This is a genomic window from Inhella sp., from assembly GCF_041912635.1.
Classification (GTDB): domain Bacteria; phylum Pseudomonadota; class Gammaproteobacteria; order Burkholderiales; family Burkholderiaceae_C; genus Inhella.
This window is the reverse complement of record NZ_JAYRMO010000004.1, coordinates 56,480-111,782: the sequence shown is the minus strand read 5'-3', so window position 1 is coordinate 111,782 and position 55,303 is coordinate 56,480. Positions and strand designations below refer to the sequence as shown.

Below are 55,303 nucleotides of genomic sequence, written 5' to 3'. Positions count from 1 at the left end.
AAGGAGCCCCACCACCTCTACCTGAGCCCGGACGAGAAGAGCCTGATCGTCGCCAATGCGCGCGCCGATTCGCTGACCTTCATCGACCCCGTCAGCGCCGCGGTGCAGCGCACCGTGCAGGGCATCGCCGACCCCTACCACCTGCGCTTCTCGCCCGACATGAAGTGGTTCGTCACGGCGGCCAACCGGCTCAACCATGTCGACTTGTACCGCTGGCACGGCATGGCCGCTGAGCAGCCGTTGGAGCTGGTCAAGCGCATCCCCACCGCGCGCACGCCCAGCCATCTGTTCATCGACGACGCCAGCCAGCGCCTCTACGCCAGCATGCAGGACAGCGACGAGCTGCTGTGCGTGGACCTGGGCACGCAGAAGGTGCTGTGGAAGGTGGCGGTGGGCAAGACGCCGGCCGATGTCTACCTCACGCCCGACGAGCGCTACCTGTTGGTGGGCCTGACCGGCGACCGTTTCGTGCAGGTCTGGCAGCTGCGCGGCGCGCAGACGCCGGTCTATGCCGGGCGCTTCCACACTGGCGCCGGCGCGCATTCGTTCCGCTCGCTGGGTGACGGGCGGCATGTGCTGGTCAGCAACCGCGCCGGCAACACCATCAGCAAGCTGGACCTGAAGGACTGGCGCATCGCCGACCAGTACCCCGCCCCGGGTGGCCCCGACGACATGGAGCTCCTGAAGGACGGTCGCACCCTGCTCGTCACCTCGCGCTGGGCACGCAAGCTCACCGTCATCGATATGGTCGAGCGCAAGGTCGTGGCCCAGGTGCGTGTGGGGCGCTCGCCGCACGGGGTCTGGACGCTCGATCACCTGCCCCGTCGATGAGACCCTGGCTGCTCGCCCTGGCCCTGCCCGCGCTGGCCGTGGCTTGCGAGCGCCCGGTCTATCTGAGCTTCGACACCGGCCACATGGGGGTGGCCGAGCAGGTGGCCGCCACGCTGGACAAGCACCAGGTGCCCGCCACCTTCTTCCTGGCCAGCGAACCCACGCTGGCGGGCGGCCACAGCCTGGACGAGCACTGGGCGCCGTTCTGGCGCCGCCTGGCTGCCAGCGGCCGGCACGACTTCGGCAGCCACACCTGGGCACATGACATCTGGGTGGCTGACTTGGCCGACGGCGCGATGCGCTTCCGCACCCAGGCGGGCCGCCAAGCGCCGAGCTGGCGCCGGCTCGACGCCGCGGCCTACTGCGCCGAACTGCGGCGCGTGGACGCACGCTTCCAGCAGATGACCGGCCGCGCCCTCGATCCGCTCTTCCGTGCCCCGGCCGGCAAGACCTCGCCGCGCCTGCTGGCCGCCGCCCAGGCCTGCGGCTTCCGCCACGTGGGCTGGAGCCCGGCGGGCTTCCTGGGCGACGAGCTGCCGAGCGAGCAGATTTCGAACGAGCAACTGCTGCAGCGTGCGCTGGCGCGCATCCAGCCCGGCGACGTGCTGCTCGCCCACCTGGGCATCTGGGACCGCCGTGAGCCCTGGGCGCCGGCGGTGCTGGAGCCGCTCATCGTCGGTCTGAAGGCCAAAGGCTTTTGTTTCGCGCGCCTGCGCGAGCATCCGGATTACCGTTCGGCATGGACTCCCTGATCGACGCCCCGTTCGAGCTCTTCGACCGCGCCCAGCAGGCCCTCTTCGAGGCCCTGGTGCTGCCCCTGGTGCAGGCGCTTGGCCTGGCCTCGGTGGCGGGCGAGGCCTTCAGCGGAACCGGCTGGCTGCTCGCTGGCCTGCTGCAGCTGAGTTTCATTGCCGTGGTGCTGGGTGCGCTGGAGCGCTGGCGCCCGGTGGAGCGCTGGACGGATCGGCGGCCGGTGCGCGTGGACTTCGTCTACACGCTGATCCAGCGCCTCGGTCTGTTCCGTCTGGGCCTGTTCTTCACGCTGGACCCCCTCGTGGATGCGCTGGCCGTGCAGGGCCGTCTGTGGGGCTGGCAGCCCTGGCATCTGGACGCCCTGTGGCCCGGTGTCAGCGACCAGCCCTGGATCGCCTTCGCCCTCTACCTGGTGGTGTTCGATTTCGCCGGCTACTGGCTGCACCGTGCCCAGCACGCCTGGAACTGGTGGTGGGCCCTGCATGCCCTGCACCACAGCCAGCGCCAGATGGGCCGCTGGACCGACAACCGCAACCACTTCCTGGACGACTTTCTGGGTGCCGCGCTGTTCGCCCTGCTGGGCCTGCTGCTCGGCACCGAGCCGGCCCAGTTCATGGCCATCACACTGGTGACGCAAACCTTCGAGAGCCTGCAGCACGCCAACGCGCGCCTGCATTTCGGCCCGCTGGAGCGGCTCTGGGTCAGCCCGCGCTTCCACCGCCTGCACCATGCCATCGGCCTGGGGCATGAGGCCGCCGGGCCGGGCACGCTGGGAGGGCACAACTTCGGGGTGCTGCTGCCCTGGTGGGATCAGCTCTTTGGTACCGCCCGCTTCGACGATGCTTTCCCGCCCACCGGCATCCGTGACCAACTGCCCGAGGCAGGTGGCCGCGACTATGGTGGCGGCCTGTGGGCCCAGCAGCTGCTGGGCCTGCAGCGCCTGTGGTCTGCCCTGATGAAAAGGTCTGCATGAAAGCCCACCCCATGCCCCCCGCTGCCAACCGCGTGCTGGATGCCGGCTGGCGCGCCGCCGCCTACTGCCTGCACCCGCGTGTCATCGGTTGGAGTCTGTTGCCGCTGCTGATCGCGGCCGTGCTGACGTTCGGCCTGGCCTGGTTCTTCTGGGAGCCCGCGGTGTCGGCGGTGCGCGCCAGCCTGGAGGACTGGCGGCTCGTGGACGCGGCGCTGCGCTGGCTGGAGCAGCTCGGGGCCACCGGCTTTCGCAGCGTCATCGCGCCGGTCATCACCCTGGCCCTGGCCCTGCCGCTGGTGATGGGCCTGGCCATCGTGCTGGTGGCGGCGCTGATGACCCCGGCCTTGACCCGACTGGTGGCGGAGCGCCGCTTTCCGAACCTGGAGCGGCGCCGCGGCGGCAGCTTTCTGGGTGGCCTGCTGGGCTCGCTGGGGGCCACGCTGCTGGCCTTGGTGCTGCTGCTGTTCAGCATGCCCTTCTGGTTGATCCCGCCCGTGGCCCTGGTGGTGCCGCCGCTGATCTGGGGCTGGCTGACCTACCGCGTGTTCGCCTACGACGTGCTGGCCGACCACGCCAGTGCCGAGGAGCGCCGCCAGCTGATGCGCGAGCAGCGCTGGCCCTTGCTGGGCATCGGCGTGCTCACCGGTTTCCTGGGCGCGGCGCCGGCGCTGATCTTTGCCTTTGGCGCGCTCTCCATCGTGCTGGCGCCGCTGCTGTTGCCCATCGCCATCTGGCTCTACATGCTGGTGTTCGCGTTTGCGGCGCTGTGGTTCGCGCACTTTGGCCTGGCCGCGCTGCAGGCCCTGCGCCAGGCGCCGCTGGAGGTGCCGGCGCGCGTGATCGACCCCGTGCAGCTGCCGCAGGAGTGAAGCGATGTTGAAGTTCGGACTGATCGTGTTCGGCGACGAGCTGCTCAGCGGCAAGCGTCAGGATGCCCATGCGCCCAAGCTGATTGAGCTGCTGGCCGCGCGCGGCCTGGAGCTGGACTGGGCCCGCTATGTGCGCGACGACCCGGCCCAGCAGGCCGCCGCCCTGCGCGCCGCCTTGGCCAGCGGCGACGCGGTGATCTGCTGCGGCGGCATCGGCGCCACGCCCGACGACCACACCCGCCAGGCCGCCGCGCGCGCGCTGGGCGTGCCGCTGCAGGCCCATGACGGCGCGCAGGCGCTGATCCGCCAGCGCGCCGCCGAGATGGCCGCCGAGCGCGGCCAGCCTTTGGAACCCGACGAGCACCCCGACATGCAGCGCCGCCTGCAAATGGGCGTGCTGCCGCAAGGCGCCACGCTGATCCCCAACCCGTACAACCGCATTCCCGGCTTCAGCCTGGGGCGCCTGCACTTCCTGCCCGGCTTTCCGGTGATGGCCCACCCCATGATGGCCTGGGTGCTGGACACGCTTTACGCCGCCCATGTCCAACCCGTGGGTGTGCGCGAACGCTCCTGCGTGGTGCAGGGCGCCTACGAGGCCCAGCTGACCCCGCTGATGGAGCGCATCGAGGCCGAGCATGCCCCGGTCAAGGTGTTCAGCCTGCCCAGCGTGGACCACCCCCAGTGGGGCCGCTGCATCGAGTTGGGCGTCAAGGCCCTGCCCGACCCCGAACTGCAGACCGCCTATGCAGCACTGCGCGAGGGATTGATCCAGTTTGGTGCATCCATTTGCACTGAATTGGTGCGATGAGTCGCTTGCGCACTGTTGCGGTGCGTCGCCGCCCATAATGGTTCTCCCGCCCCCAGGCAGTGCTGCCGCCGGGGTGCTGGCATGAACGCTGCTTAGTAATCCGTATCGCAGCCTCCGGCACCTTCCGGGGCTGACGAGTCCGCACAACCCGCCCCCGATTTGGAGAGTTTGGATGGCCACCAAGACCGTTGCCGATGTGATGAAGATGGTGAAGGAGAACGAGGTCAAGTTCGTCGACTTCCGCTTCACCGATACCCGCGGCAAGGAACAGCACGTCTCCGTGCCCGTTTCGCACTTTGACGAAGACAAGTTCAGCAGCGGCCACGCGTTCGACGGTTCGTCGATCGCCGGCTGGAAGGGCATTGAGGCCAGCGACATGCTGCTGATGCCCGACCCGAACACCGCCAACATCGATCCCTTCTTCGAAGAGCCGACCCTGATCCTGACCTGCGACGTCATCGATCCGGCCGACGGCAAGGCCTACGAGCGCGACCCGCGCTCCCTGGCCAAGCGCGCCGAGGCCTACCTGAAGGCCAGCGGCCTGGGCGATGCCGCCTATTTCGGCCCCGAGCCCGAGTTCTTCATCTTTGACTCGGTGCGCTGGGCCAACGACATGTCGGGCTGCTTCTTCAAGATCGAATCGGAAGAAGCCGCCTGGAACACTGGCAAGGAATACGAGCACGGCAACAGCGGCTACCGCCCCACCGTCAAGGGCGGCTACTTCCCCGTGCCCCCGGTCGACAGCGGCCAGGACATGCGCTCGGAGATGTGCCTGATCCTCGAACAGCTGGGCATCCCGGTCGAGGTGCACCACCACGAGGTGGCCAACGCCGGCCAGATGGAAATCGGCACCAAGTTCAGCTCGCTGGTGCAGCGCGCCGACTGGACCCAGCTGCAGAAGTACGTGATCCAGAACGTCGCCCACGCCTACGGCAAGACCGCGACCTTCATGCCCAAGCCCATCGTCGGCGACAACGGCAGCGGCATGCACGTGCACCAGTCCGTGTGGAAGGACGGCAAGAACCTGTTCGCCGGTGACGGCTACGCTGGCCTGAGCGACTTCGCCCTGTACTACATCGGCGGCATCATCAAGCACGCCCGTGCCCTGAACGCCATCACCAACCCCGGCACCAACAGCTACAAGCGCCTGGTGCCCGGCTTCGAAGCCCCGGTGAAGCTGGCCTACTCGGCCAAGAACCGTTCGGCCTCGATCCGCATCCCCTACGTGGCCAACCCCAAGGGCCGCCGCGTCGAGGCCCGCTTCCCGGACCCCAGCGCCAACCCCTACCTGTGCTTTGCCGCGCTGCTGATGGCCGGCCTGGACGGCGTGGAGAACAAGATTCACCCGGGCGAGGCTGCCACCAAGGACCTGTACCACCTGCCGCCGGAAGAAGACGCGAAGATCCCGACCGTCTGCCACAGCCTGGACCAGGCCCTGGAATACCTGGACAAGGACCGTGCCTTCCTGACCAAGGGCGGCGTGTTCACCGATGCCTTCATCGATGCCTACATCGACCTGAAGATGCAAGAGGTGACCCGCTTCCGCATGGCCACGCACCCGGTCGAATACGACATGTACTACGCGCTGTAAGCCCTGGAGGGCTGAGGTGTGAAGGGGAGGGCGGATGTCCTCCCCTTTTTTCTTGACAATCGCGCGCATGAAGCTGCTGCCCACCCTGCTGATGCTCCTTGCCACCGCCCAGGCCCATGCGGTCGTGTACCGCTGCCCCGGGCCACCGGTGCTCTACACCGACCAGCTCTCGCCGCGCGAGGCGCAGGAGAAGGGCTGTCGCTCGATCGAGGGCGCGCCGATCACGGTGGTCTCCCCGGCCAAGTCCAAGGCACCCACGCCCGCCGCTGGCGGCGGTGCGGCCGACAAGCGTGAGCGCGTTGCCGACGACACCCAGAGGGCACGCGACAGCGAGCGCCGCAAGGTGCTGGAGGCCGAGCTGCGCGAAGCCACGGCCAAGCTGGAACAGCTGAAGAAGGACTTCAACGACGGCCAGCCCGAGCGCACCGAGCGCAACTTCGCCGTCTACCAGCAAAAGGTCACGGACATGCGCGCTGCGATCGCGCGGCAGGAGGTCGACATCGAGGCCTTGAAGCGCGAACTGGCCAAGCTGCCTTGACCCTAAGAACTTGACCGACTACGCGGCCTTCGACCAACTGGCCACCCTGATCGCGGTGGTGCGGCCCGACGGCCAGGTGCGCTTCGCCAACGCCGCGTTCGAAGACCAGCTGCGCCTGTCGCGCCGCGCTGCCCAGCAGCGAACCCTGTTCGAATGGTTTGCCGACGACCGGCGCCTGCGCGAGACGCTGGCCGCCGTGCAGGGCAACCGCTTTGCCACCGCCCGCTTCGAAGCCCAGCTGCGCCGCGCGCCGCATGAGGAACTGCTCGATGTGCTGGTGCTGGTCTCGCAGACCGACGACCCGCAGCATCTGGTGGTCGAGATGATCGAGGCCACCCAACAGGCCCGCCACGAGCGCGAGGAGCGCAACCTCGATCAGGTGCGCAGCAGCAAGGACCTGATCCGCAACCTCGCGCACGAGATCAAGAACCCGCTCGGTGGCCTGCGCGGTGCCGCCCAGCTGCTGGCACTGGAGCTGGGCCAGGACTCCGAGCTGCTGGAGTACACCCAGGTCATCGTGCACGAGGCCGACCGCCTGCAGGTGCTGGTGGATCGGCTGCTCGCCCCGCACCGCCAGGCCCAGGTGGTGAGCGACGTGAACATCCACGAGGTCTGCGAGCGCGTGCGCGCGCTGGTGCTGATCGAGTTCCCGAAACTCACGATCCGGCGCGACTACGACATTTCGCTGCCCGAGTTCCGCGGTGACCGCGAACAGCTAATCCAGGCCTTGCTGAATGTGGTGCAGAACGCCGCCCAGGCCCTGCAGCCGCAGCTTGCGGCGGGGCAGCCGGCGCAGATCGTGCTGCGCACGCGCGCGGCGCGCCAGGTCACGCTGGGCAAGCAGCGCTGGCGCCTGGCACTCGAATTGCATGTGGAAGACAACGGCCCCGGCGTGCCCAGCGAAATTCGTGATCGGCTGTTCTTCCCCCTGGTGACGGGGCGGGAGGGCGGTACCGGACTGGGCCTGCACCTGGCGCAGACCATCGTGCAGGCCCATCAAGGGATCATTGACTGCGACAGCGAACCGGGGCGCACCGATTTCCGCATCCTGCTGCCCCTGCCTTGATGAAACCAATCTGGGTTGTTGACGACGACCACTCGATCCGCTTCGTGCTGGAAAAGGCGCTGGCGCGCGAGGGCCTGCCTGTGCGCAGCTTCTCCAACACGCGCGACGTGCGCAGCGCTCTGGCCGACGAGGGGCCGCCGGCGCTGCTGATCAGCGACATCCGCATGCCCGGCGGTTCGGGCCTGGACCTGCTGGCCGAGGTCAAGGCCCAGCACCCGCAGCTGCCGGTGATCGTGATGACCGCGTTCTCCGATCTCGACAGCGCCGTCTCGGCCTTTCAGGGCGGTGCTTTCGACTACTTGGCCAAGCCCTTCGACCTTGGCAAGGCGGTGGAGCTGGTGCAGCGCGCGCTCGAACAGGGTCGCAGCGAGGCCGCCGCGTTCGACGCGCAGGCACAGGCTCCTGAGATGCTGGGCCAGGCCCCGGCCATGCAGGAGCTGTTCCGTGCCATCGGGCGGCTCAGCCAGAGCCAGGTGACGGTGCTGATCACCGGCGAGAGCGGCGCCGGCAAGGAACTGGTGGCGCGTGCCCTGCACAAGCACAGCCCGCGCGCCAACGGGCCCTTCGTGGCCATCAACACGGCGGCCATCCCCAAGGATCTGCTGGAGAGCGAGCTGTTCGGCCACGAGCGCGGCGCCTTCACCGGCGCCCAGGCCACGCGCCGCGGCCGCTTCGAGCAGGCCGAGGGCGGCACGCTGTTCCTCGATGAAATCGGCGACATGCCGCTGGAGCTGCAGACCCGCCTGCTGCGGGTGCTCAGCGATGGTCACTACTACCGCGTCGGCGGCCACAGCCCGATCAAGAGCCAGGTGCGCGTCATCGCCGCCACGCACCAGCATCTGGAGCAGCGGGTGCGCGAGGGCGCTTTCCGCGAGGATCTGTTCCACCGCCTCAACGTCATCCGCCTGCGCCTGCCGCCGCTGCGCGAGCGCCGCGAGGACATCCCGCTGCTGGCGCGCTTCTTCCTGGCGCAGAGTGCACAGGAACTGGGCGTGGAACCCAAGCGCCTGAGCGAGGCGGCGCTGGCGGCGCTGACCGCCTTCGATTTCCCTGGCAATGTGCGCCAGCTGCAGAACCTCTGCCATTGGCTGAGCGTGATGGCGCCCAGCCAGGTGGTGGAGCCGCGCGACCTGCCGCCCGAGGTGCTGGAGCGGCGCGAGCCGGAAGTCCCCGTGGACGCGACGCCTGCCCTCGCGCCCACGCCGGCCCAGGCTCAGGCCGCACCTCCGCAGGCGCCCCTGCAGCCGCCGCCAGTGTCCGACTGGGCCCAGGCCATGGCCGTGCAGGCGCGCGAGCTGCTGCGCGCAGGCGCGCCCGAGGTGTGGGACCAGCTCACGCGCCGTTTCGAGGCCACGCTGATCGAAGCCGCGCTGGCCCACACCCAGGGCCGCCGTGTGGACGCGGCACGCCAGCTCGGCATCGGCCGCAACACCATCACCCGCAAGATCCAGGAATTGGGTCTCGACCACCGCGACGACGACGCCTGAGCTAGGCTGTGGGTTCATCTTGACGGAGGACCCATGGCGAAGAAGAGCAAGGCGGGCAGCGCGGGCGAGGGCATCGACATCGGCATCAGCGGCAAGGAGCGCGCAGCCATCGCGGCCGGCCTGAGCCGCCTGCTGGCGGACACCTACACCCTTTACCTCACCACGCACAACTTCCACTGGAACGTCACTGGGCCGCAGTTCAACTCGCTGCACGCGATGTTCATGGCCCAGTACACCGAGCTGTGGAACGCGGTGGACCCGATCGCCGAGCGCATCCGCGCGCTCGGCCATGTGGCGCCGGGCAGCTACGCCCAGTTCGCGGCCCTTTCCAGCCTGCCCGATGCCCCGGCCGAGCCGCCCAAGGCCGACGAAATGGTGCGCCTGCTGATGCAGGGCCACGAGGCCGTGGCGCGCACCGCCCGCGCGGCCTTTCCCACCGCCAATGCCGCGAACGATCAGCCCAGCTGCGACCTGCTGACCCAGCGCCTGGACGTGCACGAGAAGACCGCCTGGATGCTGCGCAGCCTGCTGCAGGGCTGACCTTTGACCCCGCCGCCCGCCCAAACCCAGCAAACGGTGGGCCTGCGCGCCTTTTGGCGCGCAGCCACCCCGGCCGAGCGCCGCTGGGTGGGCCTGGGCTGGCTGCTGTCGCTGGCCTTGTGTATCGCCAGCGGCCTGGCCACGGTGATCCTGGCCTGGTCCGGGCTGCCCTTGCGCTTTGCCGGCGTCACCGTCTACGTGACGGTGTATCCGCCCCTGGTACTGGCCAGCTGGTGGGCGCTGTGTTTTGGTTGGGCCTGGGCCGCCCCGCTCGTCTACGCCGCCACCTTCACGCTGGCGCTGTACGCCGGCATGCCGCTGGCCTGGGCGCTGCTGTTCGCCTGCAGCAACCCGCTGGGTCTGGCGGTCTATACCCTGGGTTACCGCGCCATCGACCGCCGCCCCGAGCTGCACAGCGGGGGTGCCTGGCTGTACTTCGTGATGCTGGCTTTTGCTGCCAGCGTGTTCGGCTCGGCCGGCGCCCTGATCTGGAGCTACACCAACCGCATCGACAACACCGGCCTGCTGCCCATTTGGCAGGGCTGGTGGTTGGGCGGCCTGCTGCAGGCGGTGCTGCTGGTGGGGCCGCTCCTGTGGCTGACGCGCCCCCGCATCAGCGCCTGGCTGGCAAGGCGCCCGGTCCTGCTGGCCCCGCCACCGACCGACCCGCGCCGCCTGGCCCTGCGCCTGATCCTCGTCATCGTCTGCGCGGTGCTGGCCTATGGCGCCGGCACCCTGGGCCTGGCCGAAGGCTGGGTCCAGCAGCGCCTGGCCGGCGCCGATGCCCGGCAGCTCGACACCGTGCAGACCCTGCTCTCCACCGCCTGGAGCTTCTATTGGGTGATGGCGCTGTTCGTGCTGTTCGTCGCCTTCTTCGGCTACCGCAGCTTCCGGCATTGGAGCGCTGCTAATGAGCGCCTGCTGGCCGAGCTGGAGCTGCTGGCGCGCACCGACCGGCTCAGCGGCCTGCTGAACCGCCGCGCCATGGAAGAGGCGCTGGAAGAGCAGGTGCAGCGTGGCCGCCGTCATGGCGAGCTTGCCAGCCTGCTGATGCTGGACATCGACCATTTCAAGCGCGTCAACGACGAGCAGGGCCACGCGGTGGGCGATGCCGCCATCGTGGCCCTGGCGGACACCTTGCGCGCCGGCCTGCGCAGCCTGGACCGCGCGGCCCGCTGGGGCGGCGAGGAGTTCCTGGTGCTGCTGCCGCAGCAAGACGCCGCTGCGGCCTGCGCCGTGGCCGAGCGCCTGCGCGCCGCGCTGGCCACTTTGCCGGGGCCGGAATTGCCGCGCTTCACCGTCAGCGTGGGCGTGGCCAGCCTGCAGGCGGCCGACCGCGAATGGAGCGACTGGCTCAAGCGCGCCGACGGCGCGCTCTACGCCGCCAAGCAGGCCGGGCGCGACCGTGTGTTGACGGCCGACTGAGTCTTTTAGGCCTTGCCCAGCCAGACCTCCAAGCCCTGGGCGTTCAGTTCCAGGTCGGTGGCCAGCAGGCGTTCGATCTCCTCCGTGTCCAGCGGGCTGCCGTGCTCGCGCAGGCTGGTGGCGTAAAGCGCCAGCAGGCCCTGCTTGATGCGCTCGTGGCGCTCGGCCTGGGCCTGGCGGGCCACGGCTGTCATGCCGTCGATGAGTCCGTTCAACAGGGCGGCCAGGCGCGCCACCTCGCGCACGCGGCCGTAATGGGTCAGGTACAGGCAGTCGGGTTCCGCCGCCAGCATGCGGGCGATCGAGGCCTTCATGGCCTCGGGCTCGAACTGCACCGGCGTGCTGGTGGGCAGAGCCCAGGGCCGGCCGCCTTCGTCGAACTCGCGGTAGGAAAGTCCAAAGGTGTCGCCCGTGAACCAGCCGCGGCTTCGGGCATCCCAGATGCAGTGGTGGTGCTTGGCATGGCCGGGGGCGTCGATGAAGCGCAGCGGCCGGCCGGCCAGTTCCAGCACCAGCTCGTCGCTGCTCGGGCGTGCACGCTCGGCCGGCACGGGAACCAGTTCGCCATAGCTGCGTGCCATCTCCTCGGCGCCGTAGACGGCGGTGGCGCTGGCCCAGAGCTGGCTCGGGTCCACCATGTGGCGCAGGCCGCGGGGGTGGCAGATCAGCGTGGCGCTGGGCAGTTCGCGCATCAGGAGACCCACGCCGCCGGCGTGGTCCAGGTGCACATGGGTGGGAATCACGTAGTCCACCGCCACACGCGCCAGGCCCAGGGCCTCCAGGGCTTCGAGCAGGCGCGGCACCGAGTGGTTGGTGCCGGTGTCGATGAAGGCGGCCCGGCCGGCCTCGACCATCAGGTAGGCGGCGTCGAAGCGCGGGCGCTGGAAGCCGGTGTCGATGGCGTAGATGCCGTAGCCCAGGGCCTCGGTGTGTTGGGGAAGAATCGCATCCTTTGACATGGAGCGGGATTAGGCCATGGCCGTGCGCGAGATTCTGAGAATGGGCGATTCGCGCCTGCTGCGGGTCGCCCAGCCCGTCAGCGCCTTCGACACCCCCGAGCTGCACGCCCTGGTGCAGGACCTGCGCGACACCATGCTGGCCGCCGGCGGTGCCGGCCTGGCGGCGCCGCAGATCGGCGTGGACCTGCGCGTGGTGCTGTTCGGCTTCGAGAAGCTGGCGCGCTACCCCGAGGCCCAGCCGGTTCCCGAGACCCTGCTGATCAACCCGGAGATCGAGCTGCTGGGCGCGGAAGAGGAAGAGGGCTGGGAAGGCTGCCTCTCGGTGCCGGGGCTGCGCGGCGTCGTCGCCCGCCCCAGCCACATCCGCTACCGCGGGCGCACGCTGGAGGGCGGCTGGATCGAGCGCGAGGCGCGCGGCTTTCACGCCCGGGTCGTCCAGCATGAATGCGACCATCTGGACGGCCAGCTGTACCCCATGAAGGTGCGCGACTTCCGCCGCTTCGGCTTCACCGAGGTGCTGTTCCCCGGTTTGTAAAGTCTTGCAAGCCAGTGCACCGAAACGGGGCTGGCCGCGTTGCGCGCACCATCCGTGCACCCCTGGAGAAGGGCACCATGAAGAACAAGCACCTCCCCGCCCCGTTGCGCACCTGGTTCGGCCTGCAGTTGCTGGCCCTGCTGGCGGCGCTCGCTCTGTTCATGCAGCCGGCCTGGGCCGACCCGCCAACGCGCGTGGCGCGCGTGGCCGAAGTGAGCGGCCAGGCCTGGTGGTTCGACACCGAGCAGCGCGAATGGCAGCCCCTGATGCGCAACCAGTCCCTGGCCGAGGGCGACCGCCTGCGCGTGGACGACAACGGTCGCGTGGGCCTGCGCATCGGCGCCAGCGCCTTGTGGCTGGACGAGCGCAGCCAGATGGAACTGATGCGCCTGGACGATGACCGCATCGACATCGCCTTGGACCGCGGCGCCCTGGCGCTGCGCTGGACCAGCGCCGAGCTTGCCCGCGAAGCGATGGTGCGCACCCAGGAGGGACGCTTCCTGTTCGAGCGCCAGGGCGCCTACCGCATCGACCAACTGGCCAAGGCCAGCCGCGCCCAGGCCTTCGAGGGCCGGCTGCGCTTCGAGGGCCGTGCCAATGGCGATGCCCCGGTCTGGCTGGATGCCCCTGAGCAGGCTGAGCTGTGGTGGGACGGCGGCCCGCGCGCCGAGCGCGGCCGCCTGTTCCGCCAGGATGACTTCGGCCAATGGCTGGTGAGCGAGCTGGGCTTCGGCCGCGGTGACGACCGCTACGCCCGCCAGGACCGCCCGGCCTACCGCTATGTGTCGCCCGAACTGACCGGTGCCGACGAGTTGGATGCCAACGGCCGCTGGGAAGACAGCGGCGACTACGGCGCCGTGTGGATCCCGCTGCGTGTGGCGGTGGACTGGGCCCCGTACCGTCATGGCCGCTGGACCTGGACGCGCCACTGGGGCTGGACCTGGGTGGACGACCTGCCCTGGGGTTATGCGACCTCCCATTACGGCCGCTGGGTGCACTGGCGTGGCCGCTGGTGCTGGGCGCCGGGGCAGCGCGTCGTGCGCCCGGTGTTCGCGCCGGCCCTGGTGGCCTGGGTGGGTGGTGGCTCGGTGTCGGTGGGCGTGCAGATCGGCAGCCGCTGGGCGCCGCCGGTGGCCTGGGTGCCGCTGGCCCCGCGCGAGGTCTTCGTGCCCTGGTACCGCCACAGCCCGCAGTACGTGCGCCGCTTCAACCCCGACCCGGTGACCGTGCAGCGCCCTGAGACCTATGTGCACCGCAACCGCCAGGTGCCGGGCGCCGTCAGCTCGCTGGTGGTTTCGGCCGACACGCCGGTGCGCGATGCCCGCCCGAGCCCGGTGCGTGATGACCGCGTGCTGCGCGAACTCACGCCGCTGCCGCTGGGCCCGGCGCACCAGGGCCCGCTGCCGGTGCGCGCCGCGCAGACGCAGGACGACTGGCGTGATCGCGGCAACCCGCGCGGCCGCCCGGCACCGCCGGTGCTGAGCCAGGAACCGCAACCGCGCGCCGAGCCGCGCCCCGATTTCGGCCTGCCCGCACGCACCGAAACGGTGCGCCCGGTGGCACCGGAACAGGGCTTCTCGCGCCGTGACCGTGCGGAGCAGGAATCGGCCTCCAGCGGCAACGCGAACGCCTGGCCGCGCCGCGCGCCGGATGTCCCCCGTGTGGAGCCGGCCCCGGTGCTGCGCCAGGAGCCGCCGCAGCGGGTCGAGCCGCGTCAGGACTGGCCGATGCCGCAGCGCGCCGAGCCGCAGCGTCAGGCCCCGCCTGTGCTGGTGCCCCAACCGATGCAGCCTATGCAGCCGACGCAGCCTGAGAGTGGCTTCTCGCGCCGCGACCGTGCCGAGCGTGAAGCCGAGATGCCTGCGCGGCGCGCCCCGGAACCGCGCTTCGAGCCGCCGCGCGCCGAGCGCCAGGCCAGCCCGCCGGTGCGCATGGAGCCGCCGCGCCCGGCCCCGCCGCCGCAGGAAGCCCGCCGTCCCGAGCCGCGCAAGGAGCGCGAGCGCGACAAGGACGACGGCGTGCCGCGCCGCGACAACCGCTGATCAGAGCAGGGGTTTGAGCGCCGCCCAGACGTTGTCGAGCATAACCGGATGGGCGCGCGCCAGTGGGTGGATGCGGTCCGGCTGGAACCAGGCCTCGGCGTCGGGGCGGTCGGCCACCCCGGCCAGCAGGAAGGGCGCGAGGGCTGCGCCTTCCTCCTTGGCCAATTCGGCAAAGAGCTGGAAGAACTCGCGCCCGTAGCGGGCGCCGTAATTGGGCGGCACCTGCATGCCCACCAGCAGGGGTTTGGCCTTGGCGGCTTTGACGGCGCGCACCATGGCGCGCAGGTTGTCGCGGGTGTGCGCCAGCGGCATGCCACGCAGCGCATCGTTGCCGCCCAGTTCGATCACCACCAGGCTGGGCCGGTGCTCCTTCAGCAGCGCAGGCAGCCGGCTCAGGCCGCCGGCCGTGGTGTCCCCGCTGATGCTGGCGTTGAAGACCTCGTAGCGCCGGCCGGTTTCCGCCAGGCGCTTTTCCAGCAGCGCCACCCAGCCGCTGCCACGCGCCAGGCCGTACTCGGCCGACAGGCTGTCCCCCACCACCAGCAGCTTGCGTGCCGGTGCCGCCGCCAGCGGCAGTGGCCTGACGATCAGCGCGGCCAAGGCCGCGCGGCTACAGTGCGCGACCCATTGCCGCCGTCCCGTCATGTCCGATTCCGTCCTGCTTGAAGTCAAGGCCCTGAGCAAGCGCGTGCGCGACGCCCAAGGGGAGCTGACGATTCTGCATGAGCTGTCCTTTTCCCTGCAGGCGCAGACCTCGGTCGCCATCGTCGGCGCCTCGGGATCGGGCAAGAGCACCCTGCTGGGCCTGCTGGCCGGGCTGGATACGCCCAGCTCCGGTTCGGTGCGCATCCAGGGCCAGGAGCTCTTCGCGCTGAACGAGGACGAACGGGCCGCGTTGCGCGCGCAGGTGATGGGCTTCGTCTTCCAGAGCTTTCAGCTCCTGCCCAACCTGACCGCGCTGGAAAACGTGATGCTGCCGCTGGAACTGCGCGGTGACCGGGATGCGGCCGAGCAAGCGCGGCAGATGCTGCGCCGCGTGGGCCTGGGTGAGCGCCTGAGCCACCGGCCGCGTGTGCTTTCGGGCGGTGAGCAGCAGCGTGTGGCCCTGGCGCGTGCCTTCGTCGTCAAGCCGGCCCTGCTGCTGGCCGACGAGCCCACCGGCAGCCTGGATCACGCCACCGGCGCACAAGTGATGGAGCTGATGTTCGAGCTGAACCGTGCCGAGGGCACGACCCTGGTGCTGGTGACGCACGACCCGGCCGTGGCCGCGCGCTGCGAGCGCCAGCTCAAGATCGAGGCCGGGCGGCTCGTAGCCTGAGGCGGCGGCGCCGCTCGAAGCGGATCACCCACCACCAGCCGACGTAGATCAGCACATAGGCCAGCGCGCCGATCACCAGGCCGGACAGCGGCAGGCCCACCAGCAGGGCGGGGCCCATGTCCAGCGCCCACACCTTGAAGGCCGGCCACCAGGTGGCGGGCGCCGTCCATTGCAGGGCCAGCACGGCCGGCTCGGCCGTCACGCCGCCGCTGCCGATCACCAGGCTGCCCAGCCACAGGGCCAGGCCCCAGATGGGGAACATGGTGAAGGGATTGGTCAGCCAAGTCGCGGCCACGGCGGCTGCGACGTTGCAGCGCAGCGCCAGCGCACACACGGCTGCCAGCGCCATCTGGAGCGGCAGCGGGATGACGCCGACGGCCAGCCCGACGGCGACGCCGAGCGCGACGCGGCGGCGATGCGCCACCCACAGCCAGGGGCGCGGCTGCAGGTAGTGGCCCAGCCAGCGCAGGCCCTTGGTTTCGGCCAGGCGGTCCGGCGTGGGCAGCCAGCGGCGGGCGATGCGGGAAGCGGGCATAAGAAAAGCCGCCGGCTGGAGAGCGGGCGGCTTCGTTTCCTCGAGCGGTTTACTGGAACTTGTAGTCCGTCTTGGCGCTGTCGAACAGCTTCTTCTGGAACTCGGCCCAGCGCATCTGCTTCAGGCGCTCAACCACCTGGGGCTTGACGTCGGCGAAGGCCGGGAACTGCGACTCGCGCGTGTCGTCCAGGCGGATGATGTGGTAACCGAACTGGCTCTTCACCGGGTTCTGGGTCATCTCACCCTTCTTCAGCGCCATCATGGCCTGGCTGAACTCGGGCACGTAGGCGCTGGCATTGGCCCAGTCCAGGTCGCCACCGCGGGCAGCCGAACCAGGGTCCTTGCTCTTGGCGGCCAGGTCCTCGAACTTGGCGCCGCCATTGAGCTGCTTGATCAGATCCACGGCCTCGGCCTCGGTCTCGACCAGGATGTGGCGGGCGCGGTACTCGGGGCCGCCTTGCTGGGCCTTGACCTTGTCGTACTCGGCTTGGGCGTCAGCGTCGCTCACCGGCGCGGTCTTCAGGTAGCTCTGCTGCAGTTCGCGCACCATGATGGCTTGGCGCGCCAGTTCCATCTGGGCCTTGAAGTCGGCGCTGGCCGGGATGCCGCGGCGCTCGGCCTCTTGCATCAGGATTTCACGGCGCACCACTTCGTCCTTCACCTGCTTCTCCATTTCGGGAGAACGCGGCTGGCCGTTCTTGGTGACCTGCTGGATCAGGGTCTCGGCGCGGGCCTTGGGCACCGCCTTGCCATTGACGATGGCGATGTTCTGGGCTTGCGCGGCAAACGAGGCCGACAGCAGCAGGGCGAGCAGGGACAGTTTCATCGGGACAGTCTCAGAACAGGGCGCACGAAGGCGCCAAACAGAGGTTCAGGGGAGGGTGGCTCAGAACTCGCCCGGGGCCAGGGCCTTGATGTTCAGCGCGTGGATGCGCTGCGCGGGCAGGGGGCCAAGGGCATCATAAATGAGCCGGTGCCGGGCAATCCGGTTGAGATTTGTAAAGCGCGAGCTGACCACGCGCAATTGGTAATGACCACCCTCGCGTGCACCCGCATGCCCGGCGTGGGCGGCGCTGTCGTCGATCAGTTCGAACTCGGTGGCCTGCAGGTGCAGGCGCAGGGCTTCGGCCCAGGCGGGGAGGGTCATGGTTGCTTGTCCTGCGGCTCTTCCGGCAGATGGCGCGAGAGGTACACGCCTTGCGCCAAGGTGAACACCAGCATCAGGCCGGTGGCGCCGAAGACCTTGAAGTTCGTCCAGGCGGCGGTGCTGAAGTTGTAGGCCACGGCCAGGTTCAGCACGCCCATGGCGGCGAAGAAGGCGATCCAGGCCTGGCAGAGCCGGGCCCAGACGGGATCGGGCAGCTCCAGATCCTTCAGCATGGCCTTGAGCGGATTGGTGCCGAAGAAGCGCGCGCTCACCCAGAATCCCAGGCCCATGGCCCAGTACAGACCGGTGGGCTTCCATTTGATGAAGGTCTCGCTGTGGAAGTAGACGGTCAGCGCTCCCAGCACCACCACCAAGGCCAGGCTGACCCAGAGCATGGCGTCGACCTTTTGCCGCGTGAGCTTCAGGTAGAGCACCTGCAGCAGCGTGGCCAGCACGACGACGACCGTCGCCAGCAGCACCGGGGCTTCTTCGGCGCCCACCACGCCGCCGGCCACCATGAAGCCGAGCTGCGAGGTGGCAAACGCGGCGGCCCATTCACGGTTCGCATCGGCGTACTTGAAGGCCGCGAAGAACAGGGCCAGCGGCAGGAAGTCGAGCAGCAGCTTCATGGACGCAGGGCCGGCAGCGCCGGCCCTGGAGGGTTCATTTGGAGGGCGCGAATGTTAAGGCGGCCGAGTTGATGCAGAAGCGCTCGCCGGTCGGCTCCGGTCCGTCGGGGAATACATGGCCCAGGTGGCTGCCACACTGGCTGCAGCGCACCTCGATACGCACCATGCCATGGCTGCGATCCACCACGCGCTCGACGATCTCGGCGTTCACCGGCTCGTAGTAGCTGGGCCAGCCACAGCCGGCGTCGAACTTGGTGTCGGAGCGGAACAGCGTGGCGCCGCAGCCCACGCAGTGGTACTCGCCGTCCTTCCAGTGATCCCAGAAGGCGCCGGTGAAGGCGCGCTCGGTCGCGGCATGGCGCGCCACTTCGTAGGCCATCGGGTCGAGCTGGGAGCGCCATTCGGCGTCGGTCTTCTGGATGGGGTAGTCCTTGTCCATGGGGTGGTCCGGTTGAGGTTGCGGGCACGGGTGAACCCGTAGCGCGGCCCTGGGTCTTCGTGCAGGGCCGCGGCCTAAGATCGGTCGCGATGATGCGCGTCTCCTTACATCTGTCCAGCCTGCTGCGCCACGCCGCGCGCGAGCATGGGCGCACCGAAGTGGTGACCCTGGATGGCCAGGGCCAGCTACACCGCAGCAACTGGGCCCTGCTGGAGCGCCGGGCGCGCCAATGGGGTCAGGCCTGGGAGCGTCTGGAGCTGCCGATGCGCGCGCCCGTGGCCCTGCTGGGCTGGAACGCCCAGGGCCTGCTGGAGGCCGTGCTGGGCACCGCGGCCAGCGGCCGTCAGGCGCTGACGCTCAATCCGCGCCAGTTTCCCGAGCAGCTGATCTGGGCCGTCAACCAGACCCAGGCCCAGGCCCTGGTGTTTGACCAAGCGCTGGCGCCGCTGATTGACGCGATGCAGTTGCAGATGGCCAGCGTCAAGCACTATGTGCAGCTGGGGGGGCCGGACATGCTGCCCGAGCCCGGCACGTTGATGGTCGAGCCCATGGACGCCGAATCGCTGCTGGGTTTTGACGACCCCGACTGGCACTGGCCCGATCAGGTCGAGACCGATACCGCGCTGATCTCCTTCACCGCCGCCAGCAGCGGCTGGCCGCGCGGCGTGCCGACCAGCCACCGTGCTGCGGTGCTGCAGGCCATGGCCGCAGCGCTGCCGGATGCCTATGGCATCGGCTATGAAGACGCCGTCATGCCCCTGCTGCCCGTGGCGCACAGCGGCGGCTGGGCGATGTGCCTGTGTGCGGCCATGGTCGGCTCGCGCCTAGTGCTGGTGCCGCCCGGCCTGGCGCCTGCCACGCTGGCCGAGACCATGGCCACGCTAGGCGTCTCGCTGGCGGCCGGCCCGCCGAACGTCTGGCAGGAGGTGATGAACCACATGGACGCCAGCGGCCTGAAGCTGCCGGCGCTGCGCCGTGCCGTGGTGGGCAGCGCGGCCTTCCCGCCCGAACTGCTGACGCGCATGCGCGCCGTGCCCGGCCTCGATGTGATGCACACCTGGGGGATGAGCGAGATCGCGCCGCCGGCCCTGGTGGCGCGTGGCTCCGCCCTGGTGCTCGGGCCGGATGGCCGGCTGCCGCAGGGGCGGGCGCGTTTTGGCGTCGAACTGGCCCTGGTGGACGACGACGGCCGGTCGCTGCCGCGCGACGGCCATACCGAAGGCCTGCTGGTGGCGCGCGGCCCCTGGACGCTGGATGCCTATATCGGCGAGGCCGACTCGCCGCTGGTCTCCGTCGACGGGGTCTATGGCTGGTTCCCCACCGGTGACATCGCCCGCATCGACCCCGAAGGCTGGGTCACCATCACCGACCGCCGCAAGGACCTGATCCGCTGTGGCGGCGAATGGATCAGTGCCGCACAGCTGGAGCGCATCGCGCTCAGCCTGCCCGAGGTGGCCGAGGCCGCGGCGATTGCCCGAAACGACCCGCTGCTGGGCGAGCGCCCGCTGATGGTGGTGGTGCTGCAGCCCGGCGCCAGCCTCGGCACCGAAGAGCTGCTGGCCTACTTCCAGGGCCGGGTGGCCGACTGGCAACAACCCGCCGCGGCGCTGGTCTTCCCCGAGCTGCCGCGCCTGGGCAATGGTGAGGTCGACAAGCGCGAACTGCGCGCCCTCGTCGACACCGTGCTCGACTGACACATCCCCCTCCACCCATGAGCCTTGTTGAGTCCCTTCGTGACGGCGAACTGCTGCTGCTGCAATTCGCCAACCCCCCCGTCAACGGCCTGAGCCACGCCCTGCGCAGCAGCCTCTACGCTGCGCTGGAGCAGGCCGATGCCGACGCCAGCGTGGCGGCCGTGGTGCTGTACGGCGGCCCCAAGGCTTTCTCGGGCGGCGCCGACATCCGTGAATTCGGCCAGCCCCAGGCGCTGGCCGAGCCCAATCTGCCCGGCCTGTGCGCGCGCCTGGACGCGATGAGCAAGCCGGTGGTGGCCGCCGTGGATGGCCTGGCCCTGGGCGGCGGGCTGGAGCTGGCGCTGAGCTGCCACCACCGTGTGGTGGTGGGCACGGCCCAGATCGGCCTGCCCGAAGTGAATCTGGGGCTGTTGCCCGGTGCCGGTGGCACGCAGCGCTTCCCGCGTGCCGTGGGCCTGGCCACCGCGCTGCAGATGGTGCCCAGCGGCCAGCCGCGCCGCGCCGCCCAGCTCGCGGCCTTGCCGGGGCAGCTGCTTGTGGATGAATTGGCCGAGAGCGCGACCCTGCTGGACCAGGCCAAGGCCCTGGCGCGCCGCGTGGCGTCGCAGCGGCCCCTGGCCCGCTTGCGTGACCGCACGGTGGAGGCCGCCCCCGCCGAGCTGGCGGCCGCCGAGGCCCAGGCCGCCGCCCTGCCGTATCCGGCCCCGCTGGCTTGCGTGCAGGCGGTACGCGGGGCGCTCGAACTGCCCTTCGACGAAGGCATCGCCGCCGAGCGCGCGGGCTTTCAGCGCCTGATGGCCAGCCCCGAATCGGCCGCGCTGCGCCACGCCTTTTTCGCCGAGCGTGCGGCGGCCAAGGTGCCGGGCATCGAGGCCGATACGCCGCGGCGTGCCATTCGCCGCGTGGGCGTGCTGGGGGCCGGGACCATGGGCAGTGGCATTGCCACCGCCTGCTTGATGGGCGGGCTGCTGGTCGATCTGGTCGAGCCCGATGCCGCCGCGCTGGCGCGTGGCGTGGCCGCGCTGGACAAGCACCTGCAGGCGCAGGTGAGCAAGGGCCGCTTGAGCGCCGAGAAGGCCGCCGCGCTGCGCGCCAATCTGCGCCCGGGTGGCGATGATGCCGTGCTTGCCGATGCCGACCTCCTCATCGAAGCCGTGTTCGAGGACATGGCGCTCAAACAATCGGTGTTCCGCCGCCTGGACGCGCTGGCCAAGCCCGGGGCGATCCTCGCCACCAACACCTCGACGCTGGACGTGGACGCGATTGCCGCCGTCACCCTGCGCCCGGCCGATGTGCTGGGCCTGCACTTCTTCAGCCCCGCCGCGGTGATGAAGCTGCTCGAGGTGGTGCGCGGCGCCGCCACTGCGCCCGGCGTGCTGGCCTCGGCCCTGGGCTTCGGCAAGCAGATCGGCAAGACCTGCGTGGTGGCCGGCGTGTGCGATGGTTTCATCGGCAACCGCATGATCGACCGCTACCTGGAGCAGGCCCTGTTCCTGCTGGACGAGGGCTGCAGCCCGCAGCAGGTTGATCAGGCCATCGAGGCCTGGGGCTTCGCCATGGGCCCGTTCCGCATGATCGACCTGGCCGGCAACGACGTGAGCTGGCGCATCCGCCAGCAGCGCGCCAAGGACGGCACGCTGCGCCGCGCCCAGCCGCTGGCGGACCGCCTGTGTGAGCTCGGCCGCTTCGGGCAGAAGAGCGGTGGCGGCTGGTACGACTACGAGGGCCGCGAGGCCAAGCCCAGCAAGGCCGTGGCGGCTCTGATCGCGGCGCACCGCGAACAGCTGGGCCGCGCGCCACGCGCCGTGGCGGCCGAGGAAATCGTTGACCGCCTGCTGCTGGCCCTGGCCGTCGAAGGCGAGCGCCTGCTGGCCGAAGGCGTGGCCCTGCGCGCCTCCGACATCGACCTCGTCTACCTGGCCGGTTACGGCTTTCCGCGCTGGAAAGGCGGCCCGATGTTCGAGGCCCAACGGCGCGGCTCCGAGGCGCTGGCCGCGCGGCGGCGTGAGTTCGCCGCCCTGGCGCACGACGACCCGCAGTTCTGGATGCCCTGATCCTTCCCGCAAGTCAACCCTTCCCACTCCATGCTCGCCAACCTCACCATCAAGCAGCGCGTCGTCATCAATGTGGGCCTCAGCCTGGCCCTGCAGGCCTATGTGATCACCGGCGTGCTGGCCGGCTGGAGTGCAAGCACGCTGATCATCGGCAGCCTGCTGATCGGCGGCCTGATCCTCTGGCTCTACCTGGACAGCGCCGCGCAGACCGGCCAGTTCGTGGTGCGCCTGATGCAGGGCGCCCAGCGCATGTCGGATGGCGATCTGCGCGAGGACGTGCCCATCACCGGCAGCCACACGGCGCGCGAGGGCCTGCAGGTGATGCAGGACCTGCAGGAAAACCTGCGCGACATGATGGGCACGCTGAAGGACGGCTCCGAGCAGGTGTCCACCGCCTCCAGCGAGATCGCCGCCGGCAACCTGGACTTGAGCCAGCGCACCGAGCAGGGCAGCGCCGACCTGCAGGCCTGCGCCCATTCGCTGCGCAGCATGACGGAAGCCGCCCAGCACAGCTCCGAAGCCATGGGCGAGGCCAGCGGCCTGGCCCAGAACACCGCCCGCCTCGCCAAGGACAGCGGCGCCGTGGTGGGCCGCGCGGTGGAGGTGATGGGGCAGGTCAGCCACAGCAGCCGCAAGATCGCCGACATCATTGGCGTGATCGACGGCATTGCCTTCCAGACCAACATCCTCGCGCTGAACGCTGCCGTGGAAGCGGCGCGTGCGGGCGAGATGGGACGCGGCTTTGCGGTGGTGGCCGGCGAGGTGCGCTCGCTGGCCGGCCGCAGCGCCGATGCGGCCAAGGAAATCAAGAGCCTGATCACCAGCTCGGTCGAGCAGGTCGAGCAGGGCTCGCAGCTGGTGAACGACACCGGTGCGCGCATGCAGGAGGTGGTGGGCGCGGTGGAGCGCGTGGCCGCGCTGATCGCCGACTCCACCGCCATGGCGCGCACCCAAAGCAACGGCCTGCAGGAAATTGCCGACTCGGTGGACCGCCTGGACCAGTCGATGCAGCAGAACGCCGCCCTGGTGGAAGAAGGCGCGGCGGCGGCCGAAAGCCTCAAGGCTCAGGCCCAGCGCCTGAACGAGCTGGTGCAGCGCTTCCGCACCCGCTGAGTTCGCGCTGAACCCCGGCGGCCGCCCGCGCAGGGCGTGCGAGGATCGCCCGCCCTGCCTGCCCCTGGAGCCGCCGCCGTGACCCTGCGCCAGACCCTCGCCTTCCTGTTGTTCGATTGGCTGCAGGTGCAGACCCTGTGCGAGCGGCCGCGCTTTGCCGAGCATTCGCGCGAACAGTTCGAGGCCATGCTGGACGCCGCTGAGCGCAGCGCCCGCGAACAGGTGGCGCCCGCCAACCGCGCCTGCGACACCGAAGAACCCCACCTGGATGCCCAGGGCCGCGTGCAGCTGCCCGTCAGCACCGCCGCAGCCCTGCAGGCCTATCGCGACAGCGGCCTGCTGGCCGCCACGGCCGACGCCGAATGGGGCGGGCTGCAATTGCCCTGTGCGGTGGCCATGGCCGCCAATGCCTTCTACAGCCGGGCCAGCGTGGGCGTGGCCGGCTATGGCCTGCTGACCAGCGGCAACGCGCACCTGGTGCTGGCACACGGCACGCCGCGCCAGCGCGAGGCCTTTGCGCGGCTCTGCCTGGAGGGGCGCTGGTTCGGCACCATGTGCCTGAGCGAGCCGGCGGTCGGTTCCTCGCTGGGTGACTTGACGACCCGCGCCCGGCCCGACGGCGCCGACTTCGAAGCCGACCCGCTGGGCCCGCGCTACCGGCTGAAGGGCAGCAAGACCTGGATCTCCGGCGCCGACCACGAACTGGCCGAGAACATCGTCCACCTGGTGCTGGCCAAGGTGGTGGGGCCGGACGGCACGCTGCCGCCGGGTTCGGCCGGCGTCTCGCTCTTCATCGTGCCCAAGTTCCGTGTGGAGGACGGCCGCCGCAACGGCGTGACCCTGGCGGGCCTGAACCACAAGCTGGGCTGGCGCGGCACCGTCAACGGCCTGCTGAATTTCGGCGAGGCGGACGACTGCCTGGGCTACCGCGTCGGCGCCGAGGGCCAGGGCCTGGCCTGCATGTTCCACATGATGAACGAGGCACGCATCGGCGTGGGCCTGGGCGCGGCCCTGCTGGCCTACGCCGGCTTCGAGACCAGCCTGGCCTACGCCAAGGAACGCACCCAGGGCCGCCCGGTGGGCCGGCGCGAGGGGCCGATGGTGCCCATCGCCCAGCACCCCGATGTGCGCCGCATGCTGCTGGCGCAGAAGGCGATTGCCGAGGGCGCGCTGGCCCTGTGCCTGTACTGCGCGCGGCTGGTGGATGCCGAGGACGCCGAGAGCCAGGAGCTGCTGGCCTTGCTGACGCCGATCGCCAAGTCCTGGCCCAGCCAATGGGGGCTGGAGAGCAACAGCCTGGCCATCCAGGTGCTGGGCGGCGCCGGCTACACGCGCGACTGGCCGCTGGAGCAGTACTGGCGAGACCAGCGCCTCAACATGATCCACGAGGGCACGCATGGCATCCAGGCGCTGGACCTGCTGCTGCGCAAGACCAGCCGGCCGCAGGCGCTGGGCCTGCTGGCGGCGCGCATCAACGCCACGGTGGAAGCGGCGCTGCAGACACCTGAGCTGGCCGAGGCCGCCAACCAGCTCGCCGCCGCGCTCGCTCTGGTCGGCAAGGCCACCAAGACCGCCTGGGCCAGCGGCGACCCGGCCCAGGCCGCGCTGCAGGCCACGCCCTATCTGCAGGCCTTCGGCCATGTGGTGATCGCCTGGATCTGGCTGGATCTGGGGTTGCGCGACACCGACCCCGGCCGCGCCGCCGCGCGCCAGTACTTCTTTGCCTACGAACTGCCGCTGGTGGCCGCCTGGCTGACGCCCGTGCTGGCGCGCCAGCGCCTGCTGGCTGACGTGAACGCCGACACCCTATGAGCGAACTGACCTGGGCCTGCCGCCCCTTTGCCGAGCTGAGCGGCGCCGAGTTGTACGAGGCCCTGCGCCTGCGCTGCGAGGTCTTCGTGGTCGAGCAGCGCTGCCTTTACCTGGACGTGGACGGCGCCGACCCGCAGGCCCTGCACCTGATGGCCTGGCAGGCCGGCCGCCTGCAGGCCTATGCGCGCCTGTTCGCGCCGGGCCTGAAGACGGCGGATGTGTGCTTCGGTCGCGTGCTGACCGCACCAGCCGCGCGCGGCACCGGCCTGGGCCATGAGCTGGTGCGCCGCATCCTGGTCGAGTGCGAGCGCCATTGGCCGGGGCAGAGCATCACCATCTTTGCGCAATCCCATTTGCAGCGCTTCTATGGCGCGCATGGCTTCGTGCCCGTCGGCGCGGAGTTCATGGAAGACGACATCCCCCACCAGGAAATGCAGCGAAAGGCACAGCCATGAAGGATTTGCAGGGCAAGACGGCCGTCATCACCGGCGCGGGTTCGGGCTTCGGCCTGGAGCTGGCGCGCCTGTGTGCGCTTGAGGGCATGAAGTTGGTGCTGGTGGACGTGCAGGCCGACGCACTGGCCCGCGTGGCCGATGAACTGGCCGCCCACCACCCGATGGCGCAGCGCGTCGATGTCTCCAGCGCCGCCGAAATGGAAACCCTGGCCGCCGCCGTGCAGGCCCGCTTTGGCGCGCCGCACCTGGTGTTCAACAACGCTGGCGTGGGCTTTGGCGGCCTGATCTGGGAGGCCCGCGTGGCCGACTGGAACTGGGTGATGGGCGTCAACCTGATGGGCGTGGTGCACGGCGTGCGCCTCTTCACGCCGCTGATGCTGGCTGCCGCCCAGGCGGATCCGGCCTGGCAGGGCCATATCGTCAACACCGCCAGCATGGCCGGCATGCTGGATGCGCCGAACCTGGGCGTCTACAACGTCTCCAAGCACGCGGTGGTGTCCTTGAGCGAGACCCTGTACCAGGATCTGGCCCTGGTCAGCGACCAGGTCAGCTGCTCGGTGCTCTGCCCCTATTTCGTGCCCACCGGCATCCACCAGAGCCACCGCAACCGCGACAAGGCCGAGCTGGCCGTCCCCACGCCGAGCCAGCGCATTTCGCAGGCCATGGTCAACAAGGCGGTCGAGTCCGGCAAGCTCACCGCGGCCGATGTGGCCAAGCTGGTGCTGGACGGCGTGCGCGAGCGCCGTTTCTGGCTCTTCAGCCACCCCCAGGCCCTGGGTGCGGTGGGCGAGCGCGCCGAGGCCATCCTGGCCGGACGCAACCCGCCGGATCCCTTCGCGGACAAGCCGGAGGTGGGAGAGCAGTTGAAGGCGGCGCTGCGCCGGCGCTGAAGGCAGGGCGGAGGGAATGGCCGCCGGCTGGCAGAATCCGCCCCCTTCGCGTTACGCCCCAGGGCGCCTCCCCAGGCGCCCTTGTTGTTTGTGGATCGAATCCTTTCCCAGATTGCCGCCGAACTGAAGGTTCGGCCGGCCCAGGTGCAGGCCGCGGTGGACCTGCTGGACGGCGGGGCCACCGTGCCCTTTATTGCGCGCTACCGCAAGGAGGCCACCGACGGCCTCGATGACATCCAACTGCGTGAGCTGGAGGCCCGGCTGGGCTACCTGCGCGAGCTGGAAGACCGCCGGGCGGCCGTCATCAAGAGCGTCGACGAGCAGGGCAAGCTGACGCCGGAGTTGCGGGCCGCCTTCGAGGCTGCCGACACCAAGCAGCTGCTGGAAGACCTGTACGCGCCCTACAAACCCAAGCGCCGCACCAAGGGCCAGATCGCCCGCGAGGCGGGCTTGGCGCCCCTGGCCGAGAAGCTGTTTGCGGATCCAAGCCTGGACCCGCTGACCGAGGCGGCCGCCTTCGTCAACGCCGAGGCCGGCTTTGCCGATGCCCTGGCGGTGCTGGACGGCGTGCGCGACCTGCTCAGCGAGCAGTGGGCCGAGGACGCCGCCCTGGTGGGCAAGCTGCGCGACTGGCTCTGGGCCGAAGGCCTGTTCCAGAGCAAGCGCGTGGAAGGCGCGAACGAGAACGACGCCGAAGTGGCCAAGTTCCGCGACTACTTCGACTACGACGAACCGATTGCCAAGGTGCCCAGCCACCGCGCGCTGGCGGTGTTCCGCGGCCGCACGGCGGGCTACCTGGATGCCAAGCTGGTGGTGGATGAAGAAGTGCTGCCCGGCAAGCCGACGCTGGCGGAGATGCGCATTGCTCGGCATCTGAACTGGTCCAACGAAAACCGCCCGGGCGACGCGCTGATCAGGAAGACCGTGGCCTGGACCTGGAAGGTCAAGCTCAGCATGAGCCTGGAGCGCGACCTCTTCACCCGTCTGCGCGAGGCCGCCGAGGCCACCGCCATCAAGGTGTTTGCCGAGAACCTGCGCGACCTGCTGCTGGCCGCACCGGCCGGCCGCAAGGTGGTGATGGGCCTGGACCCGGGCATCCGCACCGGCGTCAAGGTGGCGGTGGTGGGCGAGACCGGCAAGGTGCTGGACACCTCCACCGTCTACCCCCACGAACCGCGGCGCGACTGGGAAGGCAGCCTGCACACCCTGGCCAAGCTCTGCGCCGCGCATGGCGTGAACCTGATCGCCATCGGCAACGGCACCGCCAGCCGCGAGACCGACAAGCTCGCCGCCGACCTCATCAAGCGCCTGCAGAGCCTGGCGCCCGGCGTGGCGATCCAGAAGGTGGTGGTCAGCGAGGCCGGCGCCTCGGTCTACTCGGCCTCGGAAGTGGCCAGCAAGGAGCTGCCCGAACTGGATGTGAGCCTGCGCGGCGCGGTGTCTATCGCTCGCCGCCTGCAGGACCCGCTGGCGGAGCTGGTCAAGATCGACCCCAAGAGCATCGGCGTGGGCCAGTACCAGCACGATGTGAACCAGAGCGAGCTGGCGCGCAGCCTGGACGCGGTGGTGGAGGACTGCGTGAACGGCGTGGGCGTGGATCTGAACCTCGCCTCGGCGCCGCTGCTGGCGCGCGTCTCGGGCCTGACCCAGAGCCTGGCCGGCGCCATCGTGCGCCACCGCGATGCCCAGGGCCCGTTTAGGAACCGCAAGGCCCTGCTGGACGTGACCGGCCTGGGCCCCAAGACTTTCGAGCTGGCGGCCGGCTTTCTGCGCATCCGCGAGGGCGACAACCCGCTCGACCAAAGCGGCGTGCACCCCGAGACCTACCCGGTGGTGCAGCGCCTGCTTGATCAGCTCAAGCTCCCCATCCAGGACGTGATGGGCCGCAGCGATGTGCTGCGCAAGGTCAAGCCCGAAGCCCTGGCCGACGAGAAGTTCGGCGCCATCACCGTCAAGGACGTGCTGGCCGAGCTGGAAAAGCCCGGCCGCGACCCGCGCCCCGATTTCAAGGTGGCGCGCTTCAACGACGGCGTCGAAGACATCAAGGATCTGCAGCCCGGCATGGTGCTGGAGGGCACGGTCAGCAACGTCGCGCAGTTTGGCGCCTTCGTGGACCTGGGCGTGCACCAGGACGGGCTGATCCATGTGAGCCAGCTCAGCAACAAGTTCGTCAACGACGCCCGCGAGGTGGTCAAGACGGGCGACATCGTGCGCGTCAAGGTGCTGGAAGTGGACCTGCAGCGCCAGCGCATTTCGCTGACGATGAAGATGGATGCCCAGCCCGAGCGCCGTGCCCCGCAGGGCGAACGCACCGGGCCACGCACCCCCAGTGCGGGCATGACGAACGCCAAGAACGCGCCGATGGGCAATGCTTTCGCCGCTGCGTTTGCAAAAGCGCAAACCTCCAAGCGCTGAACCCGGCGCGCCGAAAGCCTCCCCCATGAACTTGAAGCCCATCGCCCTGGCGGCCGCCATGCTGGCCGCCCAGACCGCCCACGCCCAGCAGGAAGTGGGTGCCGACGACAACCGCGCCAGCCCCCAGCAGCTGGACCGGGTGGAGGTGCGGCGCCAGAGCACCGACACCGACCTGCGCCGCCGCCAGCCCGTGGCCAAGCAAATCTACGGGCGCGACGAGCTGGACAAATACGGCGACACCCAGCTCAGCGATGTGCTCAAGCGCCTGCCCGGCGTGAACATGCAGGGCGGCCAGCTGCGCATGCGCGGCCTGGGTGGGGCCTTCACGCAAATCCTGGTGAACGGCGAGCCCGCGCCCCCGGGCTTTTCGGTGGAGCAGCTGAACCCGGCCCAGGTCGAACGCATCGAAGTCAGTAAGGCGCCCACCGCCGACCAGAGCGCGCAGGCGATTGCCGGCAGCATCAACATCATCCTCAAGGACGCGCCGCGCGTGGTCCAGAAGGATCTGCGCCTGGGGCTGGCCTACAACCACGACAAGCCCGTGGTGAACGGCAGCTTCACCTACGGCGACCGCGTGGCCGGCGGCATGGCGGCGGTGCTGCCGATCTCCTTCTTCTCCTGGCGCCTGCTGAACGAGACCGAGGGCGAACGCCTGGGCCGCGATGCCCAGGGCCGGCCCCAGCGCCTGGCCACCGAGGGCTGGGATGTGCCTTACGGCCATGGCTTCAACGTGGCGCCGCGCGTCAACTGGAAGCTGGGCGAGGACGAAACCGTCAGCCTGCAGGGCTTCATGGTGCGCAACAACTTCCGCAACCTGGGCCACACCGACACCACGGTGCTGCAGGGCGCGGCGCCCACCAGCGTGGACGACCAGTTCAGCAACCGCGGCAACTTCCAGGCCGCGCGCCTGAGCCTGCAATACAACAAGCGCTTCGAGGACGACCAGCGCATCGAGCTGCGCAGCACCGTGGGCAATGGCGGGGCCGAGTTCGACACCCGCTTCCTGGGCCGCAACGCCGCAGGCGTGCAGACCCTGGACCGCCGCACCACCGGCGAGGGCAAGAACCGCGGCGCCACCTTGAGCGGCAAGTACTCGCGCTTTCTGGGCGAGGCGCACAGCCTGACGGTGGGCGGCGAGCTGGAACGCCGCAGCCGCGACGAACAGCGCCGCACCGTGCAGAACGGTGCCGAGCTGTTGCCCGGCATCGAGGGCCAGCCCTTCGACGCCACCATCAACCGCAGCGCGGTCTATGCCCAGGACGACTGGGAGATCAACAAGCAGTGGTCAGGCTACCTGGGCCTGCGCCACGAGCGCATCCGCACCACCAGCGAAGGCGCAGGCAGTGAGTTCCGCAACAACAGCTCCGTCACCACGCCGCTGCTGCATCTGAACTACAAGTTCGACCCCGCCGCCCGCGACCTGCTGCGCATGAGCCTGACGCGCAGCTACAAGGCGCCCGATGTGCAGCAGCTGATCGCCCGCCCGACCATCAACACCGAGTACCCGACCAGCGGCAGCAACACCGAAACCGCGCCCGATCGGGTTGGCAATGCCGCCCTCAAGCCCGAGCTGGCCACCGGCCTGGACATCGCCTTCGAGAAGTACCTGAGCGGCGGTGGTCTGGTGTCGGTGGGCGTGTTCCACCGCCGCATCACGGGCCTGATCCGCAACAGCCTGGTGCAGGAGTCCGTGCCCTGGGCGGCCGTGCCGCGCTGGGTGGCCAAGCCGATCAACCTGAGCCGCGCCAACACCTCGGGCCTGGAGCTGGAGATCAAGGGCCGCGCTGCCGAGCTGATGCCCGGCTGGTTCGCGCCCACCACGGCCCTGAACCTGCGGGCCTCGCTCTCCTTCTACGACTCCAAGGTCAAGGATGTGCCGGGGCCCGATAACCGCCTGGAGCAGCAGCAGCCCTGGTCGCTGAACCTGGGGGTGGACTACCGCCTCAAGTCCCTGCCCGTCAGTATGGGTGCGAGCCTGGCCTTCACGCCCAGCTACGAGGTGCAGCAGACTGACCTGACGCGCCTGGAAACCGGCCGCGCCCGCTCCATCGACGCCTTTGCGCTCTGGAACCTCAGCAAGACCGACAGCCTGCGCTTCTCCATCCAGAATCTGGCGCCGGTGGCCGGCACCAGCACCACCTTCATTCGCGGCGGCGACTACAACTTCAGCGAGCGCCGGCCCAAGAGTTGGTACGCCCTCAATTGGGAGCACAAGTTCTGATGCCAGCCCTGCAGCTCTTCGCTGGACCGGCCGCGCGTGCGCGCCTGGCCGAGCGGGGGCTGCAGCCGCAAGACATCGGGCTGATTCCCGCCGCGGCCGGTGGCCCCAAGGGCCTGATCCTCAACGGCCTGGACCGCTTTCTGTTCGGGGAGTACTTACCCCGCAGCCAGCAGCCGGTGCATCTGCTCGGTGCCAGCATCGGGGCCTGGCGCATGACCAGCGCGGCCTCGGCTGCACGGCCCGAAGATGCCGAGGCGGCCTTTCGCGCCATGGCCGAGGCCTACATCGCCCAGCACTACGACCCCGAGCCCGGCCGCAAGAGTCCGAGTGCCGGCTCGGTCTCCCGCAAGTTCGCGCAGACCCTGGCCGAGCAGTTCGCGGGCCGCGAGGCCGAGGTGCTGGGCCATCCGCGCTGGCGCCTGCACATCGTCACCTCGCGCGGGCGCGGGCTGCTGGCGCGTGAATCGCGCTGGCGCACGCCGCTGGGCTACCTGGGCGCCTTCGCCGCCAATGCCCTGCACCGGCCCTGGCTGGGCCGCTGGCTGGAGCGCGTGGTGTTTTCGGACCCACGTGAGCGCCTGCCTCTGCGCCTGGGCGACTTTCCCAGTCGTGAGGTGCACCTGAGCGCGCGCAATCTGCGCCCGGCCTTGCTGGCCAGTTGCTCGATCCCGTTCTGGCTGGAAGCCCAGGCCGATCTGCCGGGGGCACCCAAAGGCGCCTACTGGGACGGCGGCATCACCGACTACCACCTGCACCTGGACTATCGAGCCCTGTTGGGCGGCGAGGCGCCGCTGGTGCTGTACCCGCACTTCCAGCGCCAGGTCGTGCCCGGTTGGCTGGACAAGGCGCTCAAGCACCGCCATCGCGCCAGCGATTTCCTCAGCAATATGGTGCTGCTGGCACCGCACCCCGACTGGGTGCGCAGCCTGCCGGGCGCCAAGCTGCCGGACCGCAACGACTTCTTGAAGTTGGAACTGGCGGAGCGCCAGCGCCGCTGGCGCGTCGCGGTGGCCGAGAGCCAGCGCCTGGCCGAAGAATTCGAGCGCCTGACCCGTCAGGGCTCGATTCAGGCGCTGCCGCTTTAGAATCGCGACCTTCCCAAACCCCACAAGAGCGAGAAAGGCACGACGGGTTATGACACCGCGGACTACTTTCACCACTGGACGGCGCGCCTCCGCCGCGTGGTGCCGCGCCTGAATTTCCCTGCTTCTTCCTTCTCGAACGCGGCCCCCGGGCCGCGTTTCTCTTTCCAAGGTGATCCCATGATTTCGATTCAACTCCCTGACGGTTCCGTTCGCCCCTTTGAGGGCCCCGTCACCGTCGGCCAGGTGGCCGCCAGCATCGGCGCTGGCCTGGCCAAGGCGGCCCTGGGCGGCAAGGTGGACGGCAAGCTGGTGGACCTGAGCCACCTCATCGAGAGGGACGCCAAGCTGGCCATCGTCACGGAGAAAGACCCGGACGGCCTGGATCTGATCCGCCACAGCACGGCCCACCTGCTGGCCTATGCGGTCAAGGAGCTCTTCCCCGAGGCCCAGGTCACGATCGGCCCGGTGATCGAGAACGGCTTCTATTACGACTTTGCGTACAAGCGCCCCTTCACGCCCGAGGACCTGCAGGCCATCGAAGCCAAGATGCAGGAGCTGGCGAAGAAGGACGAGAAGGTCGAGCGCCGCGTGCTGCCGCGCGACCAGGCCATCGAGCACTTCAAGGCCATGGGCGAGGCCTACAAGGCCGAGATCATCGGCAGCATCCCGGCCGGTGAGGATGTGAGCCTCTACCGCGAGGGCGCCTTCGAAGACCTGTGCCGCGGGCCGCACGTGCCCAGCACGGGCAAGCTCAAGCACTTCAAGCTGATGAAGGTGGCCGGCGCCTACTGGCGCGGCGACCACCGCAACGAGATGCTGCAGCGCGTCTACGGCACGGCCTGGGCCAGCAAGGACGATCTGCAGGCCTACCTGACGCGCCTGGAAGAAGCCGAGAAGCGCGACCACCGCCGTCTGGGCAAGGAACTCGACCTGTTCCACCTGGACGAGCACAGCCCCGGCACGGTGTTCTGGCACCCCAAGGGCTGGACGGTCTGGCAGGAGGTGGAGCAGTACATGCGCCGCGTCTACCGCGACAACGGCTACCAGGAGGTCAAGGGCCCGCAGATCGTCGACCGCAGCCTGTGGGAGAAGACGGGGCACTGGGACAAGTACCGCGACAACATGTTCACGACGGAGAGCGAAAAGCGCGAGTACGCCCTCAAGCCGATGAACTGCCCGGGCCACATCCTGATCTTCAAGCAGGGTGTGAAGAGCTACCGTGATCTGCCGCTGCGCTACGGCGAGTTCGGCCAGTGCCACCGTAACGAGCCCACCGGCGGCCTGCACGGCATCATGCGCGTGCGCGCTTTCACGCAGGACGACGGCCACATCTTCTGCACGGAAGACCAGATCCTGCCCGAGTGCATCGAATACACGGCGCTGCTGCAGAAGGTCTACAAGGACTTCGGCTTCGAGAACATCCTCTACAAGGTGGCCACGCGCCCTGATGCGCGCATCGGCTCAGACGAGATCTGGGACAAGGCCGAGCACGCGCTGATGGAATCGCTGCGCGCCTCGGGCTGCGAATTCGTCATCGCCCCGGGCGACGGCGCCTTCTACGGCCCCAAGATCGAGTACACGCTCAAGGACGCGCTGGGCCGCGAATGGCAGTGCGGCACCATGCAAGTGGACTTCAGCATGGCCGAGCGCCTGGGCGCCGAATACGTGGCCGAAGACAGCAGCCATCGCCCCCCGGTGATGCTGCACCGCGCCATCGTCGGCAGCCTGGAGCGTTTCATCGGCATCCTGATCGAACAGCACGCCGGCGCACTGCCCACCTGGCTGGCGCCGCAGCAAGTGGTGGTGTGCTCGATCAGCGAAAACCAGGCCGAATACGCCCAGGAAGTCGCAAAAATGTTGCAGAAACAAGGGCTTAGGGCTCAGGCCGACGTTCGCAGCGACAAGATCACCTATAAAATTCGCAGTCACGCCTTGCAAAAGGTGCCCTTCATCTGCGTCGTCGGAGACAAAGAGAAGGAAAACCACAGCGTCGCCGTGCGCGCCCGTGGCAATCAGGATCTCGGTGTCATGCCGGTCAGCGACTTCGCTTCGAAGCTCGCGGCCGACATCGCAGCCAAGGTCTGACCGCCTAGGCGCGCATCGCGTTTTCTGAAACCAACAAGGAACCACCATCGCTACCTTCTTCGACCGTCGCCAGCCGAACGTCGAGCGCAAGCATCGGCTGAACCGCGAGATCTCTGCCCCCGAAGTGCGCCTAAACGGCGTGGAAAACGAGCCGCTGGGCATCGTTTCGATCATGGAGGCCCTGCGTCTGGCTGGAGAGGCGGACGTGGACCTGGTCGAGATTGCCGCCACCGCCAACCCGCCCGTGTGCCGGTTGATGGACTACGGCAAGTTCAAATACCAGGAGCAGAAGAAGGCGGCCGAGGCGAAGGCCAAGCAAAAGGTCATTGACGTCAAGGAAGTCAAATTCCGCCCTGGCACCGATGACGCCGACTACGCCGTCAAGATGCGCAACCTGCGCCGCTTCATCGGCGAAGACGGTGACAAGGGCAAGGTCACGCTGCGCTATCGCGGCCGCGAGATCACCCACCAGGACATCGGTCTGCGCCTGCTGGAAAAAATCCGCGACGAGTTGGCCGATGTGGCGGTGGTGGAGCACATGCCCAAGTTGGAAGGTCGCCAGATGATCATGATCCTGGCGCCCAAGAAGAAGTAAGTCAGAGGAATCAGCGGGGCGGCTTTGGTCGGCGGCCCCACTGCACAAGCCGAGCAGGCCATCAAGTGCCGGAGTCTCTCCGGCCGCCCAGCCCGGCGCACATAGAAGGAGCAGTCATGCCCAAGATGAAGACCAAGAGCAGCGCGAAGAAGCGTTTTCGCGTGCGTCCGGGTGGCACCGTGAAGCGCGGTCAAGCCTTCAAGCGCCACATCCTGACCAAGAAGACCACGAAGAACAAGCGCCAGCTCCGCGGCGCTGCGAACGTGCATGAGACCAACATGGGCCACATCGCACAGATGTTGCCGATGGCCGGTCTGTAATCCAGAAACTAGGAGAAAAACATGCCTCGCGTCAAACGTGGTGTAACCGCTCGCGCCCGTCACAAGAAGGTCCTGGCCCTGGCCAAGGGCTTCCGTGGTCGTCGTAAGAACGTCTTCCGCATCGCCAAGCAGGCGGTGATGAAGGCCGGTCAATACGCCTACCGTGACCGCCGCGCCAAGAAGCGCGTCTTCCGTCAGCTCTGGATCGCCCGTATCAATGCCGCCTCGCGTGGCCTCGGCCTGTCCTACAGCAAGTTCGTGGCCGGCCTGAAGAAGGCCCAGATCGACATCGACCGCAAGGTCCTGGCCGATCTGGCTGTGCACGATCCCGCTGGTTTTGCCGCCATCTTCAACAAGGTGAAGGCCGCGCTGGCGTAATTCGACCAGGGTGTCGCAAGACACCGAAACAGCCGGCCCGGGTAACCGGGCCTGCCCATTCCGAAGGCCGACACGCCCGTGCTCGGCCTTCCTTTTTTCTGCTGTCCCATGCTTGAACTGATCCAAGAGGCGCAAGAGTCCTTTGCCCAAGCGAGCACGCCAGCCCAGTTGGAAGACGCCAAAGCGCGCTTCCTGGGCAAGAGCGGCCGCGTGACCGAACTGATGAAGGGCCTGGCCCAACTCAGCGTCGAAGAGAAGAAGACCCGTGGCGCCGAGATCAACCAGATCAAGCAGGGCATCGAGGCGGCGCTGACCCAGCGGCGCCAGGCGCTGGCCGAGGCCGAACTGGCGGCCCAATTGAAGGCCGAGGCGCTGGACGTCAGCCTGCCGGGCCGCACGCGCGGCCAGGGCGGCCTGCATCCGGTGACCCGCACGATGGAGCGCATCGAGGCCATCTTCGGTTCGATGGGCTTCGACGTCGCCGACGGTCCCGAGATCGAGACCGACTGGATGAACTTCACGGCGCTGAACAACCCGGCCAACCACCCGGCGCGTTCGATGCAGGACACCTTCTACGTCGACATGAAGGACGCCGAAGGCCTGCCTTACTGCCTGCGCACCCACACCAGCCCGATGCAGGTGCGCTATGCGCGGGCCCACGCGGCCAAGTACGCGGGCCAGGCGCACATGCCCGAGATCCGTGTCATCGCCCCCGGCCGCACCTACCGCGTGGACAGCGACGCCACCCACTCGCCCATGTTCCACCAGTGCGAAGGCCTGTGGATCGGCGAGAACGTGAGCTTCCGCGACCTCAAGTCGGTGTTCACCGAGTTCTGCAAGCGCTTCTTCGAAACCGACCAGCTGGAGCTGCGCTTCCGCCCCAGCTACTTCCCCTTCACCGAGCCCTCGGCCGAGATCGACATCGCCTTTGGCGATGGTCCGCTCAAGGGCCGCTGGCTGGAAGTGGCCGGCTCCGGCCAGGTTCACCCGAATGTGGTGCGCAACTTTGGTTTGGATCCGGAGCGGCACATCGGCTTTGCCTTCGGCATGGGGCCGGACCGCCTCACCATGCTGCGCTATGGCGTGAACGATCTGCGCCAGTTCTTCGAGGGCGATCTGCGCTTCCTCGCCCAGTTCAAGTAATTCGTTCGAGCCTGAGCATGCAATTTCCGGAATCCTGGCTGCGGTCCTTCTGCAACCCGCCGCTGAGCACCCAAGAACTCGCCGACACCCTGACGCTGGCCGGTTTTGAAGTCGAAGAGCTGCGCCCGGTGGCGCCCGCCTTCAGCGGCATCGTCGTGGCCGAGATCGTCGAGGCCTTCCAGCACCCGGACGCCGACCGACTGCGTGTCTGCAAGGTCAATGCCGGTGGCCCCGAGCTGCTGCAGATCGTCTGCGGCGCGCCCAATGCGCGCGTCGGCATCAAGGTGCCGCTGGCCACCGTGGGTGCCGAACTGCCGCCTGGCGAGGATGGCAAGCCGTTCAAGATCAAGGTGGGCAAGCTGCGCGGCGTCGAGAGCTTCGGCATGCTGTGCTCGGCCCGCGAACTGGGCCTCTCGACCGATCACGGCGGTCTGCTGGAGCTCGGTGCCGAGGCGGTGATCGGCCGCGACATCCGCGCCGAGCTGAATCTGGACGACCAGCTCTTCACGCTCAAACTCACGCCCAATCTGGGGCATGCGCTGTCGGTGATGGGCATTGCGCGCGAAGTCTCGGCACTCACCGGCGCGCCCCTCAACCTGCCGGCCATGCCGCCGGTGGCGCCGCAGATCGATGACCGGCTGCCGGTGAAAGTGGAAGCCACCGATCTGTGCGGCCGTTTTGCCGGCCGCGTGGTACTTGGCGTCAACCCCAAGGCCCAGACGCCGGCCTGGATGGTGGCGGCGCTGGAGCGCTGCGGCCAGCGCCCCGTGTCGGCATTGGTCGACATCTCGAACTACGTGATGTTCGAGCTGGGCCGGCCCAGCCATATGTTCGATCTGGACAAGATCCAGGGCGGCTTGCAGGTGCGCTGGGCGCGCCGCGGAGAGCAGCTCAAGCTGCTCAACGGCAACACCATCGAGCTCGACGAGAAGGTGGGCGTGATTGCCGATGACCGTCATGTCGAATCGCTCGCCGGCATCATGGGTGGCGACAGCACGGCCGTCAGCGACGACACGCGCAACCTCTACATCGAAGCCGCGTTCTGGTGGCCCGAAAGCATCCAGGGGCGCGCGCGCCGCTACAACTTCAGCACCGATGCCGCGCACCGCTTCGAGCGCGGTGTGGACCCGGCCTCGATCGCCGATCACATCGAGCGCATCACGGCCCTGGTGCTGCAGATCTGCGGTGGCCAGGCCGGCCCGCTGGACGATCAGGTGCTGAACGTGCCGGTGCCCAAGCCTGTGCGCCTGCGCGTGGCGCGCGCCGCCAAGGTGCTGGGCATCCCCGTCAGCCAGGCCGAGTGCGTGCAGGTGATGCAGCGCCTGGGCTTCCCGTTCACGCAGGAAGAGGGTGCGCTGACCGTCACCCCGCCCAGCTGGCGCCATGACATCCTGATCGAGGAAGACCTGATCGAGGAGGTCATCCGCGTGCTCGGCCTGCATCGCCTGGATGACGCGGCGCCGCTGGGGCCGGTGATCCCGCGGGTGCGGCCCGAAGCCCTGCGTCCCTTGAGTCTGCTGCGCCGTCAGCTGGTCGACCTGGGTTACCAGGAGACCATCAACTTCAGCTTCGTTGAGGAACGCTGGGAGCGCGAGCTGGCCGGCAATCTCGATCCGATCCGCGTGCTCAACCCCATTGCGGCGCCGCTGGCCGTGATGCGCAGCTCGCTGATGGGCAGCCTGATCGAGGCCCTGCGCCACAACCTGGCGCGCCGCCAGCCGCGTGCCCGCCTGTTCGAGACCGGCCGTGTGTTCCTGCGCGATGCCGCGCAGGGTGACGCCGCGCTTGAAGTGGCCGGCGTGCACCAGCCGCGTCGCGTCGCCGGTCTGCTCTACGGTGCGGTCGACGGCCTGCAATGGGCCAGCAAGGAGCGCCCGGTGGACTTCTTCGACGCCAAGGGCGACGTGGAAGCCTTGCTGGTGCCCCGCCAGGCCCGCTTTGTGGCGGCCGAGCACCCCGCCTTGCACCCGGGCCGCAGTGCCCGCATCGAGCTGGATGGGCGCTCCATCGGCTGGGTGGGCGAGTTGCACCCGCGCTGGCGCCAAGCCTATGAATTGCCCCAGGCTCCGATGCTGTTCGAGCTCGATCTCGACGCCGTGCTGCAGCAGCCCCTGCCCCAGGGCAAGGTGCCGCCCAAGCACCCCGCCAGCGTGCGGGATCTCGCCGTCATCGTGGCGGACGGTGTGAGCCACGAGGCCCTGATGAACGCCGTGCAGGCCGCGGGCGACCCCATCGTTCGCTCCGCCCGCCTGTTCGACGTCTTCAAGCCGGCCCAACCCAGCGGCGAGCTGCGTGCCGGTGAACGCAGCCTGGCCCTGCGCCTGGAACTCCTGGACGAGCAGGCCACGCTGACCGACGAGCGCATCGACGCCGCCATGCAGGCCGTGCTGGCCAGCCTGCAGACCCATGTGGGCGCGCGCCTGCGTGCCTGAACCGAAAGGACACCATGAGCGACAACCCGCCGCTGCGTCTGGTACTGCCGACGCTGGAGACGCCCACGCTGACCAAGGCCGAGCTGTCCGAGCTGCTGTTCGACAAGCTCGGGCTGAACAAGCGCGAGGCCAAGGATGTGGTCGAGGCCTTCTTTGACCTGATGGGCGACAGCCTCAAGGCCGGTCGCGAGGTCAAGCTCAGTGGTTTCGGCAACTTCGGCTTGCGCCTCAAGGCGGCCCGGCCGGGCCGCAATCCGCGCACCGGCGAGCTGATTCCGATCGAAGCGCGCCAGGTTGTGACATTTCACGCCAGCCAGAAGCTCAAAGCCTCGGTTCAGGGAGACGAAGAGCCCTCGACCCTCGGCTAGCATCGCCGGCCCTGTGCAAGCCTGAGCCGCCATGTCCACGCTGCCTGCCATCCCGGCCAAGCGCTACTTCACCATCGGTGAGGTGAGCGAGCTGTGCGGCGTCAAACCCTATGTGCTGCGCTACTGGGAGCAGGAGTTCACGCAGTTGCGGCCGCAGAAGCGCCGCGGCAACCGGCGCTACTACCAGCACCACGAGGTGCTGCTGATCCGCCGGATCCGTGACCTGCTGTACGACCAGGGATTCACCATCAGCGGGGCCCGCAACCAACTCAGCGACGGCCCCGCAGCCCCAGGGGGTATGGATCCGATCGCCCTGCCCAGCGACGAGCCGATGAGCATGGCCGAACTGCGCATCGAACTGCTGCGCCTGCGCGATGCCCTTGCGGACGACTGATCGATAAGAGAAATTGCCGGCCGCAGAAAAACGCAAAAACCTCGTTATACTGCGAGGCTTCGTCGGGGTGTAGCGCAGCCTGGTAGCGCACTTGCATGGGGTGCAAGGGGTCGCGAGTTCGAATCCCGCCACCCCGACCATAGAGAAAAAGCAGAAGCCCGGTTCCGAAAGGAGCCGGGCTTTTCGCTTTCTTGGGCTGGCTGGTCACCGTTTGGTCACCGTTCGCCGATTGCTTGCAGATCCGTTCGGGCGACTGCGAGATGTACGCGCGCGCGCAAAGCTGGTCGGCCTGCGCTACCGATAGCCGCCTCTGAGGCCGCTCAGGAGGACCCATAGGCCATGCTGTCGGCTCGCTCGGTCGGTCACCAAAGAGCCGCAGTGGCTTCCGCTGAGATTTGCTGATTTGCTGCTGATTGCCCGGCGCAGCTTTGGCGCTGCGCTCTGGCGGGAGGCACCCGTTTGAATTTTTTCAAAGGGGGAGAAATTCTGCGAGTGGCGAGCCGGGCGGTCTGGATGGCCCAGGGCCCGCAGGATCGCCTACCCCCGGGGGGCAATGCGGAAGGTGGCAGGGTGGCCCAACAGCGCCGTGCCGATGGTGACGGCCTCGCGCGCGCGCACGACGTGCTTTGCCGCGTTTTTTGGCTTAGCGATGAAGCAGAGGAAGCCGCCCGGTCAGTGGGAGCGCCCACGGACCTTTTTGCTCCCCCCTCCCACACACACACTTTGGTCAGAGCATCAGCAGCTTGTCGAACGCCAGAGCCAGGGCGGCCTCTCTTTGCATGTCGCAGTCAGCGATAAGGTCGCGCAGGCGCTCGAACGTGGCCCAGTGCATCCCCTTGGGCTTGCCGCCCTTGGGGTTCAACTTGCGCTCGATCCGCTGTTGCTTCTTCCAGGCGCGATCCATCGCGTCCATGCTCTGGGATGCATAGGCGAGCTGGTTGCACTGTCGGCAACGAAATGGGCCCGCACCCCTCAGGTACACCACAGCCACCCTTCGGCAGCAGCCAGGGCAGGCGAACCACGGCCGTTCGCCACCGAAGGGGCAAGCGGTGAAGGTCAGGCCGATGGAATGGCTGGCGTTGCGACCGTTGACCGCGAAGCGCAGGTGCAGCGCGTTGCCGATCATTTCCAGGCCCACTTCGCCAACTCGTTTGCCCTCGCGTTGCCAGCCCCAGGAGCAAGCTGCGCCGGGCTTTAGGTGCCCGCCCCGATGCAGCCGGCGCACGTCCAGGCTCAGGCAGTGTTCGGCCTTGCCCTTGTACGCGGGCCGCCCGGCTCCCCATCGGCTTCCTCCACGGCTCATTGCGCACTCCACAGAAAACGAAATCAATTGGCAGCTCGGTGGATGCCCTGGAAGGCCGCGCACTCGGTGGCGTGGCCTTCAGGTGCCCAAACCAGGATGAACCGATCCCACAGCCCGGCGGCTTCCGGCTCGGTGCAGTTGCCGTGCCTTGCCCGGTAGGCGCAGTCGCGACAGGTGCGCGAAGCGGCCTGTGGGTCATTGGCGGAAATTGGCTCGCTTGCATCAGAGGCCACCGCCAAAACCGACACAACCCCAGGGGTGCAGGTTGTGTCGGTGGTGGTTCGTCTGGGCGATGCGTCCAACAGGGCCAAACGCTGCGCCCATCGGCTCATGCGGCCCCCAGGGCCAGGGAGTAGATCGTGGTGGGCCTGCCGCCTGAAAGGCCGGCCGCGGTCTCGCTTTCCACCAGCCAGCCATGCGTTACCAGCAAGTCCAGCGCATCGGCCACGGCCTGCCGCTCGGTCAGTCCGCTCCAGTCCTTGCGCATCACGTCGCGGGCGGTGAACACGGCGGGCAGGGCGCGCGCCTTCACTCGTTCCAGCAAACGGGAAGCTCCGCGCACCGCAGCCCTGCGCGCGCTGCTGTGCAGGCGCCGGGCGTGCGATTCGAAGTAGTCCGACAGCGTGAGCGCTTGCATAGTGGGGCGGATGCCTAATGGGCCACCGTGGCCGCCAGCGAGGTGCAGGGCCAATGCCAAGCCGGGGATGTGATGGCGGAACTTGGACAGCGCCGCTTCCAGGCCGGCGTTCTCGCAGGTGCGCAGCCGGACTTCCAGGCCGGTGCGCCATTCGGTGAAAGCCTCCAGCGCCTCAGCATCAAAGCGCAGGTAGGGGCGCCCTTGAGCATCGCCGTTCGGATAGCGGTCCTGCTGGGCCTGGATCATCTCGGGCGTGAGTTGGTCCAAGCGTTCGAACGCATCAAACGCTGTCCGGCGTGCATCGCTGTCTGGCCAGCGGTCCACATTGCGCCAATCGTCGGCCGTGTCGGGCCAGCAGATCAGGAAGCGTTCAAGCATCCCATCGTCAGCCTTGCCGGCACGCGCCAGCCGCACCAGCTCGGCCAGCGGTCCAGGCTGGATGCCACCCACCATCGAAAGGCGCGCGTCCGGGATCAGCAGCGTCCCACGGCCGATGCGGTCAAAGGTGTAGGCGCCACCGCTCCAGGCCTGCAAGTAGAAGCCCCGGGCGGGTGCTTGTTCCTCGCGCGCCAAGTCCACCAGCAGCCCTCGCACTTCGTCTCGCACGGTCAGCACTCCGGCCGGGTTCTCGGCCAGGATGGCGCCCAGCTTTTCATAAGTGGCATCGCTGACGATGTAGCGAGGGCGCGGCGGCAGTTCGTCCCCGTCTTCCGGCGCCATCAGCAGGTGCGCAACGTCGGCCCCCTTGTCTTTCTTCAGCAGCTTGATGGCTTCATGCTCGGCCGCTTTGGCGCGCAGCTTGTCGGCCAGGGCATCGGCACGATGCAGCTTCAGAGCTTCGGCGTACTGCTGGCCCGCCAATCCTTCCAGGCGCTGGATGGGCGCCAGGGCTTGGGCCAACGCGGGGGACTTCATCATTCCCGGGCGTCCCACCATCAGTGCCCACAGGTTGCCGGGCACTGCCCAATCCGTGCGGGCTTGCGGGCGGATCGCCACTGCTCGCGCAGCCAGGGAGGCAGCGGCCACCAGCATGGGCACCGCCACGAAGTCCGGCGGGCATTGCAGGCGGTCAGCCACGTCCTGCACCCAGGGGCGCAGGGTGTCCGGCATGGCCGCCATGGGGAAGGGCTCCACGCTGGGCAGTTCTGGCGGCAGAGGCTCGGGCGTGGCTTGCGGAAATGCGCTGTCCAGCTTGTCGCCATTGGCCGCCAGTCGTTCAAAGTCCAGCGCACTCATGCGGCCCCCCTTTGCACCAGTCGTTGCACCCGGCCCACCGCTTGGACAAAGCGCAGGTAGTCGGGATCGGTTTGCGGTGGCCATCGGCGGGTATCGCCAAGAATCACCCAGGCGATTTGCAGTTCCCAGGCCACCAGTTCCAGGCGGTCGCGGTCGCTCAGGTCGGCCGGGCCTCTGGGGCGTTGCGGCGCGTCCCCGCTCCAGCAGTCCAATGCTTTGGCGGCTTCATAGAAGTTCAGGCCATGGTGCTGCATGTGAAAAGCCAGCACGTCCCCGCCCTTGGCGCCGCAGGCCATGCAACACCAGCCGCCGGACCGGGTGTTGATGCGCAGGGAATCGCTGCCGCCGTGGAAGTCGCAGCGGGTGGTGCGCCAAAGTCCAGGCCCCTTCAAGGGGAAACCTTGAGACTCGAAGTAGCTGGCGGGATCGGGCAGGCGGTCACGCTCGAAGGTGCCTGCCGCGCTGCGGGTTGCCGGCCCACGGGGTGCTCGGCTGGGAAGGGCGCAGAAAGCGGTCATGCGGTGCCTCCCCGGCGCAGCACATACAGCCCGATCCGATGCGGAAGCCCCGATTCGGTCAGCGCGGTTCGCCAGTGGGTTTCGATGGGATAGCCCTCCCGCACAAGCTCCAGCTTGCGGGGGCGCGGATCAAACACGTCCAAATGGCGCATGGCCTCGAAGGTCGTGATGCTTCCCAGGGCGGTCATGGCCTGCAACATCCGCGCCCTGCCAGTGGCGGCGCTGTCGCCCGGGTTTTGATCGCGAATGGCGTGCAACACGGCCACGCGGGCCGTGGTCGTTTCGTGCAGCGGGGGCATGGCTTACCCCCTGTCCGGCGTGCTTCGGGCTTTCTGCGCGGCTTCGGGGGCCGCTTGCGCGTCATTGGCTGCGGCCTGTGTGGCCCAGAATTCGCGCACGTCCACCAGGCGCCACCGCGTCATGCGCGGGCGCTGGATGGCGGGTTTGGGGGCCTGTCCGGCGGCCACTCGAGCCAGCCACCATGAAACGCCCATGCCGCCAGTGGCGGCGCTGGTGCGGGCGTCGATCAGGGTGACGTCGGCCAGGGCGGCCGGGATAGGTTGTGCGGTGTTGCGCTGCGAGCGTTCTGTCATGGTCCTTGGGCGTGAAGTAGGGACAGTCACGCGCCGGGTTGGGCATACCCCGCCTAGGATTGCTCCTTGGCGGTGGTGTACGCTCGCTTTGTCAGCCGTGCAAAGTTGACAAGCGCTCCGGCGCACCGAGGGGCTCCGTCTGCAAACGGGGCCCTTCACCTTTCCAGCCTCGGTAAATCAGTTGGCTACGGCGACTTTGTTGACCGAGGCCATGACGAGCTCCACCAAGCACTGAATCAGTGATGGATGCATCCTACTGATTTCAAGTGTTGCGTTGTGTGGACATGGCGCTGAACAAGGTGTTGGCAGGCTGTGCAGGCGTCGCTTTTGCACCGGTGCAGCGTTACGAAATCCTGTGCTTAGCCCATGGTCGCGACAGAGGATGTTCTTCACTATCTCGGCAATGACTTCGCTGCGTTGGTTGCACTAGATGTGGATGTCCTTGTGCGCGTGCTCGTAGAAGACCACCGGGACGTTCTTTAGGCGCGCACCAGCGATCTTGCGCAGGCCTTTTTCGGTGTTCTCTACTTCGGTCGCCTACCTGCTCACAAACCGTTGCTGTGCGGCCAGTGGTTCCGAGTTGGAGACGGCTTCTGGTTGGACGTGGAAGTCGCTCAGGTTGTCGCCAAGGAAGTAAACGATCTCGTTGCGGAAGTCCTCCAGCATGTGCAGGTTGCCGTCGGCCTTGTTCTGGTACTTGACCGACAGATTGGGTTCGTTGAGCTTGGCGACTTCGGTCTTGCAGACTTCGCGAAGTCCTCGTCCTTGCCCTGCTTGATGTATGCGCTCATCAGGCGGCACGAATAGGCACCACGCTCCTTGTGGCGGTACTTGTCGCATCGGCAAGCCAATCCATGTGGCTCCCCAGCGCTTCGAAGGCTCGCGCTTGATCCGCCTCCCGGCGGTCATGGATGTAGACCCGGGCCACCTTGCTTTGCAGCTTGTGATTCAGGCACTCGTCGATCACGTCCGTGGAAATGCCCAGGCGGGCCATGGCGGTGGCGGCGCTGCGGCGCAGATCGTGCGGCGTCCACTTTCCGCCCGGTAGGCTCAATCCCTCGGTGTTCTTGGTGCGGCGGCTCAGGCGCTCGCCTTCTGGGCGCTGGCGGTCGGCAATCTGCTTGCTCAGGCTTTTGACGCAAACGGGCTGGCGCCGGCTGCGGTCGGGGAACAGCCAGGGGCAGGGCTGTCCGTCGGGGTCCAACTCGCGCAGTTCGGCCAGAGCTTGCAGGTGCTGGCGCGCGTAGCTGCTCAGGTGGATGGTGTGGTCGCGCTGGTTCTTGGTGTCCGGCAGATACCAAGTGCCGGCGGCCAAGTCCACGATGCCGAATTTGGTTTCGGCGGTTTCGGCAGTGGCTCGCAGGGTGTTGGCGGCGCTTTTCTCTTTGCCGATGGCATCGGCCCAGACGGCGCCCATCACTTCCCCCACGCGGCACCCTGTGGCCAGGATCAGGTGCAGGGCCAAGGCGGTGCGGGGGTGCAGGCGGGCGTTCGGAATGGCTTGCAGCAGCAGGCGCAATTCGTCATCCCTCAGCACGCGTTCGCGCTCGGTGTCCTTGCCGCCGATCTTGGTGCGTTTCAGCCCTGCCAGGGGATCGGTGGCGATCAGTTCCCGGTCACGCGCGAAGGCCAGCATTTGCCGCAGATCGGTGAACAGCACATTGGCAGTGCGCAGGGTGCCGGCGGCCTTCCGCGCGTCAAGCACGGCCATCAGGTCGGCGCGGGTGAGTTCGGCCACAGGCAGGGCGCCCATGGTGGGGAATACATGGCGCTCGAACTGGGCGGCCACATAGGCGCCGCCATCCTTTCGGCCCTGCCGCTTCCCATCCGCGCCGATGTGTGGCTTGAGTTCGGTGCTGCGCCAGCGCTCGAACAGTTGGCGCACGGTCAGACGCTTTTCGCGCTCGCGGGCTTCCTGCTCGGCCGCTTCTTGCAGGCGCCGCGCCTCGGCTTCAGCCGCCAGCCGCTCGGCTTCTTGTGCTGCCTGCTGGGCGAGGGCCTGGGCTTCGAAGTACTCGCGCAGGTCCTTGGCGCCGCCCTTGTGCAGCTTGCTCCAGCGGTCAGCAATCTCGAAGGCTTGGGCCACAGTCAGGCCGCCTGCCTGCCCCTTGGGGTGGTAGCTGCCGATGGGCAGGAATGGGCGGCGGCCCTGGCTGTCGGTGTACCGAAAGTAAAAGAGCCGTTCGCCGGCTGGCGTGATGCGACCCAGGAACACCCCCGCTCCACGGGCGAAAGGCTGGGTAATCCACTGCTCTTTTTCTGTCGGTTTGGCCCGCATGGCCAAGTCGGTGATGGTCGCCAAGGTTCGTGCCTCCTGGGTCTGGTCACCGTTCGGTCACCGTTCATCTCTGGCTGCTAGTGTAGCTTTGCGGGCTCTTGTGGAGTCAGTAACTAAGTAAGTAATTGATTTGCAAAGATTTGGCAATCCGTCTGCCGGCGATCCGGTCGCTTGAAAACGTATCCCGTATTGCATGGGGTGCAAGGGGTAGCGAGTTCGAATCCCGCCACCCCGACCAAAAACAGCACTGGCCCGGTACCGCAAGGTACCGGGCCTTTTGCTTTCTGCTTCATCTGACGAGGTGGCTGCACCCGTGGGCGGTCGAAGGCTCTTGGTCATGGATCGCAAGGACATGTACGAATTCCGCCAGATTGATGCGCTCTCCGAACTTCCGGCTGTGGAATGGGATGGGTTGCTGCGTCAGGCAGATGCCCCAACGCCCTTCATGCGAGCTGGGTTCTTGCGGGCGCTTGACCTCGCAGCCAATCCGCAGCATGGCTGGCGGCCGAGCTTCTCATTGCTTCTTGAGCGAGGCCGCCTGGTGGCCGCATGCCCGCTCTATCTGAAGGCGCATTCCTGGGGCGAGTTCGTGTTTGATCAGGCCTGGGCCCGTGCTTACGAGGCGCATGGGCTGCGCTACTACCCCAAGGCCTTGGTGGCCGTGCCGTTCACGCCGGTCCCCGGCAGCCGACTGTTGGCAACTGGCCCGGCGGAGCGACTGGCGCTGGTTAAGCATCTGCAAGATTGGGTGCAGCAGCTGGGTCTTTCGGGGCTGCATGTGCTGTTCGGCAGCGCGGCCGATGCGCAGGCCCTGGAGGCCCGGGGCTTCAGCCGACGTGAGCAACCCCAGTTCCACTGGCAGCGGGCACCGCACTGGCAGGGCTTTGCCGACTTCCTGGCTGACCTGCGGCGCGACAAGCGCAAGAAAATCCAGCAGGAGCGCCGCCGCGTGGCGGAGGCGGGGGTGCAGGTGCGGGTGCTGCGGGGCAGTGCCATCACGGCGGCGGACTGGGACTTCTTCTACGCCTGCTACACGCGCACCTACGCGCTGCGCGGCATGTCCGCCTACCTGCCGCGCTCCGTGTTCGAGCAGGGCCTGGGCGAGCAGGCCGAGTGGGTGCTGTTCCTGGCCTGGCAGGGCAGCGAGCGCGTGGCCGCCGCCCTGGTGGCGGTGGACTGGCCCTCTGGCACCGCCTTCGGGCGCCACTGGGGCGCGCTGCGCGAGCTGGACTGCCTGCACTTCGAGCTCTGCTACTACGCACCGCTGACCTGGTGCCTGGAGCAGGGCCTGCAGCGCTTCGAAGGCGGGGCCCAGGGCGAGCACAAGATGGCGCGCGGCCTGCTGCCGGTGGGCACCCACAGCCAGCACTGGCTGGTGCACGCTGAATTCCAGGATGCCGTGGCCCGCTTCACCGAGGCGGAGCAGCAGGCGGTGGGTGCCTACGAAGAGGAGCTGGCTGCCCGTTCGCCCTTCAAGCCGCCGGCGCCCCGCAAACCCTTGGCGTGAGCCGGGCCGGTGGTGGGGGCCTCGCCCCAGCGCGCCTGCCACTGCGCGAGGAAGTCGCGGCTCAGCGGGCTGCGGGGCTGAAGGCGCTCGCCGATGTAAAGCTGGCGGCGCAGTTCCTGTGCCTGGGCGCGCAGGCGCAGCTCCATGATGGCCAGGGCATCCAGGCCGCGCCCGCGGGCGCGTTCGACATGCTCGGCAAACACGGTGACGGGGTGCTGCCGCAGCAGCACCAGATGGGCGCGCAGCAGGCGCAGCCGGCCCTGGGCGAGCTGCTCGCAGCGTTCCAGCCAGCGCCAGTGGGCATGGATGTCAAAGCCGCCCAGGCGCTGCGGCGATTCGCCGGCGGCGATCAGTAGCGCTTCGAGCGTGGCACGGTCCTGATCGGCATAGGCCAAGTTGGCGTCGCGCATCAGGCCCTCGCGGCGCTGGCGGTCGATCTCGTTGCTGGCGCGGTCCGGGTGCAGGCGCATCGCTGCGCGGCGGTGCAGGTCCTTCAGGCTTGGGGCGGCCAGCTCGGCCTCCTGCGGCGGTGCTTCCGGCCAGGGCACGGCCGGGGGCAGCTGGGGCAGGGCCTGCGGGCGGCGCTGCGGAGGCACCGGGGGCAGGGGGGCGCCGTCGGCGCGCGCCAGGCCTTCCAGGGTGCGCAGCAGCTCACCCTGCAGGCTTTCCACCTCGGCCCAGCCCGCGCCCAGGCGCTGCTGGTAGTCGGCCTGGAAGGCCAGCACCTGCTGCTCCAGCGCCGTGAATTCGGCTTCCATGCGCGCCAGGTAACCCTGCAGCTCTTCGAGCTGCCGGCGGCGGCGCGCGACCTCCAGCCGCCACAGCTGCGGGTTGAGCAAGGCCTGGGATGCGTCGGGCGTCATTGCGCTGGATTTTGCGGGCGCGGCCCCAAGAAAAATGCCCGCCGAAGCGGGCATCCTTCATGGGACGGGCTGTTTACTGCGAAGCCGCCTCGCTGGCAGGAGCGGCCATGCTGGCGGCTTCGGCCACCGGTGCCGGCATGGAGGCCGCCTCCGGTGCCGCCACTGTGGCCGCCGCAGGGGTGGGCTCGGGCATGGCCTTGGGCGCCGTCATCGGCAACAGGGGCACGATCAGCAGGGCCACGATGTTGATGATCTTGATCAAGGGGTTCACGGCCGGGCCGGCGGTGTCCTTGTAGGGGTCGCCCACGGTGTCGCCGGTGACGGCGGCCTTGTGCGCTTCCGAGCCCTTCTTGTGCACCACGCCCTTGTCATCCTTGAAGCCTTCCTCGATCAGCTTCTTGGCGTTGTCCCAGGCGCCGCCGCCGGTGCACATCGAGATGCCGACGAACAGGCCGGTGACGATGGTGCCCATCAGCAGGCCGCCCAAGGCTGCGGGTCCGAGCGTCATGCCCACCACGATGGGCGCGATCACCGGCAGCAGCGAGGGGACGATCATTTCCTTGATGGCCGCAGTGGTCAGCATGTCCACCGCCGCGCTGTAGTCGGGCTTGCGCTTGCCGGCCATGATCTGGCCGTCGGCGAACTGCTTGCGCACTTCCACCACCACCGAGCCGGCGGCGCGCCCCACGGCCTCCATGGCCATGGCGCCGAACAGATAAGGAATCAGGCCGCCGATGAAGAGGCCCAGGATCACCTTGTAGTCGCTCAGGTCGAAGGCCACGCTCATGCCGCGTTCGTGCAGGGCATGGGTGTAGTCGGCAAACAGCACCAGCGCGGCCAGGCCGGCCGAACCGATGGCATAGCCCTTGGTCACCGCCTTGGTGGTGTTGCCCACCGCGTCCAGCGGGTCGGTCACGTCGCGCACGCTGTCGGGCAGCTCGCTCATCTCCGCAATGCCGCCGGCGTTGTCGGTGATGGGACCGTAGGCGTCCAGCGCCACGATGATGCCGGCCATGCTGAGCATGGCCGTGGCGGCCACCGCAATGCCGTACAGGCCGGCCAACTGGTAAGAGGCAAAGATGGCCGCGCAGACGAACAGCACCGGCCAGGCGGTGGACTTCATCGACACGCCGATGCCGGCGATCACATTGGTGCCGTGCCCGGTCGTCGAGGCCTGGGCCACGTGCTGCACCGGGTGGTACTGGGTGCCGGTGTAGTACTCGGTGATCCAGACCATCGCGGCCGTCAGCACCAGGCCCACCAGGCAGGAGCCGAACAGGGCCATCGCACTGGTGCTGCCGCCGCCCACCAGCGCCACTTCGCCGGGGAACATCGCCTTGGTGACGAAGAAGAAGGCCACGGCGCTGAGCGCACCGGCCACGATGAGGCCGCGGTAGAGCGCCGGCATCACGTTCTTCATGCCCGGGCTGGCCTTCACGAAGAAGCAGCCGATGATGGACGCGATGATGGACACGCCCCCCAGCGCCAGCGGGTAGATGACGCCGCTCAGCGCGGCGCTCGGGGCCAGCATCAGCACGCCCAGGGCCATGGCGGCAATCAAGGTCACCGCGTAGGTCTCGAACAGGTCGGCGGCCATGCCGGCGCAGTCGCCCACGTTGTCACCCACGTTGTCGGCAATCACGGCCGGGTTGCGCGGGTCATCCTCGGGGATGCCGGCCTCCACCTTGCCGACCAGGTCGGCGCCCACGTCAGCACCCTTGGTGAAGATGCCGCCGCCCAGGCGGGCAAAGATGGAAATCAGCGAGGAGCCGAAGGCCAGGCCCAGCATCGGCTTCAGGTCGGCGCTGGTGGCGCCGGTGCCGCCACTGATGGCGTAGTAGAAGCCGCCCACGCCCAGCAGGCCCAGGCCCACCACCAGCATGCCGGTGATGGCGCCGCCCTTGAAGGCGACGTCCAGCGCCGGGCCGATGCCCTTGGTGGCCGCCTGCGCGGTGCGCACATTGGCACGCACCGAGATGTTCATGCCGATGAAGCCGCAGATGCCGGACAGCACCGCGCCGAGCACGAAGCCGGCGGCCGTCTTCAGGCCCAGGCCCGGCACCACCGCGATGGCGATGGCCAGCACCACGCCGACGATGGCGATGGTGCGGTACTGCCGCCCCAGATAGGCCGCCGCACCCTGCTGGATCGCCGTGGCGATTTCCTGCATGCGCGCATTGCCCGCGTCTTGCGAAAGGATCCAGCTGCGCTGGATGAAACCGTAAATCACTGCGGCCAGGCCGCAGGCCAGCGCGAAGTACAGCGCCAAGTCCGTAGTCATGCGTACCACTCCAATTTGCCGAACAGAGAGAAAGAAGACCCAGGCGCCTTGACGCCGCGCGCGGATGCTAGGTAGCCCGTCTTGCGCGAAGGCTGCGTAATAACCAGCGAAGTTCGGGTTTGCTCCCCCAGCGCTTGCCCTCGGGGCCCTTGCCTAGAATCCGGGTTTCCCCTTGAGAAGCCCACCATGAGCCTGCACAACGTCACGCCCGGCGCCAAGGCGCCCGAAGAGTTCAACGTCATCATCGAAATCCCGATGAATGGCGACCCGATCAAGTACGAAGTCGACGAGGACAGCGGTGCGCTGTTCGTGGACCGCTTCATGGGCACGTCGATGCACTACCCGTGCAACTACGGCTACATCCCGCAGACCCTGGCCGCCGATGGCGACCCGGTGGACGTGCTGGTGATCACCCCGGTGCCGTTGATCCCGGGCGTGGTGGTGACCTGCCGCCCATTGGGCATCCTGAAGATGGAAGACGAGGCCGGTGGTGACAGCAAGCTGCTGGCGGTACCGACCACCAAGATCCTGCCGATCTACTCGCAGTGGAAGACCCACGAGGACCTGAACCCGATGCGCCTCAAGGCCATCCAGCACTTCTTCGAGCACTACAAGGACCTCGAAGAGGGCAAGTGGGTCAAGGTGCAGGGCTGGGAAGGCCCGGAAGGCGCCGTCGCCGAGATCCGCGAAGGCATGGCGGCCTGGGCGGCCAAGCAGAAGAAGGCCTGATCCTCCAGGCATGATGGCAAGGCGGCTTCGGCCGCCTTTTCTTATTTGGCACCTTTGGAGTTCGAGCACCATGAGCCTTCGCGTCGCGCTGGGTCAGATCAACGTCACCGTGGGTGATCTGGCCGGCAATGCCGCACGCATCCTGGCCGCCGCGCAGCAGGCCCATGCACAGGGCGCACAGCTGCTGCTGACGCCCGAGCTGGCGCTGTGCGGCTACCCGCCCGAGGACCTGCTGCTGCGTCCGGCCTTTCTGGCGGCCTGCGAGACGCAGCTGCATAGCCTGGCCACCGAGCTGGCCGCCTTGCCCGGGCTCACCGTGGTGGTGGGCCTGCCGATGGCGCGCGAGGGTGTGGCCCGCGGCCGCTCGCAGCAGCAGGCGCCCGCGCTCAACGCGGCGGCCGTGCTGCGTGACGGCCAGCTGCTGGGCCGCTATGCCAAGCGCGAGCTGCCGAATTACCAGGTGTTCGATGAGCGCCGCTACTTCTGCAGCGGCCGCGAAGCCGGGCTGGCGCCCCTGGTGTTCGAGGTGGCTGGCCGGCGCATTGGTCTGCTGATCTGCGAGGACGCGTGGTTCGACGAGCCCGCCGAGGCGGCCAAGGCCGCTGGGGCGGAGGTGCTGGCCGTCATCAATGCCTCGCCTTTCCACATGGGCAAGACGGCCGAACGCGAGGCGCGCATGGGCGACACCGCGCGCCGGCTCGGGCTGCCGCTGCTCTACGCGCATCTGTGTGGCGGGCAGGATGAGGTGGTGTTCGACGGCGCGTCCTTCGCCGTTGACGGCGCCGGCCAGGTGCAGGCGCGTGCGCCATTCGTTGAAGAAGCACTGCTGCTGGTGGATTTGGACCCGCAACCGCGCGGCGCGCTGGCTGCCTTGCCCGAGCCGCTTGCGCAGGTCTGGCAAGCGCTGGTGACCGGCGTGCGCGACTACATCGGCAAGAACGGCTTCCCTGGCGTGGTGATCGGCCTGTCCGGCGGTATTGATTCAGCCTTGGTGCTGGCCATTGCCGTCGACGCCCTTGGGGCCGAGCGGGTGCGCGCGGTGATGATGCCCTCGCCCTACACCGCTGACATCTCCTGGATCGACGCGCGCGACATGGCCGAACGTCTGGGTGTGCGCTACGACGAGATCGCCATTGCGCCGCTGTTCGAGCAGTTCAATACCGCGCTGCAGCCGCAGTTCGTCGGCCGCACGGCCGACACGACCGAGGAAAACCTGCAGGCCCGCATCCGCGGCACCCTGCTGATGGCGCTCTCCAACAAGTTCGGCAGCCTGGTGCTGACCACGGGCAACAAGAGCGAGATGGCGACCGGCTACTGCACGCTGTACGGCGACATGGCCGGGGGCTTCGCCGTCATCAAGGACGTCGCCAAGACCCTGGTGTTCGAGCTGGCGCGCTGGAAGAACCGCCAGCCCAGCCGGCGTGCCGATGGCTCGGTCGGTCCGGTGATCCCCGAGCGCATCATCGAACGCCCGCCCTCGGCCGAACTCCGGCCGGACCAGAAGGACGAAGACAGCCTGCCGCCTTATGCCGTGTTGGACGCCATCCTCGCGTGCTACATGGAAGAAGACGCCTCGGTGGAGCAACTGCTGGCCGAAGGCTTCGACGCGGCGGCGGTGGAGCGCGTGACGCGCCTGATCAAGCTCAATGAGTACAAGCGCCGCCAGGCCCCGATTGGCATCCGCATCACGCACCGCAGCTTCGGCCGCGACTGGCGCTACCCGATCACCAATCGCTTCCGTGCTTAAATCATCCGAACCCCAGGAGACCCCACCATGAAGCAGATCACCGCCGTCATCAAACCCTTCAAGCTCGACGAGGTTCGCGAGGCCCTGGCCGAGCTGGGCGTTTCCGGCCTGACGGTGACCGAGGTCAAGGGGTTCGGCCGCCAGAAGGGCCATACCGAGCTCTACCGGGGCGCCGAATACGTGGTCGACTTCCTGCCCAAGATCAAGGTCGAGGTGGTGGTCAAGGACGAGGACGTCGAGCGCTGCATCGACGGCATCCTGCGCGCCGCCAAGACCGGCAAGATTGGCGATGGCAAGATCTTCGTCACTCCGATCGAGCAGGTGGTGCGCATCCGCACCGGCGAAACCGACGACGCGGCGATCTGATCAGGCTTTGACGCCCGGCGGCTGGCGCAGGTCCACCAACTCGGTGCCCGCCAGTCGGTCGTGCAGGTACTGGCGGCCGGGCAGCCAACGGCTGCTCAAGGCATAGACCAGCAGATTGATCAGCAGGGCGATGTAGATCCAGCGCCGCTGCGACTCCAAGGCCAGCAGGTGTGAGACCGCCAGCGCCGGCAGGAACATCAGCCAGGACCATGCGAAGCGCTTCAGGGCCTGGGGCCAGGCAGGCGGGCGGCCGCTGCGTGCATCGCGCACGCCGATGTACCAGGTCTTCATGGCCAAGGTCTCGCCGCGCGACCAGCACCAGCTGAAGTACACCGCCAGCACCCCCAGGAACACCAGGCTGGCGCCTGTGGCCTGGCCGGGCTCGAAGCTGCGGCGCGTCAGCGCGTAATGCGCAAAGCCGGCCACCATCAGCAGGCCGAAGACCAGAAAGCTTTCGTAGAACAGACAGGCCAGGCGGCGCCGCAGGCTGGGCGCCGGGGTGATCGGAGCCGGGCTCACGGCGCGCTGGCTGCGCGCGCAGGCGCCTTGGGCAGCAGGGTCACCGGATCCAGCCCGGAAACCTGGAGCGGCCGCTTGCGCGGCACAGCCGGCTTGGCGGCCAGTTGGGTCAGCGGCACGGTGCTGACGCCGGGGCCGGCTTGCACCAGCAGGGGCGTGGCGGGCTTCTGCGGGGCCGGTGCACGACGCTGTGCGGCACGTTCCTGCAGGGCCTGACGTTCCTCTTGGGGCAGGGCCTGATAGCGCTCCCACTTGGCTTGACGCTCAGCGGCGGTGACCCGCTTGGCGTCCTGCCAGCCGATTCGAGCGCGCAAGCGCTCCTGCGGGCTCAAGCGCGACCACTCGGCCATGCGCAGCTGCAGGCGCTGTTGTTCGTCGGCGGCCAGATTTGGGTAGCGCGCTGCCACCTTGAGCCATTTTTCCTGGGTTGTGGCATCCAGCTCGGACCACTGCCCGGCCAGCGGACGCAATGCTTCGCGCTGCGGTGCGTTGAGCGAGCTCCACGGGCGGGCGACGGCCAGCAAGGGGGCGGGCGCAGGCAACTCCTGCGCCATGACCAGGGGCTGAGCGAGCAGTCCCGTCAGCGCCAAGCCAGCAAACGCCCCCCGCATCGTCATGCGCCTTCGTCCTTCTGATCGTCTTCGGGGCGCGCTTCTTTGTCGGACTTCTGCGCGTCCTCGTCCAGGTATTCGTTGAAACCCGGATCTCCGTAGGCATTGGGCGGCAGTTGGTCCTTCAGCAGCTCGGTATCGACCTCGCTGATGCCCAACACCTGCTGGAACCACTG

At 68.4% G+C, this 55,303-nt stretch carries 54 protein-coding genes and 1 tRNA gene (2 of these 55 cut by a window edge); 36 read left to right on the top strand and 19 right to left on the bottom strand.

All coding sequences use genetic code 11. The annotated features are described in order from the left end of the window. The 11 genes from ACE3QP_RS03550 to ACE3QP_RS03500 all read left to right on the top strand — a co-directional run. Positions 1–831, top strand: partial view of a YncE family protein gene (locus ACE3QP_RS03550; protein ID WP_374433589.1) — the 3' portion only. 156 nt of this gene lie to the left of the window's left edge; the window shows 831 of its 987 coding nt (coding positions 157–987); its start codon lies off the left edge, out of view; its stop codon occupies positions 829–831. Next, entirely contained in the window at positions 828–1,583 is a 756-nt protein-coding gene (locus tag ACE3QP_RS03545; protein ID WP_374433588.1) for a polysaccharide deacetylase family protein, read from the top strand. The genes ACE3QP_RS03550 and ACE3QP_RS03545 overlap by 4 nt, the downstream gene beginning before the upstream one ends. After that, positions 1,571–2,557: a sterol desaturase family protein gene (locus ACE3QP_RS03540; RefSeq protein ID WP_374433587.1), complete on the top strand. Its 987-nt coding sequence runs from the start codon at positions 1,571–1,573 to the stop codon at positions 2,555–2,557. Before ACE3QP_RS03545 ends, ACE3QP_RS03540 begins: the two co-directional genes overlap by 13 nt. An 11-nt stretch (positions 2,558–2,568) precedes the next feature. Beyond that, entirely contained in the window at positions 2,569–3,426 is an 858-nt protein-coding gene (locus tag ACE3QP_RS03535) for an EI24 domain-containing protein (RefSeq protein ID WP_374433586.1), read from the top strand. 4 nt (positions 3,427–3,430) lie between these two features. Then, on the top strand, positions 3,431–4,234 hold the full coding sequence (locus tag ACE3QP_RS03530) for a competence/damage-inducible protein A (protein ID WP_374433584.1): 804 nt from the start codon (positions 3,431–3,433) through the stop codon (positions 4,232–4,234). Between the two features lie 172 nt (positions 4,235–4,406). After that, complete coding sequence (glnA, locus tag ACE3QP_RS03525; RefSeq protein WP_374433583.1) at positions 4,407–5,825, top strand: type I glutamate--ammonia ligase; 1,419 nt, start codon at positions 4,407–4,409, stop codon at positions 5,823–5,825. Positions 5,826–5,892: 67 nt separating this feature from the next. Further along, positions 5,893–6,363, top strand: a complete 471-nt coding sequence (locus ACE3QP_RS03520) for a hypothetical protein (protein WP_374433581.1) — start codon at positions 5,893–5,895, stop codon at positions 6,361–6,363. Between the two features lie 10 nt (positions 6,364–6,373). Beyond that, positions 6,374–7,429, top strand: a complete 1,056-nt coding sequence (glnL, locus tag ACE3QP_RS03515) for a nitrogen regulation protein NR(II) (RefSeq protein ID WP_374433580.1) — start codon at positions 6,374–6,376, stop codon at positions 7,427–7,429. Then, complete coding sequence (gene ntrC / locus ACE3QP_RS03510) at positions 7,429–8,916, top strand: nitrogen regulation protein NR(I) (RefSeq protein WP_374433579.1); 1,488 nt, start codon at positions 7,429–7,431, stop codon at positions 8,914–8,916. The genes glnL and ntrC overlap by 1 nt, the downstream gene beginning before the upstream one ends. 33 nt (positions 8,917–8,949) lie before the next feature. Further along, positions 8,950–9,456, top strand: a complete 507-nt coding sequence (locus ACE3QP_RS03505) for a Dps family protein (RefSeq protein WP_374433578.1) — start codon at positions 8,950–8,952, stop codon at positions 9,454–9,456. 3 nt (positions 9,457–9,459) lie between these two features. Further along, positions 9,460–10,881 carry a diguanylate cyclase gene (locus tag ACE3QP_RS03500; protein ID WP_374433577.1) on the top strand — a complete coding sequence of 474 codons (1,422 nt, stop codon included), beginning with the start codon at positions 9,460–9,462 and terminating at the stop codon, positions 10,879–10,881. Positions 10,882–10,886: 5 nt separating this feature from the next. Here ACE3QP_RS03500 and ACE3QP_RS03495 read toward each other — a convergent pair whose 3' ends face one another. After that, the gene (locus ACE3QP_RS03495; RefSeq protein WP_374433576.1) at positions 10,887–11,840 is read right to left on the bottom strand and encodes an MBL fold metallo-hydrolase; all 954 of its coding nucleotides are present in this window, start codon (positions 11,838–11,840) and stop codon (positions 10,887–10,889) included. Positions 11,841–11,856: 16 nt separating this feature from the next. On the opposite strand from ACE3QP_RS03495, the gene def reads away from it, so the two are divergent. Together def and ACE3QP_RS03485 are read left to right on the top strand one after the other, a co-directional pair. Further along, a complete protein-coding gene (def, locus tag ACE3QP_RS03490; protein WP_374433574.1) occupies positions 11,857–12,375 on the top strand; it encodes a peptide deformylase in 519 nt (172 codons plus the stop codon). A gap of 77 nt (positions 12,376–12,452) precedes the next feature. After that, complete coding sequence (locus ACE3QP_RS03485; RefSeq protein WP_374433573.1) at positions 12,453–14,417, top strand: DUF6600 domain-containing protein; 1,965 nt, start codon at positions 12,453–12,455, stop codon at positions 14,415–14,417. On the opposite strand, the gene ACE3QP_RS03480 is transcribed toward ACE3QP_RS03485, so the two are convergent. Beyond that, entirely contained in the window at positions 14,418–15,062 is a 645-nt protein-coding gene (locus ACE3QP_RS03480) for an arylesterase (RefSeq protein ID WP_198111652.1), read from the bottom strand. On the opposite strand from ACE3QP_RS03480, the gene ACE3QP_RS03475 reads away from it, so the two are divergent. Next, entirely contained in the window at positions 15,061–15,735 is a 675-nt protein-coding gene (locus ACE3QP_RS03475) for an ABC transporter ATP-binding protein (protein WP_374433570.1), read from the top strand. The two genes, ACE3QP_RS03480 and ACE3QP_RS03475, sit on opposite strands and share 2 nt — an antisense overlap. Here ACE3QP_RS03475 and ACE3QP_RS03470 read toward each other — a convergent pair. The 5 genes from ACE3QP_RS03470 to msrB are packed head-to-tail and all read right to left on the bottom strand — an operon-like array spanning position 15,704 to position 18,485. Beyond that, on the bottom strand, positions 15,704–16,270 hold the full coding sequence (locus ACE3QP_RS03470; protein WP_374433569.1) for a DUF2062 domain-containing protein: 567 nt from the start codon (positions 16,268–16,270) through the stop codon (positions 15,704–15,706). The genes ACE3QP_RS03475 and ACE3QP_RS03470 overlap by 32 nt on opposite strands. 49 nt (positions 16,271–16,319) lie before the next feature. Continuing rightward, positions 16,320–17,096, bottom strand: coding sequence for a peptidylprolyl isomerase (locus ACE3QP_RS03465; protein WP_374433568.1), 777 nt, complete (start codon positions 17,094–17,096; stop codon positions 16,320–16,322). A gap of 60 nt (positions 17,097–17,156) precedes the next feature. Then, entirely contained in the window at positions 17,157–17,417 is a 261-nt protein-coding gene (locus tag ACE3QP_RS03460; RefSeq protein ID WP_374433567.1) for a BolA family protein, read from the bottom strand. Then, the gene (locus ACE3QP_RS03455; protein ID WP_374433565.1) at positions 17,414–18,046 is read right to left on the bottom strand and encodes a septation protein A; all 633 of its coding nucleotides are present in this window, start codon (positions 18,044–18,046) and stop codon (positions 17,414–17,416) included. Before ACE3QP_RS03455 ends, ACE3QP_RS03460 begins: the two co-directional genes overlap by 4 nt. Positions 18,047–18,080: 34 nt before the next feature. Beyond that, positions 18,081–18,485 carry a peptide-methionine (R)-S-oxide reductase MsrB gene (gene msrB, locus ACE3QP_RS03450; RefSeq protein ID WP_374433564.1) on the bottom strand — a complete coding sequence of 135 codons (405 nt, stop codon included), beginning with the start codon at positions 18,483–18,485 and terminating at the stop codon, positions 18,081–18,083. An 89-nt stretch (positions 18,486–18,574) separates the two neighbouring features. On the opposite strand from msrB, the gene ACE3QP_RS03445 reads away from it, so the two are divergent. The 18 genes from ACE3QP_RS03445 to ACE3QP_RS03360 all read left to right on the top strand — a co-directional run bounded on the left by ACE3QP_RS03445 (position 18,575) and on the right by ACE3QP_RS03360 (position 40,079). Continuing rightward, positions 18,575–20,179: an AMP-binding protein gene (locus ACE3QP_RS03445; RefSeq protein WP_374433563.1), complete on the top strand. Its 1,605-nt coding sequence runs from the start codon at positions 18,575–18,577 to the stop codon at positions 20,177–20,179. A gap of 17 nt (positions 20,180–20,196) precedes the next feature. Continuing rightward, positions 20,197–22,233, top strand: a complete 2,037-nt coding sequence (locus ACE3QP_RS03440) for a 3-hydroxyacyl-CoA dehydrogenase NAD-binding domain-containing protein (RefSeq protein ID WP_374433562.1) — start codon at positions 20,197–20,199, stop codon at positions 22,231–22,233. 30 nt (positions 22,234–22,263) lie between these two features. Next, entirely contained in the window at positions 22,264–23,346 is a 1,083-nt protein-coding gene (locus tag ACE3QP_RS03435; RefSeq protein ID WP_374433561.1) for a methyl-accepting chemotaxis protein, read from the top strand. A 78-nt stretch (positions 23,347–23,424) separates the two neighbouring features. Beyond that, positions 23,425–25,158 (top strand): acyl-CoA dehydrogenase, encoded by a 1,734-nt coding sequence (locus ACE3QP_RS03430; RefSeq protein WP_374433560.1) that lies wholly within the window; start codon positions 23,425–23,427, stop codon positions 25,156–25,158. Then, entirely contained in the window at positions 25,155–25,613 is a 459-nt protein-coding gene (locus ACE3QP_RS03425; protein WP_374433559.1) for a GNAT family N-acetyltransferase, read from the top strand. The genes ACE3QP_RS03430 and ACE3QP_RS03425 overlap by 4 nt, the downstream gene beginning before the upstream one ends. Beyond that, on the top strand, positions 25,610–26,503 hold the full coding sequence (locus tag ACE3QP_RS03420) for an SDR family oxidoreductase (RefSeq protein WP_374433558.1): 894 nt from the start codon (positions 25,610–25,612) through the stop codon (positions 26,501–26,503). The genes ACE3QP_RS03425 and ACE3QP_RS03420 overlap by 4 nt, the downstream gene beginning before the upstream one ends. A 90-nt stretch (positions 26,504–26,593) precedes the next feature. Continuing rightward, the gene (locus ACE3QP_RS03415) at positions 26,594–28,918 is read left to right on the top strand and encodes a Tex family protein (RefSeq protein ID WP_374433702.1); all 2,325 of its coding nucleotides are present in this window, start codon (positions 26,594–26,596) and stop codon (positions 28,916–28,918) included. Positions 28,919–28,943: 25 nt separating this feature from the next. Then, positions 28,944–31,139, top strand: a complete 2,196-nt coding sequence (locus ACE3QP_RS03410) for a TonB-dependent receptor plug domain-containing protein (protein ID WP_374433557.1) — start codon at positions 28,944–28,946, stop codon at positions 31,137–31,139. Next, positions 31,139–32,224, top strand: a complete 1,086-nt coding sequence (locus ACE3QP_RS03405; protein ID WP_374433556.1) for a patatin-like phospholipase family protein — start codon at positions 31,139–31,141, stop codon at positions 32,222–32,224. The genes ACE3QP_RS03410 and ACE3QP_RS03405 overlap by 1 nt, the downstream gene beginning before the upstream one ends. A 177-nt stretch (positions 32,225–32,401) precedes the next feature. After that, a complete protein-coding gene (gene thrS, locus ACE3QP_RS03400; protein ID WP_374433555.1) occupies positions 32,402–34,309 on the top strand; it encodes a threonine--tRNA ligase in 1,908 nt (635 codons plus the stop codon). 46 nt (positions 34,310–34,355) lie between these two features. Beyond that, a complete protein-coding gene (gene infC, locus ACE3QP_RS03395) occupies positions 34,356–34,904 on the top strand; it encodes a translation initiation factor IF-3 (RefSeq protein ID WP_374433700.1) in 549 nt (182 codons plus the stop codon). 116 nt (positions 34,905–35,020) lie between these two features. Beyond that, a complete protein-coding gene (gene rpmI / locus ACE3QP_RS03390; protein ID WP_374433554.1) occupies positions 35,021–35,224 on the top strand; it encodes a 50S ribosomal protein L35 in 204 nt (67 codons plus the stop codon). A gap of 21 nt (positions 35,225–35,245) precedes the next feature. Continuing rightward, complete coding sequence (gene rplT / locus ACE3QP_RS03385; RefSeq protein ID WP_138857260.1) at positions 35,246–35,602, top strand: 50S ribosomal protein L20; 357 nt, start codon at positions 35,246–35,248, stop codon at positions 35,600–35,602. Positions 35,603–35,710: 108 nt separating this feature from the next. After that, entirely contained in the window at positions 35,711–36,745 is a 1,035-nt protein-coding gene (pheS, locus tag ACE3QP_RS03380; RefSeq protein WP_374433552.1) for a phenylalanine--tRNA ligase subunit alpha, read from the top strand. 17 nt (positions 36,746–36,762) lie between these two features. Then, positions 36,763–39,177 (top strand): phenylalanine--tRNA ligase subunit beta, encoded by a 2,415-nt coding sequence (gene pheT / locus ACE3QP_RS03375; RefSeq protein ID WP_374433551.1) that lies wholly within the window; start codon positions 36,763–36,765, stop codon positions 39,175–39,177. Positions 39,178–39,191: 14 nt separating this feature from the next. Beyond that, the gene (locus ACE3QP_RS03370) at positions 39,192–39,545 is read left to right on the top strand and encodes an integration host factor subunit alpha (RefSeq protein WP_198111634.1); all 354 of its coding nucleotides are present in this window, start codon (positions 39,192–39,194) and stop codon (positions 39,543–39,545) included. Positions 39,546–39,576: 31 nt separating this feature from the next. Next, positions 39,577–39,939: a MerR family transcriptional regulator gene (locus ACE3QP_RS03365; protein WP_374433549.1), complete on the top strand. Its 363-nt coding sequence runs from the start codon at positions 39,577–39,579 to the stop codon at positions 39,937–39,939. Between the two features lie 63 nt (positions 39,940–40,002). Continuing rightward, positions 40,003–40,079 (top strand) — tRNA-Pro (locus ACE3QP_RS03360). A 587-nt stretch (positions 40,080–40,666) separates the two neighbouring features. On the opposite strand, the gene ACE3QP_RS03355 is transcribed toward ACE3QP_RS03360, so the two are convergent. The 7 genes from ACE3QP_RS03355 to ACE3QP_RS03325 all read right to left on the bottom strand — a co-directional run bounded on the left by ACE3QP_RS03355 (position 40,667) and on the right by ACE3QP_RS03325 (position 46,528). Beyond that, the gene (locus ACE3QP_RS03355) at positions 40,667–41,242 is read right to left on the bottom strand and encodes a hypothetical protein (protein WP_374433548.1); all 576 of its coding nucleotides are present in this window, start codon (positions 41,240–41,242) and stop codon (positions 40,667–40,669) included. 328 nt (positions 41,243–41,570) lie between these two features. Further along, a complete protein-coding gene (locus ACE3QP_RS03350) occupies positions 41,571–43,115 on the bottom strand; it encodes a YfjI family protein (protein WP_374433546.1) in 1,545 nt (514 codons plus the stop codon). Beyond that, positions 43,112–43,633 carry a CHC2 zinc finger domain-containing protein gene (locus ACE3QP_RS03345; RefSeq protein ID WP_374433544.1) on the bottom strand — a complete coding sequence of 174 codons (522 nt, stop codon included), beginning with the start codon at positions 43,631–43,633 and terminating at the stop codon, positions 43,112–43,114. Before ACE3QP_RS03345 ends, ACE3QP_RS03350 begins: the two co-directional genes overlap by 4 nt. Next, positions 43,630–43,932, bottom strand: coding sequence for a helix-turn-helix domain-containing protein (locus tag ACE3QP_RS03340; RefSeq protein ID WP_374433542.1), 303 nt, complete (start codon positions 43,930–43,932; stop codon positions 43,630–43,632). Before ACE3QP_RS03340 ends, ACE3QP_RS03345 begins: the two co-directional genes overlap by 4 nt. A gap of 3 nt (positions 43,933–43,935) precedes the next feature. Then, on the bottom strand, positions 43,936–44,226 hold the full coding sequence (locus ACE3QP_RS03335) for a hypothetical protein (RefSeq protein WP_374433540.1): 291 nt from the start codon (positions 44,224–44,226) through the stop codon (positions 43,936–43,938). Positions 44,227–44,763: 537 nt separating this feature from the next. Beyond that, the gene (locus ACE3QP_RS03330) at positions 44,764–45,027 is read right to left on the bottom strand and encodes a hypothetical protein (protein ID WP_374433539.1); all 264 of its coding nucleotides are present in this window, start codon (positions 45,025–45,027) and stop codon (positions 44,764–44,766) included. Continuing rightward, a complete protein-coding gene (locus tag ACE3QP_RS03325; RefSeq protein WP_374433537.1) occupies positions 45,017–46,528 on the bottom strand; it encodes a tyrosine-type recombinase/integrase in 1,512 nt (503 codons plus the stop codon). The genes ACE3QP_RS03330 and ACE3QP_RS03325 overlap by 11 nt, the downstream gene beginning before the upstream one ends. Before the next feature lie 313 nt (positions 46,529–46,841). On the opposite strand from ACE3QP_RS03325, the gene ACE3QP_RS03320 reads away from it, so the two are divergent. Continuing rightward, on the top strand, positions 46,842–48,011 hold the full coding sequence (locus tag ACE3QP_RS03320; RefSeq protein WP_374433535.1) for a GNAT family N-acetyltransferase: 1,170 nt from the start codon (positions 46,842–46,844) through the stop codon (positions 48,009–48,011). Here the strand turns inward: ACE3QP_RS03320 and ACE3QP_RS03315 are convergent. Both ACE3QP_RS03315 and ACE3QP_RS03310 read right to left on the bottom strand, forming a co-directional pair. After that, on the bottom strand, positions 47,945–48,874 hold the full coding sequence (locus tag ACE3QP_RS03315) for a hypothetical protein (protein WP_374433533.1): 930 nt from the start codon (positions 48,872–48,874) through the stop codon (positions 47,945–47,947). The genes ACE3QP_RS03320 and ACE3QP_RS03315 overlap by 67 nt on opposite strands. 73 nt (positions 48,875–48,947) lie before the next feature. Next, complete coding sequence (locus tag ACE3QP_RS03310; RefSeq protein WP_374433531.1) at positions 48,948–51,155, bottom strand: sodium-translocating pyrophosphatase; 2,208 nt, start codon at positions 51,153–51,155, stop codon at positions 48,948–48,950. A gap of 186 nt (positions 51,156–51,341) precedes the next feature. On the opposite strand from ACE3QP_RS03310, the gene ppa reads away from it, so the two are divergent. The 3 genes from ppa to ACE3QP_RS03295 all read left to right on the top strand — a co-directional run bounded on the left by ppa (position 51,342) and on the right by ACE3QP_RS03295 (position 53,997). Continuing rightward, positions 51,342–51,884, top strand: coding sequence for an inorganic diphosphatase (gene ppa, locus ACE3QP_RS03305; protein WP_198111617.1), 543 nt, complete (start codon positions 51,342–51,344; stop codon positions 51,882–51,884). Between the two features lie 70 nt (positions 51,885–51,954). After that, a complete protein-coding gene (locus tag ACE3QP_RS03300; RefSeq protein ID WP_374433529.1) occupies positions 51,955–53,631 on the top strand; it encodes an NAD+ synthase in 1,677 nt (558 codons plus the stop codon). 27 nt (positions 53,632–53,658) lie between these two features. After that, entirely contained in the window at positions 53,659–53,997 is a 339-nt protein-coding gene (locus ACE3QP_RS03295; protein WP_198111615.1) for a P-II family nitrogen regulator, read from the top strand. Here ACE3QP_RS03295 and ACE3QP_RS03290 read toward each other — a convergent pair whose 3' ends face one another. The 3 genes in view from ACE3QP_RS03290 to ACE3QP_RS03280 are tightly spaced (each overlapping or abutting the next) and all read right to left on the bottom strand, a layout consistent with a single transcriptional unit that may run on beyond the window. Beyond that, positions 53,998–54,516 (bottom strand): RDD family protein, encoded by a 519-nt coding sequence (locus tag ACE3QP_RS03290; protein ID WP_374433527.1) that lies wholly within the window; start codon positions 54,514–54,516, stop codon positions 53,998–54,000. Further along, positions 54,513–55,133 (bottom strand): DUF3106 domain-containing protein, encoded by a 621-nt coding sequence (locus tag ACE3QP_RS03285; protein ID WP_374433525.1) that lies wholly within the window; start codon positions 55,131–55,133, stop codon positions 54,513–54,515. The genes ACE3QP_RS03290 and ACE3QP_RS03285 overlap by 4 nt, the downstream gene beginning before the upstream one ends. Continuing rightward, positions 55,130–55,303, bottom strand: partial view of a DUF3619 family protein gene (locus ACE3QP_RS03280; RefSeq protein ID WP_374433524.1) — the 3' end only. It continues 294 nt past the right edge of the window; the window shows 174 of its 468 coding nt (coding positions 295–468); the start codon falls outside the window, past its right edge; it ends in the stop codon at positions 55,130–55,132. Before ACE3QP_RS03280 ends, ACE3QP_RS03285 begins: the two co-directional genes overlap by 4 nt.

Excerpts from the sequence above, each read along its gene's own strand:
- rpmI (WP_374433554.1), top strand. The coding sequence starts at position 35,021 with ATGCCCAAGATGAAGACCAAGAGCAGCGCGAAGAAGCGTTTTCGCGTG.
- ACE3QP_RS03455 (WP_374433565.1), bottom strand. The coding sequence starts at position 18,046 with ATGAAGCTGCTGCTCGACTTCCTGCCGCTGGCCCTGTTCTTCGCGGCC.
- ACE3QP_RS03460 (WP_374433567.1), bottom strand. The coding sequence starts at position 17,417 with ATGACCCTCCCCGCCTGGGCCGAAGCCCTGCGCCTGCACCTGCAGGCC.
- rplT (WP_138857260.1), top strand. The coding sequence starts at position 35,246 with ATGCCTCGCGTCAAACGTGGTGTAACCGCTCGCGCCCGTCACAAGAAG.
- ACE3QP_RS03520 (WP_374433581.1), top strand. The coding sequence starts at position 5,893 with ATGAAGCTGCTGCCCACCCTGCTGATGCTCCTTGCCACCGCCCAGGCC.
- ACE3QP_RS03435 (WP_374433561.1), top strand. The coding sequence starts at position 22,264 with ATGCTCGCCAACCTCACCATCAAGCAGCGCGTCGTCATCAATGTGGGC.
- ACE3QP_RS03540 (WP_374433587.1), top strand. The coding sequence starts at position 1,571 with ATGGACTCCCTGATCGACGCCCCGTTCGAGCTCTTCGACCGCGCCCAG.
- ntrC (WP_374433579.1), top strand. The coding sequence starts at position 7,429 with ATGAAACCAATCTGGGTTGTTGACGACGACCACTCGATCCGCTTCGTG.
- ACE3QP_RS03545 (WP_374433588.1), top strand. The coding sequence starts at position 828 with ATGAGACCCTGGCTGCTCGCCCTGGCCCTGCCCGCGCTGGCCGTGGCT.
- ACE3QP_RS03295 (WP_198111615.1), top strand. The coding sequence starts at position 53,659 with ATGAAGCAGATCACCGCCGTCATCAAACCCTTCAAGCTCGACGAGGTT.
- ACE3QP_RS03505 (WP_374433578.1), top strand. The coding sequence starts at position 8,950 with ATGGCGAAGAAGAGCAAGGCGGGCAGCGCGGGCGAGGGCATCGACATC.
- ACE3QP_RS03475 (WP_374433570.1), top strand. The coding sequence starts at position 15,061 with ATGTCCGATTCCGTCCTGCTTGAAGTCAAGGCCCTGAGCAAGCGCGTG.
- ACE3QP_RS03365 (WP_374433549.1), top strand. The coding sequence starts at position 39,577 with ATGTCCACGCTGCCTGCCATCCCGGCCAAGCGCTACTTCACCATCGGT.
- pheS (WP_374433552.1), top strand. The coding sequence starts at position 35,711 with ATGCTTGAACTGATCCAAGAGGCGCAAGAGTCCTTTGCCCAAGCGAGC.
- ACE3QP_RS03345 (WP_374433544.1), bottom strand. The coding sequence starts at position 43,633 with ATGACCGCTTTCTGCGCCCTTCCCAGCCGAGCACCCCGTGGGCCGGCA.
- ACE3QP_RS03470 (WP_374433569.1), bottom strand. The coding sequence starts at position 16,270 with ATGCCCGCTTCCCGCATCGCCCGCCGCTGGCTGCCCACGCCGGACCGC.
- ACE3QP_RS03310 (WP_374433531.1), bottom strand. The coding sequence starts at position 51,155 with ATGACTACGGACTTGGCGCTGTACTTCGCGCTGGCCTGCGGCCTGGCC.
- thrS (WP_374433555.1), top strand. The coding sequence starts at position 32,402 with ATGATTTCGATTCAACTCCCTGACGGTTCCGTTCGCCCCTTTGAGGGC.
- ACE3QP_RS03410 (WP_374433557.1), top strand. The coding sequence starts at position 28,944 with ATGAACTTGAAGCCCATCGCCCTGGCGGCCGCCATGCTGGCCGCCCAG.
- ACE3QP_RS03350 (WP_374433546.1), bottom strand. The coding sequence starts at position 43,115 with ATGAGTGCGCTGGACTTTGAACGACTGGCGGCCAATGGCGACAAGCTG.
- ACE3QP_RS03355 (WP_374433548.1), bottom strand. The coding sequence starts at position 41,242 with ATGAGCCGTGGAGGAAGCCGATGGGGAGCCGGGCGGCCCGCGTACAAG.
- ACE3QP_RS03495 (WP_374433576.1), bottom strand. The coding sequence starts at position 11,840 with ATGTCAAAGGATGCGATTCTTCCCCAACACACCGAGGCCCTGGGCTAC.
- ACE3QP_RS03445 (WP_374433563.1), top strand. The coding sequence starts at position 18,575 with ATGATGCGCGTCTCCTTACATCTGTCCAGCCTGCTGCGCCACGCCGCG.
- ACE3QP_RS03285 (WP_374433525.1), bottom strand. The coding sequence starts at position 55,133 with ATGACGATGCGGGGGGCGTTTGCTGGCTTGGCGCTGACGGGACTGCTC.
- ACE3QP_RS03480 (WP_198111652.1), bottom strand. The coding sequence starts at position 15,062 with ATGACGGGACGGCGGCAATGGGTCGCGCACTGTAGCCGCGCGGCCTTG.
- ACE3QP_RS03320 (WP_374433535.1), top strand. The coding sequence starts at position 46,842 with ATGGATCGCAAGGACATGTACGAATTCCGCCAGATTGATGCGCTCTCC.
- ACE3QP_RS03530 (WP_374433584.1), top strand. The coding sequence starts at position 3,431 with ATGTTGAAGTTCGGACTGATCGTGTTCGGCGACGAGCTGCTCAGCGGC.
- ACE3QP_RS03315 (WP_374433533.1), bottom strand. The coding sequence starts at position 48,874 with ATGACGCCCGACGCATCCCAGGCCTTGCTCAACCCGCAGCTGTGGCGG.
- ppa (WP_198111617.1), top strand. The coding sequence starts at position 51,342 with ATGAGCCTGCACAACGTCACGCCCGGCGCCAAGGCGCCCGAAGAGTTC.
- ACE3QP_RS03340 (WP_374433542.1), bottom strand. The coding sequence starts at position 43,932 with ATGCCCCCGCTGCACGAAACGACCACGGCCCGCGTGGCCGTGTTGCAC.
- def (WP_374433574.1), top strand. The coding sequence starts at position 11,857 with ATGGCCGTGCGCGAGATTCTGAGAATGGGCGATTCGCGCCTGCTGCGG.
- ACE3QP_RS03535 (WP_374433586.1), top strand. The coding sequence starts at position 2,569 with ATGCCCCCCGCTGCCAACCGCGTGCTGGATGCCGGCTGGCGCGCCGCC.
- ACE3QP_RS03370 (WP_198111634.1), top strand. The coding sequence starts at position 39,192 with ATGAGCGACAACCCGCCGCTGCGTCTGGTACTGCCGACGCTGGAGACG.
- msrB (WP_374433564.1), bottom strand. The coding sequence starts at position 18,485 with ATGGACAAGGACTACCCCATCCAGAAGACCGACGCCGAATGGCGCTCC.
- ACE3QP_RS03440 (WP_374433562.1), top strand. The coding sequence starts at position 20,197 with ATGAGCCTTGTTGAGTCCCTTCGTGACGGCGAACTGCTGCTGCTGCAA.
- pheT (WP_374433551.1), top strand. The coding sequence starts at position 36,763 with ATGCAATTTCCGGAATCCTGGCTGCGGTCCTTCTGCAACCCGCCGCTG.
- ACE3QP_RS03405 (WP_374433556.1), top strand. The coding sequence starts at position 31,139 with ATGCCAGCCCTGCAGCTCTTCGCTGGACCGGCCGCGCGTGCGCGCCTG.
- ACE3QP_RS03300 (WP_374433529.1), top strand. The coding sequence starts at position 51,955 with ATGAGCCTTCGCGTCGCGCTGGGTCAGATCAACGTCACCGTGGGTGAT.
- ACE3QP_RS03425 (WP_374433559.1), top strand. The coding sequence starts at position 25,155 with ATGAGCGAACTGACCTGGGCCTGCCGCCCCTTTGCCGAGCTGAGCGGC.
- ACE3QP_RS03485 (WP_374433573.1), top strand. The coding sequence starts at position 12,453 with ATGAAGAACAAGCACCTCCCCGCCCCGTTGCGCACCTGGTTCGGCCTG.
- glnA (WP_374433583.1), top strand. The coding sequence starts at position 4,407 with ATGGCCACCAAGACCGTTGCCGATGTGATGAAGATGGTGAAGGAGAAC.
- ACE3QP_RS03465 (WP_374433568.1), bottom strand. The coding sequence starts at position 17,096 with ATGAAACTGTCCCTGCTCGCCCTGCTGCTGTCGGCCTCGTTTGCCGCG.
- ACE3QP_RS03335 (WP_374433540.1), bottom strand. The coding sequence starts at position 44,226 with ATGACAGAACGCTCGCAGCGCAACACCGCACAACCTATCCCGGCCGCC.
- ACE3QP_RS03420 (WP_374433558.1), top strand. The coding sequence starts at position 25,610 with ATGAAGGATTTGCAGGGCAAGACGGCCGTCATCACCGGCGCGGGTTCG.